Origin of the sequence: Promicromonospora sp. NPDC052451, assembly GCF_044547525.1 — a bacterium.
Lineage (GTDB): Bacteria > Actinomycetota > Actinomycetes > Actinomycetales > Cellulomonadaceae > Promicromonospora.
Genome location: NZ_JBIUAP010000016.1, coordinates 57,269 through 112,130, shown reverse-complemented (window position 1 = coordinate 112,130; position 54,862 = coordinate 57,269). Strand labels below are relative to the sequence as shown.

Sequence of the window (54,862 nt, the reverse complement as noted above, 5' to 3'; positions counted from 1 at the left end):
TCAACGGCAGCTGCCGCGACCAGTGGGACCTGGACAACTCGCAGACGTACTCGCGCGAGAAGTGCAACAACGGCTGGTGCGCCGTGATGTACGCGAGCTACTTCGAGAAGGACCAGACCCTCGACGGCCCGATCGCGATCGGCAGCCACAAGCACGACTGGGAGCACGTGGTCGTGTGGGTGGACCAGGGGTCGGACCAGGTCGAGTTCGTGTCGATCACCGAGCACAGCGGGTACGCCACCTACCCCCGGTCGCAGGTCCGGTTCGACGGCACCCACCCCAAGATCGTCTACCACAAGGACGGTCCGAGCACGCACCTCTTCCGCCTCGCGGGCGGCAACGACGAACCGCCCGAGAACCACTACGGCACCTGGCGCTACCCGCCGCTGGTCGGCTGGGACGGCTGGCCCGGCACGGCGCTGCGGGACCGGCTGACGACCGCCGACTTCGGCGGCGCCACCCTCAAGATCGACGACGGCGACTTCACCTGGTGGCTGGGCCAGATGAAGCCGGCCGGCATCCCGTTCGACCCGGGCGCGTGACGTCCACGGCGTCCAGGACCGGACGGGCCGTCACAGCCGGGGCTGCCGCACGGTCGTAGGGGCGGGACGGGTCACGAAACGAGCCGTCCGCGGAAGAAGCCCAGCCCTACGGCAAGGAGAGTCCCATGAGCGAGCACGTCCTCGAACCGGCGGCCCAGGCGTTCGCCGACGCGACGGCCGAGCCCCCCTTCGTTTACCAGCTCGGCGTCGACGGCGCCCGCGCGCTGCTCGACGGCGTCCAGTCGGCACCGGTGGAGCTGCCCGACGTCGAGGAACGGTGGATCACCGTCCCGGCCGACGTCGGCGACGTCCGGGTGCGCATCGTCACACCGGCGGGTCCGGCCTCCGGCCCGCTGCCCGCCATCCTGTACGTCCACGGCGGCGGCTGGGTCCTCGGCGGCACCACCACCCACGACCGCCTGGTCCGCGACCTGGCCGTCGGCGTCGGCGCGGCCGTGGTGTTCGTCGAGTACACCCGGTCGCCGGAGGCGCAGTACCCGGTGGCGATCGAGCAGGCCTACGCCACCGCGCGGTGGATCACCACCGACGGCGCGTCCGCGGGCCTGGACCCGGCGCGCCTCGCCGTCGCCGGCGACTCGGTGGGCGGGAACATGGCCGCCGCACTGACCATCCTGGCCAAGCAGCGCGGCGACGTGACGTTCCTGCACCAGTCGCTGTACTACCCGGTGACCGACGCCGCGCAGAGCACCCCCAGCTACCGCGAGTTCGCGGACGGCCCGCACCTGACCGCGAAGGCGATGGCGTGGTTCTGGGACGCCTACCTGCCCGACTTCGACCGGCGCTCCGAGATCACCGCGTCCCCGCTGCGCGCGACCGCGGACGACCTCGCGGGCCTGCCCGAGGCGTTCGTGGTCGTCGACGAGAACGACGTGCTGCGCGACGAGGGCGAGGCGTACGCCCGCCACCTGACCGCGGCCGGGGTGCCCACGACGAGCGTCCGCTACAACGGCACGATCCACGACTTCCTCATGCTCAACCCGGTCCGCGGCACCGCCGCGACCACCGCCGCCCTGGAGCAGGCAGTGCACGTCCTGCGCAAGGCGCTCACCACGGGAGCACGGTCATGAGCACGCCCACCACCGTCCCCACCGTCGTCCTCGTCCACGGGGCGTTCGCCGAGTCGTCGAGCTGGAACGCCGTCATCGGCCACCTCCACCAGCAGATGGTGCCGGTCGTCGCCGTCGCCAACCCGCTCCGGTCGCTCGCCGGCGACGCCCGGTACGTACGGGACGTGCTCGAGTCCGTCGACGGGCCGGTCGTCCTTGTCGGCCACTCGTACGGCGGGATGGTCGTCACCGAGGCCGCTGCGGGCAGCCCGAACGTCGTCGGCCTGGTCTACGTCGCCGCGTTCACGCCCGACACCGGGGAGAACGCGTTCGACCTCTCCGCGAGGTTCCCGGGCAGCACCCTCGGGGACACGCTCGACGCGCGCCCGGTCTCGACCGGGGGCGTCGAGCTCGTCATCCGGCAGGACGTCTTCGGCGAGCAGTTCGCCGCGGACGTCGACGAGGACCTGACCACGCTCATGGCCGCCACCCAGCGACCCGTCACCCAGGCGGCGCTCACCGACGGCCTGGCCGCCACGCAGCCGGCGTGGCGCACCGTCCCGTCGTGGTTCGTGTTCGGTGCGGCGGACCGGAACATCCCGGCGGAGCTGATCCGGTTCCTGGCCGACCGCGCGCAGTCCCGCGGCACCACCGAGGTGCCCGGGGCGTCGCACGCCCTGGCCGTCTCGCACCCGGTCGTCGTCGCGGAGACGATCCTCGCCGCGGTCGAGGCGACCCGCCGGTAGGGGGCGCTCCCCTCAGAGCGCGCCGACCACGGAGAGCAGCCGGAGCCGCTCGTGGCTCTCGGTGCCCGGCACGGCCGTGAACACGGTCAGCGCCTGGTGCTGGTCGGGGTCCAGGAGCGTCTGCCCGTGCAGCTCCAGGAGACCGACGTCGGGATGGTTCAGGCGCTTGGGCTCGCAGTACGGTCCGAGCACCGGATGCTCGTCCCAGAGCCGCGCGAACTGCGTGCTGCGTCCCCGCAGGAGGGTGGCCAGCTCGCCGGCCGGGGAGTCCGGGCCGGTGCGTGCCTCGACGGCGGCCAGGCGGGACACGAGCGTGCGCCCGTGCCGGGCGTGGTCCTCCTCGGGGACGCGGTCGCGGCCGCGCGGGTCGGCGAACCACCGGTTGACGCGGACGCGCTCCGGCCCGGTGTACGAGGTCTCGTCGCCGAGCAGGAGCGCGGCCAGGCGCGTCTGGCGGAGGGTCACGCCCAGCACGTTCTCGACCTGGGCGGGCGCCTCCGCCAGGCCGTCCAGGATCCGCATCAGCCCGGCGTCGACATGGTCACCCCGGGCGCGCCGGGGTGTGGCGTGCCCGGCGAGCTCGACCAGCCGGTCGCGCTCCTCGAGCGTCAGCCGCAGACCGTGGGCGATCCCGGAGAGCACCTGCTCCGACGGGACCGGCCCCCGGCTCTGCTCGATGCGGCTGTAGTAGTCCGCCGAGACACCGCTCAGGGCCGCCACCTCCTCGCGCCGCAGCCCGCTCGTGCGCCGGCGCGGTCCGCGCGGCAGGCCCACGTCCTCGGGCTGCAGCGCCTCCCGGCGGGCCCGCAGGAAGTCACCCAGCCGTTCGCGGTCCATCGTCACCTCGTTCTCGTCCCGGGGCCGCAGGAACCGCCGGACCTGTCCGGAGGGCGCCGTCCGGGAAGCGCACGCCCGTCAGCTCCTCGGAGACCGCCCAGAGCCGGGCAGCCGCGGCGGCGTCCGTCGCCGCGCGGTACACGCGCTGCCGTGCGGAGCTGCCCGTGAAGTGCCCAACGCCGTCGGGCCCGTAGAACGTCCCGCCCCCGGCGGCGGGGTCGGTGGCCGCCTGGAGGGCGGGCAGCAGACCCTGCGCGACCGGCTGCACGAACACCCCGAGGGCGAGCAGCCGCCGCATGACGGTGTCCACGCGCGGCGGCCTCGCGCTGCCGCCCAGCCCCGGTCCGGCGGAGTACAGGCCCGAGTAGGTGGTCCCGGGGTGGGCGGCGTTGCTCACGATGCCCCAGCCGTGCGCGCGGCTGCGGCGGTCCAGCTCCAGGGCGAACAGGAGCTGCGCGAGCTTGGAGAGGTTGTAGGCGCGGACGGGCGAGTAGTCCCGCTCGCTGTTCAGGTCGGCCCAGTCGATACGCCCGAACCGCGCGGCCGCGCTGGTCATGGTCGTGACGCGCGCGCCCCCGCCGGCGCCCGGGGCGACCAGGAGCGGCAGCAGGCGGCCCACCAGGGCCATGTGCCCGAGGTGGTTGGTGCCGAGCTGGAGCTCGAACCCGTCCGCCGTGGTGGTCCGGGACGGCGGGGTCATCACCCCGGCGTTCGCCACGAGCAGGTCGATGGGCCGCCCCTCGGCCAGCAGGCCGTCCGCGAGCGCCGCCACCGACGCCAGGGACGCGAGGTCGCCGGGCCGCGTGGTGACGACGACGCCGGGGACGGCGTCCCGCAGGCGGGCGACGGCGGCCGCCCCCTTGGCCGGGTTGCGCACGGGTAGTACCAGCTCGGCGCCTGCTCGCGCGAGGCGTTCGGCGAGCCCGAGGCCGATCCCGTCGCTCGCCCCGGTCACCAGGGCCCGGGTCCCGGACAGGTCCGGGACGACGACGTCGGTGTACCGGCGCGCCCGGTGCCGCGTGTCGGTGCCCGGGGGCTTGGTGCTGCTGCCCAGCGGTGCTCCGCTCGGGGTCTTCCTGGTCACGTGGTCCGTCCTCACGGTGAGTTCTCGTGGCCGGCCGGGTGGCCGGACGTCTCCAGAGTGCGCAGGCTGCCGCGCCGGATCCAGGTTCGGTCTGTCCGTGGCTGCGAGCCCGTGGACGAGCGCGTATCGCCGCAGGTGGCGGGCTGTGACCAGGGCCACGTCACGTTCGGGCGCGCCGTGTTGTCGAACAGGTGAGACCACCAGAGGCAGTTGCACAGGAGGTTGTGATGCGAGAGATCCTGATCGTCGGAGGCGGCTACGCCGGCTTCTACACGGCGTGGGGCCTGGAGAAGCGGCTCCGCCGCGGCGAGGCGCACGTCACCCTCGTCGACCCGCACGGCTACATGACGTACCAGCCGTTCCTGCCGGAGGTCACGGCCGGGTCGATCGAGGCGCGCCATGTCATGGTGTCGCTGCGCCGGCACCTGCACCGCACGACCGTCGTCGCCGGTCACACGACGTCGATCGACCACGCGCACCGCACCGCGACCGTCCGCACCAACGACGGCGCCCTGCGTGAGGTCCGCTACGACACGATCGTCGTGACGGCGGGCGCGGTGACCCGTACGTTCCCGGTCCCCGGGATCGAGCAGGAGGCCATCGGCCTCAAGCACGTGGAGGAGGCGGTCGCGATCCGCGACCAGCTCCTGACGGCGTTCGACCGTGCCGCGCTGCTGCCCCCGGGCGAGGAGCGCCGCCGGCTGCTCACGGTCACCGTGGTCGGTGGCGGGTTCACCGGGGTCGAGGTGTTCGGCGAGCTGCTGTCCCTGGCCACGAGCCTGCTGCGGGCCTACCCGGAGCTCGGCCGCGACGACCTGTCGTTCCACCTGGTCGACGCGAACGACCGCATCCTGCCCGAGGTCACCGACGAGCCCGGCCGCTGGGTGGTGCGGCACCTGCGGCAGCGCGGCGGGCACCTGCACCTGGGCACCCAGGTGGTCTCCGCCGCCGACGGCCGGATCATGCTGTCGACCGGCGAGTCGTACGGCAACGGCCTGCTGATCTGGGCCGCGGGCAACGGCAGCAATCCCGTCGTGGCACGCAACACCGACCTGCCGGTGGACGAGCGCGGGCTGGTCCGCGTCCGGGCCGACCTGCGGGTCGGCACCGACGACGCCGTCGTCCCGGACGCCTGGGCGGCCGGCGACAACGCCGCCGTGCCGGACCTGGCCTCGCCGGTGCCGGGTGCGCGGACCGTGCCCAACGCCCAGCACGCGGTGCGGCAGGGCAGGCTGCTGGCGGCCAACCTGGTCGCCGACCTGCGCGGCCGGAAGGTGCGCCCCTACGTGCACCACAGCCTCGGTGTCGTGGCCACGCTCGGCATCGGGCACGGCATCTTCCAGTACAAGCGCCTGGTCGTCACGGGTGTGCCGGCCTGGCTGATGCACCGCGGCTACCACGTCCTGGCGGTGCCGACCTGGGAGCGCAAGGTGCGGGTGCTGCTCGTCTGGGCGTCGGCGGCGCTCTTCGGCCGCGACATCATCCCGCTGGCCACGGTCCAGCGACCGCGGGCCGCCTTCCTCGCGGGCGGCGACCCGTTCGCCGGGGCGGACGACGCCCCCGCCGTCCGCCGCGAGCTGAGCGCGGTGCGCGATGCCCGCTGACCCGGGCGGACGCCGCCGCCTGACCGCGTGCGCGGCCGAGCTCGGCGCCCGCCGCGTGCAGCTGCGCTGGTCGAACCTGTTCGGCGTGGTGACCGTCGCGTGCCTGCTGGTCCTCGCGGTGACCGGGGTGCTGCTGGCGACCTGGTACACGCCGTCGAACGACCTGGTCACCTACGACGGCCCCTACGGGCCGCTGCGGGGCGCCACCGTCACCGAGGCGTTCGCCTCGACGATGGCCATCTCGTTCGAGGTGACCGGCGGGCTGCTCGTGCGCCAGACGCACCACTGGGCGGCCCTGGTCATGCCGGCCGCGATGATCGTGCAGCTGCTGGTCACGTTCTTCACGGGCGGGTTCCGCCGTCCGCGGCAGCTGGGCTGGGTGCTGCTGGTGGTCGCGTTCCTGCTGGTGCTGCTCGCGGGCTGGAGCGGCTACGCGCTGCCCGACGACATGCTCTCGGGCACGGGCCTGCGCATCGTGGAGGGCGTGGTGCTCAGCATCCCGTTCGTGGGCACCTGGCTGGCGGGCTGGATGTTCGGCGGGCCGTTCCCCGGTCAGATCGTCGAGAACCTGTACCCGGTGCACGCCGTGCTGGCGCCGGGGCTGCTCGTCCTGGTCCTGGTGGTGCGCGCCGCGCTCGCCGTCCGGCACGGCCAGGCCCAGCAGCCGCCGGCGGTCCGCGCGACCCTCGGCCTGCGGCTGTGGCCCGACGCCGCGCTGCGCGCCGCCGGGATGACGGGCCTGACGGCCGCGGTGCTGGTGCTGCTGGGGGCGACCTCGACCGTCAGCCCCGTGTGGTCGTACGGGCCGGCGTCCGTGGGCGAGGTGGGCGCGGGCAGCCAGCCCGACTGGTACATGGGCTTCCTGGACGGCGCACTGCGCCTGGTACCGGCCGGCTGGGAGACCGTGTGGGGCGGCTGGACCGTCACGTTCGCGATGCTGGTGCCCCTCGCGGTCGTCGCCGGGTACTTCGTGCTCCTGACGCTCTACCCGTACATCGAGGCGTGGGTGGACCAGGACCGCCTGCCGCACCACGTGCTCGACCGGCCGCGCAACGTGCCGGTCCGCACCGGGATCGGCGTGGCGGGCATGCTCTTCTACGGGATCCTGTGGGGCGCCGCGAGCGCCGACATCGTCTCCACGGAGTTCAGCGTCAGCTTCGAGACGGTCATCACGACCCTCCAGGTGGCACTCGTCGCCGGCCCGCCGCTGGCGTTCGACGTGACGCGCCGGATCTGCGTCGGGCTGCAGCGCAAGGACCGCGAGATCCTGCGGCACGGGCACGAGACGGGCCGCATCGTCCGGATGCCGAACGGCGGCTACGTGGAGATCCACCAGCCGGCCGACGACGCCGAGCGCGCCCGCCTGGCCGTCACCGCCGCGTCACCGGCACCGGGCCGGACGGACGACGTCGGGCGCCTGACGGCGCGCGAGCGCGTGCGCGGTGCGTTGTCGCGGGGGTTCGGGGAGGGGCACGTGGTGCCGGCCGACGCCGGACCGGACGCGCGGGACCGGGTCCCGCGCCTCACCCGCCGAGCGCGGTAAACCCCTCGTACACCATGAACGCCGGCCAGAAGATGCCCTGGACGATCGCCCACACGTACTCCCAGAAGCCGTCGGCCTGCTGCCAGAAGTAGACCCATGCGCCCAGGATGCCCAGCCCGTAGATCGCGCCGCCGCCGGCCGTCGCTCCCGCGTTCCGCTCGCCCATATGGCACCTCCTTGTCTCCACACTAGGTCGTCCGGGCGGGACGGCACGTCCAGACCCGGTCGCATCCGGTGACGGCACCGCCGTCGTCGCACCGCCTACGCCGTACGGTGGGAGCGGAGCACCGAGAATGGTCGGGACCGGACCGATCGGGAACGGTCGGAGAGGAGCACGTGTGGGCATCGGCGCAGGACGACGGGACCACGGGCTGGCAGGCGTGGCGGACCCGGAGGCGGGGACCGACCTTGAGGCAGGCACCCGGACGGTGACCGGCACCCGGGCAGTGACCGGCGCCCGGGCAGTGGCCGGCGCCCGCACGCCGCGGCGCCGGGCGGGCGCCCGGTGAGCCCGCGGGACCGCCGCTTCCCCGCCTCCGTCTTCGGGGTCGGCGCGGAGCCGGACGCACGGTTCACCCTCGCCAACGAGCGCACCTTCCTGGCGTGGATCCGCACGGGACTGGCGCTCGTGGCGGGCGGGGTGGCGCTGGAGACGCTCGGGCTGGACCTGCACCCGGGCCTACGGCTTGCGGCGTCCGTGGTGCTGATCGTGGGCGGGATCGTCGTACCCCTCATCGCGTGGACGGGCTGGATGCGCGTCGAGCGCGCGCTGCGTCGCGGAGCGCCGCTGCCGTCGACCGTCGTGGGTGTCTGCCTCGCGGTGGTCGTCGCCGCGGTGGGCGTGCTGGTGCTGCTCGGCGTGCTGCTGCGATGACGGTACCGACCCCGGGGACGCCTGGCCTCCAGCCGGAACGCACGGAGCTCGCCTGGCGGCGGACGGCGCTCTCGGTCGCGGCCGTCTGCCTGGTCGGCGCACGGCTGCTGCCCGCGCTGTTCGGCGACGCCCGGTGGCTGCTGCCCGGCGCCGTGGGCACGCTGGTGGCCGGGTGGCTGTGGCTCGCGTCCCGGCGCAGGCACCTGCGGTATCCGCGCACACCAGGGCCGAGCCCCGCTCCCGCGCCACCGGGCTCGTCCGCCTTCGGCCCGGCGTCGACCGGTGCGGGCCTGCTCGCCGTCGCGGGGGCCGTGGTGGTGGTCCTGGGGCTGGGCGGTCTGGCGGTCGTGATCGGCCTGCACGTGGGCGGCTGAGCCTCGCTGCCCCTGTGGCTCCTGAGGTCTCCTTCCCCGTTGAGCGCTCCCCCGCCCGTGGTGGCTCGGAGCGTCCCGGCCGCCCGGGGGCACCTACCTGCTCGGCGCACCGGAAGCGACGTCCGCGGCGACCACACGGCGACCCGCTGGACACCGGGCCGCACGTCGGCTGAGGTGGGCGCATGCCGTTCACGCTCTCGCACCCCGCAGCGGTGCTCCCGCTGCTGCGCCGCCCCTTCAGCGCCGTCGCTCTGATGGCCGGCGCCGTGGCGCCTGACCTGCCGTACTTCGCGCGCAGGACGCCGATCCCCGTGACGGCGCAGTCCTGGTACGAGCCGTACCTGAACGCGACGACGTCGCACGGTCTGGTGGGTGCGCTCACGGTCAGCCTGCCGTACGCGGTGGCGCTGTGCGGGCTGTACTGGGTGGCGCGGCGGCCGGTGAGGGCGTTGCTGGTGGATGGTGCGGCAGTGGCAGATCCCACGGCCGAGACACGCGGCGCGGGATCACGTGCGGACGGCGGGGGTGGGGCCACGGTCGGGACGCCCCGAGGCGTCGGAGCGATGCGGCGCCGCAGGTTCGGCGCCGTCGCACGCCGGGCCGGCTGGGTGCTGCTCTCGCTGTTGATCGGCGTCGCCACGCACCTGCTCTGGGACTCGTTCACGCACAGCGACGGGTACGTGGTCCAGCACGTGCCCGCGCTCACCGAGCCGGTGGCAGCCGGCCTCACCTGGGCCAGGGCCCTCCAGCACGTGAGCACGGTCGTCGGCCTGGTGCTCGTCGCGGTCTACCTGTGGCGCCGTCGGACCCGTCTCACCGGTGCCGTGGGCGGGCGGGTCGTCGGCGCGCGGACGCTGTGGGTCGTCGGCGTGGTGGTCGTGGCGGGCGCCTCGCTCGGGACGATCGATCTGTGGGAGGGCACCGGGCTGACCGTCGGACAGACGACCGAGGCAGCGCTCGCCGGGGCGGCCACGGGGGCCGGGGCGGCACTGGTCGGTGGGCTGGTCCTGTACGTGACCGGGTGGTGGATCGCCCGGGGACTCGGGGGCCTGCGACGGGCGCGCACGGCATGACGGAGACCGGGGTGTCCTCGCCGCCTCCTGTCGATCTCGTCCGCCAGGTGCGACCTCCTGCTGACCGCGTCGAGGCACACCTGAACGTCGGCTCGTGACCTGGACGCACTCTGCGCCGTTCAGAACGGCGGCCGGTCCGTGTCGCGTTGCCCACCCCGGTCCGTCGCGCTCGCGGTTCCCGTCGTCACCCGCGACCGGCGTCGGCCGCCCCGGGGGTTCAGGGCACCCACGGACAGGGCGTAGCTCGTGTCGGGGTCGACGGCGTCGAGCTCGACGTGGGTGTCGAGCACCGTCGGCGGGCGCGCGTGCGTCCGGCCTGAGGGTGCGGTCCAGGTCGTGATCCCGCTGACCGGGTCGCGCACCACCGCCCAGCCGCCGTGGGTCTTGAGCAGATGGTGCCGCCGGCAGAGGGCCTGGAGATTGTCGGCGCGGGTCTGTCCCGGCGTGCCGGGTGCCTGCGCGGCCGGGTCGAGGTCATGGTCGAACGGAACGACGTGGTCCAGGTCGGCCCAGGTCGCCGGGTGCTCGCAGTGCGGGAACGTGCACGTCTCGTCCCTGGCCTGCACCGCACGGCGCAGCACGCTGCCCGGCTGGTACACCGTGGTCGAGTAGTCGACCAGAATCCCCGTGACCGGGTCGGTCACCAGACGCTGCCACGTCGCGTCGGTCGCCACCGTCCGCGCCACCTCGGCCGGGAGCGGACCGAACCCGGCCAAGTCCGCGGCAGCGTCGTCCAGGCCCAGCAGCACGCCGGCAGGCACCGTCACGCGCACCACCGGGCGCGTCGGGATCACGCGGACCACCTGCTGCACCACCGGAGCACGCCCGCCACAGGTGCAGTCCTCGCGCTCGGCCTCACCGCGGGTGCCCGGGGCATCCGCCTCGCCTTCTCCGGCCGGCGAGCCCTGGGTGCCTTGGGAGGGACGGGCGTCCCGTGTCCCGGGGAAGGCATCCGGCGCACCCGCGCTCCCGTCGCCGTGCGTGAACCGGTCTGCCGGGACGAGGCGGCCGGTCACGATGCCCGTCAGGCAGTCCGCACGCAGCTGCCCGAGGTCCCGCTCCTCCCCCGCCACCCTCCGCAGCTGGCGGGCCATGTCGTCCACGACGCCCCAGACCGCCGTGGCATCGACCGCCGGCAGGTACGCCGACAACCACGCCATGTCGTTCTCGGCCCGGTCCACCTGCACCGAGCGGCGGGTCACCGCGGCCTTGGCGGCCGCATCGGCGCCGTGGCGCGACTTCGCGAAGGCGAGCATCTTGGACTGGAGCCAGCGCCACGTCCGCGACGGCGCCTGCGGCAGGTAGCGGACGATCGCCTCGGCGCGCTCCTCCACGGTCAGCTGCGTGGCCGACCGCAGCAGCGTCTGGGCCTTGCGCGTGTCGATCCGCCCGGCCCTCAGGGCCGTGATCACCGCAGGGTGGTCGGCCCCCGACTCGCCTCGCACCACCACCTCCGACGCCTCCGACCCCGTCACGACGAGCTCGCCCGACACCTGCGCGACCAGCGAGCTGTGCGCCAGGGGGTGCGACTCCCGCGCCGCGCGCTCGGCCACCACCACGGCCTGCACACCGGCCGCCCAGGACTGCAGCCGTCCGCACGCCACGACGAGATCGCCCAGCAGGTCGTCGGGCAGGTCGGACAGGACGGCGGAGCCACCGTCGGGGTGACCGCCCGAGCTGTCGCCCGGCCCACCACGCCGGGCGTCGAGCTCGCCGTCGAGGTCGACCGCCTCGGTGACGACCCGCGCTAGCCGCACGCCAGGCCTGCGCGCCAGCGCCTCGCGCAGCACCGCCGTCGGCCACAGCACCACGGGCATGTCGTCCGGCGGCAGGTCCGGGCCATGATCAAGACCAGCATCGGCCGTTCCGCCCGGCGCAAGACCCGCAGGCGCATCGGCGCACGACGCCGACGCCGACGGCTCCTCGGCCATCACTCGTTGGAACAGATCCCCTTCGAACCAGGCGCCGTTGTACCAGTCCTCGTCAAAGGCCGCCTCGTCGAACGTCCCGCCGTCGGACACCGCCTCGTCCAATGTCCCGCCGTCAAACACCGCCTCGTCCAACGTCCCGCCGTCGAACACCCCTCCGTCGACAACCCCGCCGTCCACCACGGCCCCGCCATCCACCACGGCCCCGCCGACCACCACACCCTCGCGCGCCCCGTGGATCACACCCAGGTCTCCCGACCATCCCGCTTCCATGCACCCCTCCCCACCCTGACATCAGACCCAGTGCACACATTCACCGTTCCATCAACACGTACCCCTCAGACGTTTGTTCGACCCTACCCCTCACCACTGACACCCACCCGCACCAGGGAGAACGGCAGTCCTCAGAACCCCCGGTAGTCCACCAGCGGTGTCCTCGGCCCCCGCCGCGGTGCCCGGTGTCGCCCGTCCAGCATGAGCAGCCGGACCACCCGATGCCGGTGAGGCACGTACGGCGCCAGCAGCCGCAGCATGCCGGCGTCGTCGGTGCGCTCACCGGCCAGCGCCATGCCCACGGCCGCCGGCAGGTGGAAGTCGCCCACCGAGACGGCGTCGGCGTCGCCGAAGGCACGTTGCGCCACCTCCGCCGACGTCCACACGCCCACGCCCTGCACCTTCTCCAGGCGGGACCGGGCCTCGGCGGGCGGCATGGCGCCCGCCTCCTCGAGGCGCGGCGCCACCAGCGCGCAGCGTGCCACGGTCCGGGCGCGTCCCGGGTCGACGCCGGCCCGGTGCCAGTCCCACGCCGGCACCCGTGCCCAGGTGCGAGCGTCCGGGACCACCCGCAGCCCGCCCGGCACCCCCGCGGGCGCCGGACCCGGGGCCTGCGTGCCGTACCGGCGCACCAGCCACCGCCACGCGCGGTGCGCCGTCACCGTCTGCACCCGCTGCTCCAGCACGGCCGGCACCAGGGCCTCCAGCACGCGACCGCTGCGCGGCATCCGCATCCCCGCGGCGCGGCGGTGCGCGTCGCGCACCTGCGCGGGCGGGGCGAAGCCCGCGACGTCGTCGTCCTCGCCGAGCAGCTCGGGCAGGGCCGCGGCGGCCTCCCGCGCGCCGTCGCCCCAGTGGTGCACCACCACCTCGTGCGGGCCCGCCGCCACGAACCGCTGCGTCACCGGCCCGCTGCGCAGCAACGACGTGCGCCAGACCGTGCCGTCGGCCGCCCGGTGGAACGTCGGGTCCGCGGGCCCGTGACCGAGGGGCCCGAGCGTCAGGGCGACGTCGAGCCGGCGTGGCGACGTGTGACGGACGGTGAGCACCCCTCCAGTGGACCACGTCCCGCCGGGTGCCCCGTGACGGGTCGGCCGCCCCGTCACCCCGACTCCAGCCGCGCCACCTCCCGCACCACCGTCCTCACCAGGAGCGGGTGGCCCAGCGGCCGGAAGTGCCCCGACAGCGGCAGCTCCACGTTCCGCGCGCCGACCAGGTGACCCGTCTCGGGGATGTGCGGGTCGAACGTGGGGTACACGGCCGTGATGCGGTCGTTGACGAGCAGCTCGCCCGCGAGCGCAAGCAGCACCGGGTCGCGCGGGTCGAACGACCGCAGCGCCCGCGACAGCATGTACCGCGCCCACCGGGAGCCGGTGAACGGCGTCGCGACGGCGACCATGCCCAGCACCCGGTGGCCCGCGGGCGAGAGCATGACGTGCTTGCCGATGAGGCCGCCCTTGCTGTGCGCCACGAGCACGACACCGGTCAGGCCGGCGCGGTCCAGCTCGTCGGCCACCACGTCGGCGGACTCGGGCACGGGACGCCCGTTGTGGCCCAGGCCGGCGACGGCGTGCACGGGGTGCCCTGCCCGGGCGAGGGCGTCGGCGACCGGGCCCAGGAACTCCCACGTCTCGTAGATGCCAGGCAGGAGCACGACCGGCGCCGCGGCGGCCGCACCGGGGACCCGGGGTGCGACCGGCAGCGCCGGGGGTCGCACCAGGTGCCGCAGCTGCCGGTCCAGTGCCCACGCGTAGTCGGCGGCCCAGGCGCCGAGCCGGGCGAGCGAGCCGCGGGACGACCGGCGCCGCGCGCTCACACCGTGCCCCGTTCGGCGGCCTGCCACGCGTCGAGCACGATCCGGGCGACGCCGTCGGGGTCGGAGTCCATCGCGTGGTGCCGGCCGCGGACGGTGCGGCACCGGCCGGAGGGCGCGCAGGCGGCGAGCCGGGCGGTCCACGCGGGCGGCGCGACCGGGTCGCGCTCGCCGCGCACCACGACCACCGGGACGGTGGCCCGGGGCAGCACCTGCTCCAGCCGGTGGTCCACCACGTGGCGCAGCTGCCCGAGGTAGTACGGCACGCTGCACCGGACCAGGGCGTCCACGACCAGCACGCCCAGGGTCCCGGGTGGTTCGCCGACGGCGTCGGCGGCGAGGCGCAGCGCCTGGCGGGCGATGGTGCGGGTGCCGGGTTCCGCCGTCGGGCCGACCAGGACGCCGGCGCCGGCGACGCCCGGGTGGTCGGCGAGGAGCTGCCCGACGACCTGGGCGCCCATCGAGTGGCCGACGACGACCGGGGCGGGCAGGCCGGCGTCCAGCACGTGCTCGTGGACGTAGCGGGCGACGGCGGCGGCGTGCTCCGGGATGTCGACGTCGCGCCGCAGGTGCGGGGACGCGCCGTAGCCGGGCAGGTCGACGGCGTGCACCGCGCCGTGCGCCACGAGGCGGTCACCGAGCCGCCGGTAGGCGCGCGCCGACGAGCCGACGCCGTGCACGAGGACCACGGCCCGGTCCGGGTCGGCCGGTCCGCGCACATGACCGACGACGGTCAGGTCGCCGTCGCGGGTGCGGGTCATACCGTGCACGGTACCGGCGGGCTCGCGGGCAGGGCGCGGTGGCGCGCGCGGGCCGGCGGGACACGGCACGGGACGTGCCGCGGGACGTAGCGCGGGACGTAGCGCGGGACATGCCACAGGACATGGCGCGGGATGCGAGCGGCACCGCCGGGTGTGACCGTGGCTCCATGCGGATCGTCGTCGTGGGGGCCACCGGGAACGCCGGGACGGCACTGCTGCGCGCGCTGCACGAGGAGCCCGCGGTCACCTCCGTGCTAGGCGTCGCCCGGCGTCTGCCGGACCGGGGCGCCGAGCCCTACCGGCACGCCGGGTGGGCGGCGGTGGACATCTCCGCCGGCGACGGTCCCGAGTCCGTGGTCGCCCGGCTGGCCGAGCTCTTCCGCGGGGCGGACGCCGTGGTGCACCTGGCCTGGCGGGTGCAGCCGAACCGGGACCGCGACCTGTTGCGCCGCACCAACGTGGAGGGCACGCGCCGCGTGGCGGACGCCGTGGTGCGCGCCGGGGTGCCCCACCTGGTCGTGGCGTCCTCCGTGGGGGCGTACTCCGCCGTGGACGACGACGCCCCGCGGCGCGAGGACTGGCCCGCCCGCGGCATCCCGACGTCGCACTACAGCGTGGACAAGGCTGCCCAGGAACGGGTGCTGGACGAGCTGGAGGCCGCCCGGCCGGAGCTCGCCGTCGCCCGGCTGCGGCCCGCGCTCGTCTTCCAGGGCGACGCCGCCCAGTCGGTGGTGCGGTACTTCCTGGGCCCGCTGGTCCCGGTGCGGCTGCTGCGGTACGGCCGCCTGCCGCTGCTCCCGCTGCCCGCTGGCCTGCGCCTGCAGGCGGTCCACGCCGACGACGTCGCCGACGCCTACCGGCGCGTGGTCGTCGAGCGGGCCACCGGAGCATTCAACGTGGCGGCCGACGACGTGCTGCAGGGACCGGACCTGGCTCGCCTGGTGGGCCACGGGCGGCTCGTCGAGGTGCCGTGCGGCGCCGTCCGCGGGGTGCTGGCGGCCGCCCACGACGCCCACCTGGTCCGCGCGGACCCCGGCTGGCTGGACCTCGCCGCGAGCGTGCCTGTGCTGGACACGTCGCGGATCCGCACGGAGCTCGGCTGGCAGCCCCGCCGGAGCGCCGCCGAGGCCGTCGAGGACCTGCTGGCCGGCATGGCGGTGGGGCGTGGTCTGCGGTCCGCTCCCCTGCACCCCGCGACCCACCGCCCGCCGGGCGACTCCGTGCTGCCCCTGCGGCACCGCGGCGACGTCCGGGTCCCGCCGTCGATGGACCGCGGCCTGCTGGGCCTGTACCTCGCGGACCACCACGCGGTCGCGACCGCGACCCTGGAGCGCGTCGAGCTGATGACCGACCGGTACCGGGACACACCGTTCCACGCCGAGCTGGCCGAGGTGACCGAGCAGCTCCGCGGCCAGCGCGAGCTCTCCCGCGACCTGATGGACCGCCTGGGTCTGCCCGCGCGGCGGTACCGGCAGGGCGCGGCCCGGCTTGCGGAGCGGGCCGGGCGGCTGAAGCTCAACGGGCGCGTGGTGCACCGCTCGCCGCTGTCGCCGGTGGTCGAGGCGGAGGTCGTCCGCTCGGCCGTGCTCGGCACGATCGGCAGCTGGCAGACGCTGCGTGACCACGCCGACGAGCTCGGCCTCGACGCGGCGCAGCTCGACGAGCTGATCGCCCAGGCCGACCGGCAGGTGGAGATGCTCGACCGGTTCCACGCCTACGCCCGGGAGCGGGCGTTCACGAGCCGTCGGCAGACGGAGGACGGGACGGAGCGCGGGTAGCGCGGTCCTCCCGGGCCGCGTCGCGCAGCTCTCGCCCGCGCTCGATCTCCCGCTGCCGCTTCGCCTCGCGCTTCTCGCTGGCACGGGCGTCCTTGGGCGGCAGCCGCAGCACCTCCTCCGCCGCGAACCCGCCCTGCAGCTCGCGGCCCCGTTCCAGCTCCGCGTCCAGCTCGGCCCCCAGCAGCAGGGCCAGGTTGGTGATCCAGAGCCACAGCAGGAACACGATCACGCCGGCCAGCGACCCGTAGGTGGCGTCGTAGCTCGAGAACGTCGCCACGTAGAACCCGAACGCGGCCGACGCCACCAGCCACCCCAGGATGGCGACGACGGCGCCCACGCTGACCCAGCGGATCCGCGGCTGCCGCACGTTCGGCGTGACGTGGTAGAGGATCGCCACCAGCACCACGACCAGCAGCAGCACGACCGGCCACTTGGCGATGTTCCAGACCGTCACCGCCGTCGTGCCCAGGCCGACCGCGTCACCCACGGCCCGCGCGACCGGCCCGCTGAGCGCGAGCGCCGCCACGACCAGCGCCGCGATGACCACGGCCACCAGCGTGACCAGCAGCAGCACCGGGCGCAGCTTCCAGACGGGGCGGCCCTCGTCCATGCCGTAGACGCGGTTCATCGCGCGCCCGAACGCCCCGACGTACCCGGACGCCGACCACAGGGCCAGCACGACACCGAGGATCAGGGCGAAGCCTGCCCGTCCCCCGGCCCCGGCGGCGTTCTCGACGAGCGGCTGGACGACGGTCAGCACGTCCGGGGGCACCACGCCCTCCAGGGTGCCGATCACCCGCTCGACGGCCTGCCCGCCGCTGCCCACCAGCCCGAGCACGGACACGAGCGCGAGCAGTGCGGGCGCGGCCGCGAGCACGGCGTAGTACGTCAGGCCCGCGGCGAGGTCCAGACACTGGTCCCGGGAGAACTGCCGCACCGTGGACCCCAGCACGTGCGTCCAGGTCCGGCGGTTCAGGTCCGGGGGTGAGTCGGGTTTGCGCCGGTCGTCCGGCGCCGGGGCGGCTCCGGTGCGGGCCGCGGTGTCGTCGATGTGGGCCATGGTGCCTCCCAGGGCAGGTCCGGGACCGGCGGTGAGCCGGTCCCGGTGACCGGCGACGGGCCGGCCGTGGGGTACCTGTCGTGCGCCGACCGGCTCAGGTCGTGGAGCCGCCCGAGCCGGAGCGCAGGTCGGCGGCCGCCTCCCGGCTGTGCTCGCCGACCGACCGTGCGGCGTCCTTCGCCGCGTCGCGGACCGCGTCGACACCCTCGCGTGCCGGCTCCTGCAGGTCGTGGACGGCGTCGCGCGCCGTCGTCCGCAGGTCGTCCACCAGCGGGGCCGCCTTCTCCTCGACCGCCGCCGCGGCACGCCGCTCGGCGCGGCCAGCGGGGATCAGGGACGCGGCCGCCAGCCCGGCGCCGAAGGCCACCAGGCCCACGACCAGCGGGTTGCCCCGCGTCCGGTCACGCACCGCGTCCGGCGCCGCGCTCACGCCGTGGGCGACCGACGACGCTGCCTCCCGGCCACGGTCCGCCAGGTCGTGCGTGGCGGCCTGCGCGGAGTGCGTGGTGTCGTGCGCCGTGCCCATGACCCGGTCCTTCACCCGGCCCATGCGGGACCGCGCCCGGTCCGCCTGACGGCGCACCGCGTGCCCGGGGTGCACCTTGTCGCCGAGGGTGTCCACGTCGTGGCTGAGCTCGGCCCGGGTGCGTTCGATGTCTGCTCGGATCACGTCCGGATCGTTGGTGCTCATGCGTTCCTCTCCTCGTCTCGTCGCGGGTGGTCTCGTCGCGGGTCGTCTCCTCGCGGGTGGTCTCCTCGCGGCTCGTCGGCGTGCCCGCGCAGGGCGTCCGGGATCTTCCGGACCGTCTCGGCGGTCTGCGGCACGCCGCGGACCGCCCGCAGCTCGGCCCGCCCGCGCAGCGCGAGCACGGCCGCCACCACGGCCCAGACCGCGGCGACCACGAGCGCACCCCAGCCGCCGCCCAGCACCGACCCCAGCGCCCACCACAGGGCGAGCGAGGCGAACAGCAGGACCATGTGGCCCGCCACGCCCGCGCCGCCGAACATCCCGGCGCCCTTCCCGGCACGCCGGGCCGACTCCGTGGCCTCGGCCTTGGCGAGCGCCACCTCCTGCCGGACCAGCGTCGACAGGTCGCTGGTGACCTCGCTCACGAGCTCGCCCAGGCTCGGCAGGTCGCCCGCGGACCGGCTGGCCCCGCGGCCCTCGTCGGGTCCGGACCGCGCGTGCTCGGCGACGGTGGACGTGCCGAAGGGATCACGTGCGCCCGGCATAGGTCTCACCTCCTGTGTCCACCGGCTCCGCGACCGGCGCGCGACCGGCGTCGGGGTCGTCGTCCGCGGAACCGTCCCGGCTGCCGCGCAGCAGCCTGCCCGCGAGCAGGCCGGCCCCGGCGGCGATCAGCACGAACGTGCCCGGTCGTCGGCGGGCGAACGCCTCGACCTCGTGCAGCACGTCGTCGGGCTCGCGGTCCTCGAACCAGCGGGCCACGCGCCCGGTGGCCTGCCCGGCCCGGTCGACCAGGTCGCTCGCGTAGCCCGGGTCCTCGGCCGCGCCGGCCATCCGGCCCAGCTCGTCGCCGAGGGACCGGAGCCCGCCCGCGAGGTTGCGCTGCTGGTCACTCATGCGGGACCGCAGCTCGGTCGTCGCGCGGTCGGCGAGGCCGCGGGCCTGGTCGCCCGCCTCGTGGGCGACGTCGTGCACGCGCTCGCGGGCGTCCCGGGCCGTCTCGCGGCCCGCGTCGCCCACGCGCGACGCCGCCTCGCCGAGCCGTTCCTGGACGCCCGGGGGCTCGGGTGCCTGGCTCGGGGGTGCCGGGCTCGGGGGTGCCTGGCTCGGGGGCGCCTGGCTCGCGGGCGTCTGGCTGCCGGGCGGAGCGCCGTACGGCGTACTGCCCGGGAGGTTCGTCTGGCTCATGGTCGGACTCCTGTCGTCGTCCCGCCGGGACCGGCCCGGCAGGTCGTGGAGCACGTGCCACGGCGGGCTGTGCTCCACCGGTACGGCCGCTTCCTGACCACTCACCAACCTAGGAGGGTGCGTGCCACTCGCAACCCAGCACGAAGGGGGAAGGGCACGACGGCCCGGTCTCTCGGTTCTGGAAGTGTTCGCCGTCGCGACGGACGGCTTCGGCGCAGTCGCCTCGACCCTGCGGCTCGCCGTGGGGACCTCGACCGCGCGTCCCGGCACGGCGCCTGGTGGTGACGCGCCTCACGCCGGTGTGAGGTGCGCCGCCTCAGACTCTGCCCTGGATCCGCGGGGCAGGCAACAGCAACGTCACGCGGCACCGAGGTGCGGAAGCTGGTCGAGGCGCTGGAGGATCACGCCCTCCCGCAGCGCCCACGGGCAGATCTCCAGCTCGACCAGGTCGAACACGTCCATGCACGCCTCGGCCACCAGCGCCCCCGGCACGATCTGGTGCGCCCGGCTCGGCGAGACGCCCGGCAGCCCCGCCAGTGCGTCCGGTGCCATGGTGGTCAGCTCCGCGACGCGCTCACGCAGCGTGTCCAGGCGCAGCACCCGCCGCACCAGCGGCCCGTCGCCCGCGGGCGCGGCCCCGCAGATCCGGGCGAGGGACCGGAACGTCTTCGAGGTCGCCGCCGCGCGGTCCGGCCGGCCGCTGCGCAGCAGGCTCCCGGCGTTGCGGGCGATGTCCGCGCGCAGGTCGCGGCGCAGGGCGCGCAGCGCCCCGGCGTCGGGCAGCGCGGGCGAGGCGAAGTGCGCCCGGGCCAGGCGGGCCGCCCCGAGCGGCAGGGACCAGGCGGCGTCGGGTGCCTCGTCGGAGCCGCCCGCGATCTCGAGGGAGCCGCCGCCGATGTCGAACACGGCGAGCCGCCCGGCCGACCAGCCGAACCAGCGGCGCACGGCCAGGAAGGTCAGCCGGGCCTCGTCCTCGCCGCTGAGCACCTCCAGCCGCACGCCCGTGCGGTCGAGCACCGTCTTCAGGACGTCCTCGGAGTTGCCGGCGTCGCGCACCGCCGAGGTGGCGAACGCGAGCGTCTGCGCGCAGCCCCGGTCCTCCGCGACGCGCATCGCCTGGGCGGTGAACTCCGCCAGCGCGTCCACGCCGGCGGGACGCACGGCGCCGGAGTCGTCGAGGTGCTCCGCCAGCCGCAGCGGCTGCTTGAACGACGACGCGGGCAACGGTGCGGCGCCCCCGTGGGCGTCGACCACCAGCAGGTGACCCGTGTTGGAACCGATGTCGAGCACGCCCAGACGCATGGGACAGACGCTACCGGGCCGGTGGGCGGGCGCGGCGTGTCAGGGCCGTGTCAGGGCGGTGTCAGTGCGTGCGGCCAGAGTCCTCCGCATGACGACGAACAGCAGCTCCCCCAGCGCTCCGTGGTCGGGCATGGTCCCGGTCGACGACACCGCCCTGTACACCGTCGACTCCGGCGGCAGCGGCATCCCGGTCATCTACCTCAACGGCCAGTTCGCCACCCTCGGGTACTGGGACCGCGTGATCGCCGAGCTCGGCGACGGCTACCGGCACATCACCTACGACGAGCGGGCCCGCGGGCGCCGGTCGAAGCCCTCGGCGGACTACTCGTTCGAGTCCGTGGTCCGCGACGTCGACGTGGTCCTGGCGGCGCGCGGCGTCGACCGGGCACTCGTGGTGGGCTGGTCCTACGGGGCCTTCGCCGCGGCGCACTGGGCCAGCCGCAACCCGCGGCGCGCGCTGGGCGCGGTGCTGGTCGAGGGCGCCGAGCCGAACGACTGGCTGGACGAGGCCATGGAGCGCCGCATCCGGAAGCTGTTCCGGCTGCTGCGCCCGGTCACGTGGCTGCTGCGTCCCACGGGCCTGACCCCGCGGCTGAACGCCGCGCAGCAGGCCGAGAGCAACATCGAGCTCGGTCGGATCGGCAGCGAGCGCGCGCTCGGCCCGGTCCTGGACGCCGTCACGGTGCCCACGCGCTACGTGCTGGCCTCCGGTGCGTCGCTCGGGAGCAAGGGCGACGAGCAGGAGAAGATCCGGGCCAGCCTCGGGCCGGTGCTGGAGCGCAACCCGAACATCGAGATCAGCGCCAAGGTCGCCAGCAACCACGACTGGATCCTGAAGAAGGACTTCCGCGCGGTCGCCGACGCCGTCCGCGAGGTCGCCGCCCTCGGCCACGCGGGGCGCTGACCGGGCAGGACGCCCGGGTGGCCGGCCTTCGGCGACATGGTGGAGGCACGGCCACCCGGCGTGGCAGGATCTGCGCGTGCAGATCGGGTTGATCGGACCGTTCGAGGTTCGCCTGGACGACGGCGGCGTCGCCGACGTACCCGGCGCGCGCCTGCGCGCGCTGCTCGTCACGCTGGCGCTCGAGCCGGGCCGGGTGGTGCCCAAGTCCACGCTCGTCGACCGGATCTGGGGCGAGGAGCCGCCGCACGACGCGGCCGGCGCCCTGCAGCGCCTGGTCTCCCGCCTGCGCAAGACCCTTCCGGACGGCGCCGTCGAGGGCCACCCGTCCGGCTACCGGCTCCTCGTGGCGCCCGACGACGTCGACGCCGTCCGGTTCGAACAGCTCCTCGCCCGCGCCCGCGCCACCGAGGGTCCCGGACGGGTGCGGCTGCTGCGGGACGCCCTGGCCCTGTGGCGCGGTCCGGCGCTGACCGACGCGGGGCTGGAGGGCCCGGCCGCGACGGCGGTGGCCACCCGCCTCGACGGGCTGCGCCTGGCCGCCCTCCAGGAACGGATCGACGCCGAGATCGGGCTCGGCCAGGGCGCCGACCTCGTCGAGGAGCTCACCGACCTCGTCGCGGCGCACCCCACGCGCGAGCCGCTGGTCGGGTCGCTCATGCGCGCCCTCGCCGCCGCGGGCCGCGCGAACGAGGCGCTGCTCGCCTACCAGCGCACGCGGGAGACCCTGGCGGACACGCTCGGCGTGGACCCCTCGCCCGAGCTGTCCGCGCTCCACGTGGCGCTGCTGCGCGGCGAGCTCGGGCCGCAGGAGACGGACCGCAGGACCAACCTGCGGGCCGAGCTGACCAGCTTCGTGGGCCGGGCCGACGAGGTCGCGGTGGTCCGCGACCTCGTCGGCGGGCACCGGCTGACCACCCTGGTCGGACCCGGCGGGGCCGGCAAGACCCGGCTCGCCACCGAGGCCGCGCGGGCGATGCTGCCCGACCTGCCCGACGGCGCCTGGCTGGTCGAGCTCGCGGCCCTGGACGCCGACGGCGACGTCGGGCAGGCGGTCCTGGCGGGACTCGGGCTGCGCGACGGACTGCTCGGCGAGGGATCGCACGACGCACGCAGCACGACCCCCGCGGAACGGATCGTGTCGGCGCTCCGGGAGCGCGAGCTGCTGCTGGTCCTGGACAACTGCGAGCACGTGGTCGAGCAGGCGGCCGCGCTCGCCCACCGGTTGCTCGGCGAGTGCCGCCGCCTGCGGATCCTGACCACGAGCCGGGAACCGCTCGGCATCACCGGCGAGGCGCTGTGGCAGGTGCTGCCGCTGCCCCTGCCGGATGCCGACGCCGGCCCCGGCGAGATCGAGGCGGCACCCGCCGTCCGGCTGCTGCGGGACCGGGCGGCGGCCGTGCGCCAGGACCTCGTGCTCGACGAGAGCACCCTGGACACGGCGGCGCGCGTCTGCCGCGTCCTGGACGGCATGCCCCTGGCGATCGAGCTGGCCGCCGCGCGCCTGCGCACCATGACGATCGACCAGCTCGCCGACCGCCTCGACGACCGCTTCCGCCTGCTGACCGGCGGCAGCCGCACCGCCATGCCCCGCCACCGCACCCTGCGCGCGGTGGTCGACTGGAGCTGGGAGCCGCTCACGGACGCGGAGCGTGCGGTGCTGCGCCGCCTCGCCGTCTTCTGGGGCGGCGCGAGCCTGGAGGCCGCCGAGGAGGTCTGCTCCGGGGGCGCCGTCGCGCCCGAGGACGTGCTCGACCTGCTCACGGCCCTGGCCGAGAAGTCGCTCGTGGTGGCCGACGGCGCCGGCGCGCCCCGGTACCGCCTGCTCGGCACCATCAAGGAGTACGCCGCGGGGCGCCTGGCAGAGGCCGGCGAGACCGACCGGACGCGGGCGGCCCACCTGGCCCACTTCACGGGGCTCGCCGAGCGGGCCGAACCGCACCTGCGCCGCGCGGAGCAGCTCACGTGGCTCGCCCTGCTCGCCGCCGAGCACGACAACATCGGCGCCGCCATGCGGTTCGCGCTCGCCGAGCGTGACGCCGCGGCCGCCATGCGCCTCGCCGCCGGCGCCGGCTGGTACTGGTGGCTCAGCGGGCACAAGTCCGAGGGCATGGACCTGATCGTCGCGGCCACCGAGCTGCCCGGCGACGTGCCCGACGACGTCCGTGCCTGGGTGTACGCCCTGCTGTCCATGTTCATGAGCTCGGGCCTGGGCGACGAGCACACCGCCGCCGACTGGATCCACAAGGCCTACCGGTACAGCACCACCAGCGAGCAGCCGCACCCCGCGCTGCCGCTCACCGTGCCGTTGGAACGCATGCTCGCCGACCCGGCCGACGGGCTGGCCGCCTGGGCGGAGGTGCTGGACGACCCCGACCCCTGGGTCCGCGCGCTGGCCCGCCTCCACCTCGGCAAGCTGCGCCTCATCCTCGGCGACACCGGGCACGACGGGGCGGCCGACCTGAGGGTGGCCCTCGCCGAGTTCCGGGCGCTGGGCGAGCGGTTCGGCATCATGTTCGCGCTGTCCGAGCTGGCCGACGACGCCGCGGCGTGCGGTAATCTGGCCGGTGCCTGCGCGCACTACGAGCAGGCGGCCGAGGTGGTCACCGAGATGGGCGCCGTCGACGACCTCATCCAGATCCGGACCCGGCAGGCGCAGCTCCACTGGCTCCTGGGCGACGCCGACGCGAGCGCCTCCGCCATGGCGGAGGCCGAGCGGTACGCGCGGCGGGTCACGTGGCCGGGCACGCTGGGTGGGCTCGCGCTGTCGCGGGCCGAGCTCGCCCGGTGGGCCGGCCTGCCCGAGGAGGCCCGCGCCCACCTGGCCGCGGCGTCGGCGCTGTGGGGTCCCGAGGGCGACGGCGCGCACATCCGTGCGGTGACGCACGACCAGCTCGGGTACCTGTCCACGGACCTGGGCACGGCGCGCGAGCACCACGCGGCGGCGTACCGGGCGGCGCTGGAGACGGGGCACGCGCCGATGACCGCCATCGCGATCGTGGGCGTCGCCGACCTGGCACTGCGCGGCGACCAGGTGGAGCAGGCGGCCCGCCTGCTCGGGGCGAGCGCGGGGACGCACGAGCACCCGGACTACCGGGTGCTGCCGGACCTCGCCCGGATCGAGGCGGCGGCACGGGACCGCCTCGGCGACGCGGGGTTCGCCGAGGCGGTCCGGCAGGGCCGGGAGGCCGAGCGGGCGGAGCTGGTCGCGGTCACGCTCGCCGGGTGAACGTGGCCCCGGCCCAGACGTAGCCGACCACGGCGATCGCCACGCACCAGCCGACGGCCAGCAGCGCGTCGCCCGTGTCCGGCGTGCCGGCCAGCAGGCCCCGCAGGGTCTCGATGACCGGCGTGAACGGCTGGTACTGCGCGAACTGCGCCAGGCCCGGCCCCATCGCGTCGGCGGGGACGATGGCGCTGCTGAAGAACGGCAGCATCACCAGCGGCACGGAGGCCAGCCCGGCGGTCTCCGGGGAGCGCGCGGCCAGGCCGAGGGCGACGGTCAGCCAGCCCGTGGCGCACCCGAGCAGCACCACCAGGCCGGCCACGCCGAGCCACTCCAGGAGCCCGGCCGCCGGGCTGAACCCGAGCAGCAGGGCCACCCCGACCAGGGCCGCGACGGCCACGACGTTGGTCAGCACGCTGGTCACCACGTGCCCGGTCAGCACCGCGCCGCGCGAGACGTCCATGACCTTGAACCGGTTGATGATGCCCTTGGTCATGTCGGAGTTCGCGGCCGTCGCGGTGGAGCCCAGGCCGTAGCAGACGGCCAGCAGCATGAGGCCGGGCGTCGCGTAGTCGACGTAGTCGACGCCGACGTCGAAGGCGTCGCCGAACATGTACACGAACATCAGCAGGATGATGATCGGCATCAGGACGGCGTTGAACACGGTGGTCGGGTTGCGGGCGACGTGCTTCAGGTTGCGACGCAGCATGACGAGCGCGTGGGGCCGGGTGCTCATGGCGCTACCTCCGTGGTCGGGGTGGTCGGGGTGGTCGGGGCGTGGCCCGTCAGGGCGAGGAACACGTCGTCGAGGTCGGGGGTGTGCACGGAGAGCTCCTGGGCGCTCAGCGCGTACTCGTCGAGCCGGTCCAGCAGGGCCCGCAGCGACCGGGTGCCGCCGTCGCCGGGCACGCGCAGGGTGAGCTCGGCGTCGTCGGGGGTGGCGTCCGCCAGGACCCGGGCCGCGGCGTCGAGCTCGGCCGCCGAGGCGAACCGGAGCCGCACGTGGGAGCCGGGCACCAGGCGCTTGAGCTCGGCGGCGGTGCCCTGGGCGACGATGCGGCCGTGGTCGAGGACGGCGATCCGGTCGGCGAGCTGGTCCGCCTCCTCGAGATACTGCGTGGTGAGGAAGATGGTGACGCCGTCGGCCACGAGGTCGCGGATGATCGACCACATGGTGCGCCGGCTGCGCGGGTCCAGGCCCGTGGTCGGTTCGTCCAGGAAGATGATCCGGGGGTCGCCCACGAGCGTCATCGCCAGGTCGAGCTTGCGGCGCATGCCGCCCGAGTAGGTGGCCGCCGGCTTGTCCGCCGACCCGGTCAGCTCGAACCGCTCCAGCAGGTCGGCGACCACGTGCCGGCCGCCGGCCGCGGACCGGTTCAGGTCCACCATGAGCTCCAGGTTCTCCCGTCCGGTGAGCAGCTCGTCCACGGCGGCGAACTGGCCGGTGACGCCGATGGCGGCGCGCACCGCCCGGGCCTGCGTCGCCAGGTCGTGCCCGGCCACCCGGGCCGTGCCGCCGTCGGCCCGTACGAGCGTGGTGAGCACGTTGACAGTGGTGGTCTTGCCGGCGCCGTTGGGGCCGAGGAGGGAGAAGATCGTGCCCTCCTCGACGGCGAGGTCCACGCCGTCGAGCACCGTCTTGTCCTTGAACGTCTTGCGCAGCCCGGAGACCGCGATGGCCGGCGTCGTCATCACATGACCCCCAGCAGCAGCGCGACGGTGCCGCCGGTCGACATCAGCAGGGTGGTGCCGACGTGCATGCCGATGGACAGGCGCAGGTCCTGCTTCTTCCAGACGAACCAGGGTCCGGGGAAGAAGAAGATCACGCGGGACAGGAACACCCACGGCGACCACAGGTGGTAGAGCGAGAACAGCACCGTGCTGAGCACCGGCGCCCAGGCGCCGAGGTGCGCGATCCGCGGCAGCAGGAACCCGCGGAACCAGTACTCCTCGATGAGCGGCAGCGTGAACCCGGTGAACGGGATGGACGCGGCCAGGGTGGCGATCATGACCGTGCGGTCGGTGCCGTCCAGGTAGGTGGTGGCGCTGGCGCCCGCGTCGTCGAACGGGATCCACGTGAAGAACGCGTCGTACATGACGGCGTCCAGGGCGGTGAGCAGCGACGAGACGACCACGAACCACACGATCAGGCCCGCGACCATGGCCACGAGGCGGCCGCGCGGCACCGGCTTGTCCAGGTAGCCCAGCACGCCGCGCAGCGAGTACCGGCCGGTGCGCCGGCGGCCCAGCCACAGCAGGAGTCTCTGGAGCGGGAAGAGCACCACGGTCAGGGCGATCGCCCAGCCGAGGAACGACGGAAGGTCGAGGGCTCGCATGAGCGGCTGGGCGAGCACCAGGTAGACCGCGACGATCAGGACGCCGGGGACGAGGTGCAGGGCGATCGAGAGGGGCAGGGAGTGCCGGTCCGCGAGCAGCAGCTCGGCGAAGCGGTTCGGCCGGACGCCCGGCAGGGCGGTGGGGTGCGGTGTGTTGTCCATGCCGCAGATGTTTGCGGCCGGTCCGGACACGACCCTGACACGGCGCTGACACGGCGTGGGGGCGGTGTCTGCGCGGGTGTCGGCGCGCGGGAGTCAGTCGACGAGCTCCTGCGTGCCCAGCACCACCGCGAGGGCCAGCCGTTCGGCGTCGGGCGTGCCGGGTTCGGCGGTGTAGACCATGAAGCGCAGGTCGTCGGCGGTCACCACGAGCACGTCGCAGTCGAGCGCGATGCGGCCGACGGCGGGGTGGTCGACGACCTTGTGCCGGGAGGTGTCGCGGGGCAGCTCCGGGGTCTCGGACTCCCAGAGCTCGGTGAAGCGCGGGCTGGCGGCGGCGAGGTCGCGCACGAGGCGGCCGACGGCCGGGTCGGCGGGGTACCGGGCGGCGGTGAGGTGCAGGTCGGCGACGAGACGGGCCACGACGTCGGCCTCCTCGTGCGGGGTGTGCACCACGCGGCTGCCCGGTCCGGCCAGGTGCCGCCACAGCGCGTTGCGCTCGATGCCGCGCCAGCTCGTGGTGGCGCCCATGAGCGCGTCGTAGGGGGCGTTGGCGACGATCAGCGTCTGCGTGGCGTCGTAGACGGCGACGGCGGTGCCGTCGAGCCGGTCGAGCAGACGCTGCACGCTGGGCGGGATGTGCCGGGGCACGAGGTCGAGCCCGGGTGCGGCGTGCCCGGCCAGGCGGTACAGGAGGTCGCGTTCGTCGTCGGGCAGCCGCAGGGCGCGGGCGAGCGCCTCGACGACCTGGGCCGACGGCGAGACGGCCCGCCCCTGCTCCAGGCGGGTCAGGTAGTCGGCGGAGATGCCGGCGAGGCCCGCGAGCTCCTCGCGCCGCAGCCCCGTGGCGCGGCGGCGGGGTCCGCGCGGCAGGCCGACGGCCTCGGGGGCGACGGCGTCGCGCCGCCGCCGCACCATCCGGCCGAACTCCCAGGCGTCCACGGTCCCAGTGTGCGCGGGCGGGGCGGGGTTGTCCTGGCCCTGGTGGTCCTACGACAACGGGACGGCTCCCTGTCCCGCGCCGGGCGGCCGACGCTGGAGGCATGACAACGACACTGATCACCGGGGCCACGCGCGGCCTCGGCAAGGAAACGGCCCGCCAGCTCGTCGCCGCCGGGCACACCGTCTACGTGGGTGCCCGGGACGAGGACGCGGGCCGCGCGGTGGCCGCCGAGCTCGGGGCCCGCTGGGTGCGGCTCGACGTCACGGACGACGCGTCCGTCGCGGCCGCGTTCACGCGCCTCGAGGCCGAAGGCGGGCTGGACGTGCTGGTCAACAACGCCGGCATCGCCCTGCTCGCGCTGAACGGCCCGGACGCCCTGGCGGTGTTCGACACGAACGCGGTGGGCGTCGTCCGGGTCACCGAGGCGGCGTTGCCGCTGCTGCGCCGCTCGGCGAACCCGGTGGTGGTGAACGTGTCCAGCGCCCTGGGCTCGTTCTGGGCCAACCACTCCCCCGACCGCCCGGCCTCGCAGGTCTCGGCGATCGTGTACGGCGCGAGCAAGGCGGCCGTCTCCATGCTCGCGGTGCAGTACGCGCGCGCCGTCCCGGAGGTGCGGATCAACGCGGTGGAGCCCGGCTACACGGCCACCGAGCTGGGCGGGCAGCCCAACCCGCACGGCCGCCCGGTCGAGGTCAGCGCACGCACGGTCGTGCGGCTGGCGACCATCGGCCCGGACGGGCCGACGGGCACCTTCCAGGAGGACGACGGCGAGCTGGGCTGGTGAGCGGACGCCGGGCGTGCGGATCACGCGCACGCCCGGCGCGCGCCGTCAGGCCGCGCGGACCGCCACCTCGAACACGCGGGCCACGTCGGGGGTGTAGTTCGACGGGTCCGTGACCACCAGGCGCACCTGGTCGACGGCGGCGGCCGGGCCGGGCGCACTGACCAGGCCGAGCGTGTTGTCGTCGAACGCCGCCGCCTGCTGCCACCCGGCGGACGTGTGCACCTCGACGGTGAAGTCGCGCAGCACGTTGACCGAGCCACCGCCCACGAACCCGCTGTACACGTCGATCTGGTCCACGACGGTGGGCGCGTCGAGCGTGATCGTCAGGGTGGGTGTGGCGTCGCCCTCCGCCGAGAGCCAGCGGCCGGCGTTGGTGCAGTCGCCGTCCACCGCCTTGGCCGCGCCGGAGGTGCTGCTCCCGGACGACGAGGCGACCGCCGTCGCCCCCACCGCAGCATGGTCAGCGCACGGGGACGCGTACGGCTGGTCGGCGAGCCAGGCCTTGATCATGGCGCCCTGGTGCTCACCGCCGAGCAGGTTCCAGTCGTGGTCGAACATCTGGGGCTTCCAGTAGTTGTCGAAGAGCCAGGCCGTCCAGCTGATGTGCGGGCGGGCGTCGAGGTACTGGCGCAGCGGGATGCCCCAGCCCGACGTCGTGCCCTGGGTGACCACCGGGTCGGAGAACTCGCCGGGCGGGTTCCAGCCGAACTCGGTGAGGATGACGGGGATCTGCTGGGCCGCGTTGCCGAACTTGGCGTCGAGGTTGGCGGCCGTCGCGTCCCCCTGGTTGGGGTACAGGTGGTAGACGTAGGCGATGTCGGTGCCCGCGATCGGGTCGGCCGCCGCCTGGTTGACGTAGGTGCTCCACTGGGGGCTGCCCATGAGCAGCAGCGTCTCGGGCGCGACGGCCCGGATGTCGTCCACGACCGGCTGGATGTACGACTTCCACGTGGCCCAGCTCGCCGGGGCGACGGGCTCGTTGAAGACCTCGTAGATCACGTTCGGCACGTCGGCGTACAGCGGCGCCACGTAGTCCCAGAACTCCGAGACGGCGGACTGCGGCACCCCGGTGCTGCCGTAGTCGGACACGTGGTGCAGGTCCACGATGATGTAGACGCCCAGCTCGACGGCCTGCTGCACGTACGGGTCGACGTACCGGGCCACGTTCTCCTCGACGGTCAGCGAACCCCAGACCGTGACCGGCAGGCGCACCACGTCGGACTGCCAGCCGTCGGACACGGTCATGTCGATCACGTCGGAGATCGGCTTCGGGTTGCACTCGGGGCACTCGGCGTTGTGCCGCGGGGCGAGCACGGACACGCCGCGCAGCTGCACGGGGGTGCCCGACGCGTCGACGATCGTGTTGCCCGAGGTGCCGAGCCGGGAGACGGCGGCGGGAGCGGCGTCGGACGAGAGGCTGGCGGGCGCGGCCTCGGCGCGCACGACGTCGGTGGACGCCGCGCCGGCTGCCCCCGCCGCGGGGACCGCGAGCCCCAGACCCGCCACGACCAGCGCGAGCGCGGACGCGACGGCCGCGGGCCGTGCCGGCTTCCGCCGCGGTGGGCGGACGGCGGGGCGGGACACGTCGGGCGAGGGGCTGGTGGGCTGGGGCCTGCGACCCCTGAAGATGTTTCGCAGCACGATGGTTCTCCGTTCTTCGTCGAACGAGCGGTCGAGCTGGTACAAGACATGGCACAGATGAGAACAGCACAACGAGATCGGTCAGGTGCTCTGAGATCGGTCAGGTGCTCTGAGACCGGTCAATTGACCGACCGATCTCAGTGCATCGGACCGAAGTCGCTGCGTTCGGTCAGTTGCCTCCCCTCACTCGCGGTGGGTGCGGATGTCGTCGGGCCACGCGAGGGTGGTGCCGAGCGTGCCGGTCAGGAGGCGCTGGTAGTCGGCCAGCCGCGCGGGGTCGTTGCGCACCTTGCGCGGCGGTAGGCCGCGGTCCAGGCAGAACGCGACCAGCGCACCGACCGCCTCGCCGATGCCCCACTCCACGGGGTGCAGCCGGTAGCAGCCGTTCGTGATGTGCGTGGTGCCGATGTTCTTGCCCGCGGGCAGCAGGTTCTCCACCCGCACCGGCACCAGGGCGCCCAGCGGCACCTGGAACGGGTACGCCTCGATGTCCACGTAGGAGCGCCCGGCCGTGCTGGGGTGCAGGTCGATCCGGTAGCGGCCCAGGCCCACGGTGTCACCGAACACCTCGCTGCCCGCGCCGTCGGGCCGGGCCTGGACGCCCACGTGCTGCTCCGTCACGGTCAGCTCCGCCCGGATCCGCCGGGCCTCGCGGATGTACGGGGTCTTGGCCAGGCCGTCCGGTGTCCCGGTGACGTCGGGGCGCAGACGCAGGCCGGGGTAGCCCGTGCCGCCGTCGGGCCGGGGCGCGTCTGTCTGGAGCCAGTGCAGGAACGAGAACGACAGGTCGCGCGCGCCCGCGAGCGCCGATTCCCGGGCGGCGGCGTCGACGCCGGGGCCGAGCAGGGGCGCGGCCCAGTAGTCGATCTGGGGCCAGTTGACGATCGTGACGTCGCGGACGGCGCCGTCGGCGAAGTTGTCGCGGGCCAGGACCCGGCGGAAGGTCCACAGCGGGAAGTGGGCACCCCGGGCGTGGTCGGCCTCGAACAGCCGCCAGGTGCGTCGTTGCAGGGTGATGGGCACGACGTCGTCGAACGAGAGCTGCGGGCCGGGCCAGAAGGGGGCCACGGTGGTGCGCCAGTGCTCGTACCCGGCGGGGCGGTCGATCGTGTGGTCCTCGCCGGGCCGGTGCTCCAGGGCGAAGCACCAGGAGATCGCCTGCTGGTCGAGCGGGTCGGCGACGGCGGGGGCGTGCGGCTCGCCGGTCTCGTCCTGCCCTTCGGCGCCGACCACGTGCTCGACGCCCGCGAGGTCGAGCAGGTCGCCGAGCTCGGTGGCGTCCACGACGTAGTCGGCCTGGACGGTGGTCTCGGTGCCCGTGCGCGTGTCGCGCAGGGTCACGGCGTCCACCTCGTCACCGGAGGTGTGGGCCGTGACGGGCTCGTGGCACAGCAGCAGCTCGATCTGCCCGCCCGCGCGCCAGGGCGCGACCATCTCCTCCAGGACGGCGGCGGCGACGCGCGGCTCGTGGCACAGGTGGCTGACGATGCCGAGGCCGGGGTCCAGCAGCGGGTCGGCGGCGGCGCGCGGCGTCAGGGGGTAGTTGCGCCGGTAGTAGTCGCGCACGCGGCGGCGCAGCTCGGCGTAGCCGGGCGGGGCGTAGCGCTCCTCGATCCAGGTGTGCTCGTCGGGCGGCACGGCCTGGGCGGTGAGCTGACCGCCGAGCCACTCGGTGGGCTCGGTCAGCACCACCCGCCGGCCCAGCCGGGCCGCGGTCAGCGCGGCGGCCACGCCGCCCATGCCTCCGCCGACGATCAGCACGTCGGTCTTGCGCTCTCTCGTCCCCGCGCTCATCCGGCGTTCCCCTTCGTCGGTGCTGATGGTCTGGCCGGCGGCGCGGCCACGGTCTCGCCCTCGACGACGACGCACTCCACGAGTACGTCCGCCACCGGCTCGCCGGGTTGGTCGAGCATGCCGACGAGCGTGTCGATGGCGAGGCGGCCCACCTCGCGGCGCGGGATCTGCAGGCAGTCCCAGCGCACGGCGGCGTCGGGTCCGACGCCTTCCAGGACGGCGACGGAGACGTCGCGCGGGATGGTCAGCCCGCGCGCCGCGAGCCGCTCGGCGAGCGGGTTGGCCAGCCACTCGGCGTCGGCGACCACCGCGGTGACGCGGCCGTCGGCCACGGCGTCGAGCCATGCCGTGCCCGGCCCGGCGGTGTCGAGGCCCGCGCCCTCCAGGCCCGGGCTCGCCGGCGACACGTCCCGCAGGCCCCGCCGCGCGACGGCGGACTCGTAGCCCCGCCGGCGGTCCGCGTAGGACTCCTCGTCGATGCCGGCGCGCAGGTAGCCGATCCGCTCGTGCCCGAGGTCGGCCAGCCGGTCGACGATGGCGGCGGCGGCCGACTCGTAGTCGGGCACGACGCACGTGATGCGGGTGCCCGGCACCTCGCGGCGGCCGATGTGCACGAAGGGGTACCCGTCGGCCTCCAGCCGGGCCAGCTCGGCGCGGTCGGCGGCCACGCCGAGCAGCACCGCGCCGTCGGCCACGTTGAGGCGGTTGACGCCGTCCCGGTAGACGCGGCGCCGACCGTCGCTGCCGCCGGTGGAGGTGAACAGCACCAGGTCGTGGTCGATCTCCTCGGCGCGCTCCTCGATGCCGAGCAGGAACTCGAAGTAGAAGTCCTCGCGCGCCCGCGGGAACACCGCCTCGAAGGTGTGCACGCCGAGCAGGCGGTTGCGGCCGGTGCGCAGCTTGCGGGCCGTCGGGTTGGGCACGTAGCCCAGCTCCTTGATCGCCTCCTGGATGCGCCGCACGGTGGCCTCGGGGATCCGCGCGGCGTCGGTGTCGCCGCCGATCACGCGGGACACGGCGGACTGCGAGACGCCGGCCAGGCGGGCGACGTCGGACTGGCGGGGCGCCCGGGCGCGGCGCGGGGTGGTGGTCACTCGTTCTCCTGGGTGGGCTCTGACGGCTCCGGCGTGGTGCGGCCGGCGGCGTGCAGCCAACAGCGGGCCCAGCGCCCGTCGCCGAGGTCGGCGCGCGGCGGGGCCTGCGTGCGGCACACGTCCATGGCGAACGGGCAGCGCGGGTGGAACCGGCAGCCGGGCGGCGGGTCGATGAGGCTGGGCGGCTCGCCCAGGCCGTCGGCGTCGGCGTCGAACAGCGCCTCCCGGTCGCGGCCGCCGCGCCCGGGGTCGGGCGACGAGTCCACGAGCAGCCGGGTGTAGGGGTGCTGCGGGTCGGCGATGACCTGCTCCTTGGGCCCGCCCTCGACCATCTCGCCCGCGTACATGACCACGACGTCGTCGCACAGGTAGCGGGCGCTGGCGATGTCGTGCGTGATGTAGAGCAGCGCCAGGCCGTCCTCGGTGCGCAGCCGGTCGAGCAGGTTGAGCATCTCCAGGCGGATGGACACGTCGAGCATCGAGATGGGCTCGTCGCCCAGCAGCACCTTGGGCTCCACGGCCAGGGCGCGGGCGATGACGACGCGCTGGCGCTGCCCGCCGGAGAGCTCGTGGGGGAACTTGTCGGCGTACTGCTCGGCGGGCGTCAGGGCCACGCGCTCCAGCAGCTCCCGCACCCGCCGGTCCAGCTCCGCCTTGCCACGTACCCCGTGGTGCAGCGTGAGGGGACGCTCCAGGTTGTGCCGTACGCGGTGCAGCGGGTTCAGGGAGCCGAACGGGTCCTGGAAGATGAGCTGGACGTCCTTGTGGTAGCCGCGCTCCACGCGCCCGCGGCGCTGCCGCACCGGCACGCCCTCCAGGGCGATCTCGCCGCTCGTGGGCGCGTAGAACCCGGCGAGCAGCCGGGCCAGCGTCGTCTTTCCGCTGCCCGACTCCCCCACCAGCGCCACGACCCGGCCGCGGTGCAGGTCGAGCGTGGCGCCCTCGACGGCGCGCACCACGGACCGGGCGCCGACGGCGGAGCGCACCGTGAAGTGCCTGGTCACGTCGACGGCGGACAGCACGGGTGGTTCCGGCGCGGCGACAGGGGCCGACGGCGCGGGGGTGGTCGCGGTCATGACGCTCCTCCTTCGGTCCGGACAGCCGCCGGGTCAGGTGCCGAGTCAGGTGCCGAGTCAGGTGCCGGGCCGGGTCTCGCGGCCGGCTCGTGCAACCGGCACGCGACGGCGTGCCCGCCCTCCGCCGTCCGCCCGAGGGTGACCAGCTCCGGCCGGTGCGTGTCGCACCCCTGGAACCGAGCCGCGCACCGCGGGTGGAACGGGCAGCCCGACGGCGGACGACGCAGGTCGGGTGGCGTGCCCGGGATCCCGGTGAGCCGCGTCAGGGGCGCGTGCAGCGGCGGGAACGAGTCGCGCAGGCCGCGGGTGTACGGGTGGCGCGGGTCGTCGTAGAGCTCCCGCGCGGTGCCGAGCTCCACGATCCGCCCGGCGTACATGACGGCGATACGGTCGGCGAGCTCCAGCAGCAGCGACAGGTCGTGCGTCACGAAGACGACGGCGAACCCGAGCGTGCGCCGCAGCCGCAGCACCTGCGCCAGGATCTGCCGCTGCATGACGACGTCGACAGCGGTGGTCGGCTCGTCCATGACCACGAGCTCCGGCCCGCACGCGAGCGCCAGCGCGATGCTGGCACGCTGGCGCATACCGCCGGACAGCTCGTGCGGGTAGCTGCGCGCCCGGTCGCCCGAGATGCCGACCGTGGCGAGGAGCTCGGCGGCGCGCGCCCAGGCGGCGTCCTTGGTGAGGGTCCGGTCGTGGGTGCGCAGGGCGTCGGCGAACTGCGCACCGAGCCGCATCACGGGGTTGAGGGCGTCCATGGCGCTCTGCAGCACGATCGACAGGGACGTCCAGCGCAGCGCCCGCAGCGCCCTGGGGCTCGCGGTGACCAGGTCGATCGCGGGGCCGCCGTCGCGCGGGTGGAACACGATGCTGCCCGCTGTCGTGACGGCGGGCGGGCGCTGCAGCCTCGTGAGAGCCGTGATCAGGGTGGACTTGCCGGAGCCGGACTCGCCCGCGACGCCCAGGATCTCGCCGCGGCGCAGCGTGAAGGTGACGTCGGCGCAGGCGCGCACGGGGGCGCCGTCGGTCACGTACTCGACGGTGAGGCCGGAGACGTGCAGGACGTCGCCGTCCGCTCCCCGCGCGGAGGTGGTCCCGGCGTCGGACCGATCGGTGTCGGGCACGAACTGGGTGACCATCAGGCATCGCTCCCTACGGTGGTCTCGGCGGCGGTCGTCTCGGCAGCACGGTCGTGGGCACGGCGCACCACGGAGCGCCGCACCGTGCGCAGCTTGGGGTTGGCCAGCTCGTCGACGCCGAAGTTCACCAGCGTCGCGGCCGTCGCGACCAGCGCGATGCACAGCCCCGGCGGCACGAACCACCACCACATGCCGCGCAGCACGGCGCTCTGCTGCTGGGCGGCCTGGATCATGGTGCCCCAGCTGATCGCGCCGGAGTCGGAGATCCCGAGGAAGGCGAGTCCCGCCTCGGCCATGACGCCGCCGATGACGCCCGAGAGGAACATCGCGGCGATCCAGCCGGTCAGGTGCGGCAGCACCTCGTGGAACAGGAGCCGGTGGTGCGGCTCGCCGAGGGTGCGCATGGCGAGCACGAAGTCGCGGTTGCTCACGCTCATGGCCTGCGCGCGGATGGTGCGGGCGCCGCCCGACCAGCCGAAGAAGCCGATGATCAGCGCGATCACCCACAGCCCCGTGCCCTGCATGTAGCCGGCGACGATGAGGATCAGCGGCAGCACGGGCATGACGATGAACAGGTTGGACAGGAAGTTGAGCCAGGCGTCGGTGCGGCCGCCGAAGTACCCGGCGGGCAGGCCGACGAGGATCGCGAGCGCCGTGCCGATCACGGCCGAGAGGAACCCGACGAACAGGGAGCCTCGGGCACCCTCGATGGTCTGGGCCAGCACGTCCTGGCCGAACTGGGTGGTGCCGAGCCAGTGCTCGGCGCTGGGCGGCTGCCCGATGGCGGTGAGGTCGTTGGCGCGCGGGTCGAGGCCGGGGATGCTCGCCGTCAGCCACGGGCCGAGGATCGCCAGGAGCACGAAGAATCCGATGACCGAGAGGCCGACGCGGACCTTCCATCCCTTCAGCAGTCCCGTTCTCATCGCACTCACCCCTGTTCCCGGATGCGCGGGTCGAGCACCACGTACAGGGAGTCGGCCAGGAGGTTGGCGAGGAGCGTCGCGAGCGTCACGATCAGGAAGACCCCCTGCATCATCGGGTAGTCGCGCTTGGTGAGGGACTCGAACAGCAGGTAGCCGATGCCCGGGTAGCTGAACACGGTCTCGGTCAGCAGCGCCCCGCCGATCACGCCGCCGAGCGCCATGGCGAACCCGGTGAAGCTCGGCAGCATGGCGTTGCGGGCGGCGTACCGCAGGATCACCCGGCCGCGCGAGAGGCCCTTGGCCTGGGCGAGCAGCACGTAGTCCTCCCGCACGGTGGTGACGGTCATGTTCCGCATGCCGAGCAGCCAGCCGCCGAACGCGGAGAACACGATGGTGGCGGCGGGCAGTGCCCCGTAGTGCAGCACCGAGGCGAGGAAGGGCAGGTTGAACCCCTCGGCGAGGTTCGCGTCGTAGCCGCCGGACAGCGGGAACCAGCCGAGCACGAACCCGAACACCCACAGCGCCAGCAGCGCGACCCAGAAGTACGGTACGGACGACAGGAACGCCGTCAGCGGCGTGAGGATCGAGTCGAGCCGGCTCCCGGCCTTCCACCCGGCGACGACGCCGAGACCGGTGCCGAGCACGAACGCCAGGACGGTGGTGGTGCCGACCAGCAGGAGTGTCCACGGGAGTGCCTGGAGCACGAGCTCGCTCACCGGCACGGGGAAGTTGACGACGGAGACGCCCAGGTCGAACCGCGCGAGCTGGCCCAGGTACCCGGCGAACTGCTCGCCGAGGTTCTGGTCCGGGTCACCGAAGATCGCCCGGATGCTCTCCAGGGTCTCGGGCGGCACCTGCTGTCCGCTGACGCGCTGCAGCTCCTCCACGATGGCGGACGACGGGTCGCCCGGCATGAGCCGCGGCAGCAGGAAGTTGAGCACGATCGCAGCGGCGGCCGCCGCGGCGTAGAACCCCAGCCGGCGCAGCAGGAACCCCCAGCGGCGCACGGCCCGCACCGCGGCCGTCGGTGTGGGTGGCGCCGACGTGGGCGCCTCCGTCGTCGTCATGTCAGTCCTCCGCCGGCTCGAGGTCGAGCAGCGTGAGGATGAGGTCCGGACCGAGCCCCACCATCGGGATGTGGTCGAAGTCGTCCGGTGTGGGCCAGCCCTGCCAGCGGGAGGCGTTGATCTGCACGAAGTAGAAGTTGTCGTACAGCGGGCTGAACGGCACCTGGTCCACGACCAGCCGCTGCATCCGCAGGCCCAGCTCCTTGAGCTCGGCCTCGTCGTCCGTGCTCTCCATCGCGTCGATGATCTCGTCGGCCTCGTCGTCGGACCAGCGGCCCTGGTTGAGCGTGGCCGACTCCCCCTCCGGCACCACGAAGTCGCTGTCCAGGAAGTTGTAGACGCCGTACACGCCGGCCCCGCCCGTGGAGGCGGCCGTGATGTCGAAGCTGCCGAGGTTCATCGCGTCGTAGTACCCCGCGGTGGGCTGCCCGGCGGGCTTCACCTCGAGGCCCAGGGCGTCGCGCCAGCCGTTGATGAGGATGTCGGCGTAGCTGCCCCACGCCCAGTCGTTGTTGAACAGGATGCTGGGCCGGTAGCTCTCGCCGTCCTTGACCAGGGCGCCGTCCTCGACGGTCCAGCCGCCGCCGGCGAGCTCCGCCCGGGCCGCGTCGGCGTCGACCGGCCACGGCTCCGTGAGCTCCGGGTCCACCCAGTCGGCGTAGACCGTGGCGTTCAGGCCGGTGGGCCCCGCCTCGGTCCCGGGGCGCTGCAGCGTGGTCGTGATGGCGGTGCGGTCCATGGTCATGGCCAGCGCGCGGCGCACGTGGACGTCGTCGAACGGGGGCCGGCCGGCGTTGAACATGGCCGACATGGCGCCGCCGTTCGGGTAGAGCTGGTACAGATGGTGCTCCGGGTCCTGGGCCGTGAACTCCTGCTCGCCGCCTGCCCACGAGCCCTGCGCGATGTCGATGTCCCCGCGCAGGAGCTGCGCCTTGGCGGCGTCCTGGCTGGTGGGGATGATCTTGTACGTGGACATGGGCAGCGCGCCGCCCCAGTAGTCGTCCCGGGCGGTGAGCGTGACCTGCTGGGGCTTGAACTCCGCCAGGGTGAACGGTCCGGTGCCGACCGGCTCCGGGTTGGTCCAGGTGTTGAGGTCCTGGTCGCGCCAGATGTGCTCGGGCACCATCGGCAGCAGGATGTTGGCGAACTGCTTCACGGTGGCGAACGACGGCTCGGCGAACGTGACGGTGAACGTGAGGTCGTCCACCTTCTCGGCCTTCTCGTAGGTGACGCCTGCGATCGAGAACTCCGGCTGCTCGATCGGCAGGTTCAGCGAGAAGACGGCGTCGTCCGCGGTGAACGGCTCGCCGTCCGAGAAGGTGACGCCGTCGCGCAGGTGGACCGTGAGCGTGGTGCCGGCGTCGTCGAACTCCCAGCTCTCCGCGAGCCAGGGCTCGACCACGGCGCCGTTGCTGTAGTCGACGCGCATGAGCGGCTCGTAGACCAGCTCCATGTTGGGCGCCTTGTCGACCGCGGGGCCCACCACGTTGTAGTTGTGGACGAACGTGGTGCCGCCGTCCGTCTTGCCGTAGACCATCGTGTCGTCGCGTCCGCCCGCGGTCTCCTCGCCGGACGTCGAGCCGCCCGCACAGGCCGAGGTGAGCAGGACGACGGCGACGGCCAGCGCTGAAACGCGCCGTCCGAACGATCGTGCGTGTCCCATGCCAGATCCCTTCCGCTTCGTCGAGGTAGGTCAGTCTGCTCATACGTATGAGCATCGGTTCGCGGCGATGCGGAGGGTTGCTCCTACGTATGAGCGAGGACATTAGGGGCGTGCGGGGTGGGGTGTCAATGGGTCTCGGCCGGGCGAACACCGTGCACCGCGACGGACGCTCGCGGACCGGTACACGCCTAACGCAGCTCGAACTCGAACCGTTCGACCCACCCGAGGTCGAGGTCCTGCCGGGCCACGTCCCTCAGCACTGCCACGATGTCGTCGAAGAGGTCGGCACCGAGCCGTGACCTGCTCGTCGCGGAGTCCAACCAGATGATCCTCAGCGGCCGGTCCACGTCGGTCGAGAGCCGATCATGCAGAGCGGCCAGATTTCGCCCGTACCAGGGCCCGAGATCCAGCTGCTCCGCCAGTACCCGATGGACGTCGGACTCCGTCGTGACCGAACGTCCTTCGATGCGTATCTCCGCCATGCTCACCGCCCCCGTCACTGGATGAACGTCTCGGCATGTCCGCCCGTGCTGCGTGAGCGTCCGGTGCCTACGACCCGGCCCGCCCCCGCCGGGCCGCCCGCACGTCGAGCTCGGCCTCGTGGATCGCCCGCTCCAGCGCCTCGGCCACCTGGCCTGCGACGTCGCGCAGCAGCCGCGCCTTGTGCAGCGCGTTCCGTGCCTCGGCCGGGGTGTCGGCGTCGAGGTCGATCGTGACGACGCGACCGCAGTCGGCGACGGAGAGGCGCGCGCTGACGCGCCTTCCGCGCTCGTCCGGGTCGAAACCGGGCTCGACGGTGATGTCAGCCAGCGCGTACGCGCCGGCGTGGTGGCCGCGCAGGTTCAGGAAGGTGCGGCGGTAGAAGCGTCGGAACGCCATGGGTACCTCGTCTCAGGACAACTCCCGCCTGAGTGGGCGGGGTCGGTACCCGCCCCATGACCCGCCGGATGCTCGCACCATGCCCGCCACCCTACGCACACGGCATCCGTGCGCGCACCGGTTTTCGCACGGCGGCGCCGGCCCGCCGCGCACGACGCCGCCGCCGCCGGCCCGCCGCCATGCGCCCCGCCGATTCCCAGGCACCATAGGGATACGGCACACGAGCCCAGCCCCATCCGGACCGCGCCACGGAGGACACCGATGACCACCGAGACCCCGCGTCACACCGCCACCGCGACCACCCACATCGCGGAGCCGCCCGAGCGGGTCTGGGCCGAGCTCACCCATCCCGGGGCACGGTGGATGCTGGGCGCCAACGTCGAGACCGACTACCGGCCCGGCAGCCCCATCACCTTCGAGGGACACTTCTTCGGCCGGGTCTTCGCCGACAAGGGCACCGTCATCGCCGTCGACCGCCCGCGCCTGCTGCACTTCACGCACTTCGCGCCGCTGAGCGGGCTCGACGACGTGCCCGAGAACTACCACGAGATCCGCATCGAGCTCGTGGCGGACGACGGCGGCACGCGCGTCACCGTGGTCCAGGACAACATCGACACGGCACACCACGCGTCCGCCGCCGAGGGGCACTGGAAGGACGCCCTGGCCACGCTCGCCCACCGCGACGACGGGACGGGCAACACCCACTGGTGAAAGGTCAGCCCGCCAGCGCCGCGTACCGCGCGCTGAGGGGCACGTAGTCGGCGTCGAAGTCGCCGAGGTCCGGCAGCTCGCCACCCTCGACGGCGGCGACCAGGCGGTTCAGGTACCACTCCCAGCCGGGTCCGGTCTCCGACAGGGTCTTCGGGTCGAGCTCCATCTGGCGCAGGGTCAGCGTGGTGCCGCCCTCCACCTCCGCCAGCTCGGCGCGCAGGCGCCAGTGCCCGTACTCGTCGACGGCGCTCACCGCCAGCAGGTGCGGCGCCTCGCAGGCGTGGACCTGGAACTCCGTCGGGTCCGCCGGCTCGGCCTCGGCGGTCATCGTCACCAGCACCCGGCCGGTCGACGGGTCGCCCGTCCAGGTGCCGAACCAGCGGGCCAGGCGGTCCGGGTCGGTGACGCTCCCCCAGACGTCCTCGATCGGCGCCCTGAACCGGCGCACCAGCACCAGCGTGCGCCCGTCGTCCTCCAGCTCTCCGGTCAGGTTCATGCGATCCGCTCCTTCGTGGTCGTGGTACCTGGTGTGGGGGCCGTGCCGGCTGCAGACGTCCCCCGGCGGCGGTCGCGCGCCGCCCGGCGCACCTCGGTGTCCAGCCCGTCGAGGTGGCCGGCCGAGACGGGTGCCCGCCGCGCGGCGAGCGCGCCCAGCAGGTCACGCACCTCCGCCAGCGGGCCGGGGTCGAGCGTGTAGCGCCGCTCCCGGCCGTCGTCGGTGCCCCGCACCAGCCCCGCATCGCTCAGCACGCGCAGGTGCTTGCTGATCGCCGGGCGCGACACCGCGTGCCCGGCCGCGAGGTCCACCACGCGCGCCGGACCCGCGGCCAGCCGCAGCAGCAGGTCACGGCGGATCGGGTCGGCGAGCGCTGAGAAGACGTCCACCCCCTAATGGTAACCGACCGGTTACCATTCGTCAGGATCCGGGCGGCGCCACCGAGCCACGCTCCACCAGCCGCACACCGAGCGAGACCGGCGCGGCACCGGGCCCGGCCACGCCCTGCGACCGCCCGGCCCCGCGCTCGATCTCCTCCAGCACGATGCGCGACGCCTCCGCCACCTTCGCGGGCATGTCCTGCGCGATCGTGGTCAGCCCCGGCGTGGTGTACGCGCCGAAGTCGAGGCCGTCGAACCCGATCACCGACACGTCGCCGGGCACCGACCCGCCCGCCTCCGCGATGCCCGCCATGATGCCGACGGCGAGGTGGTCGGCCGTCGCGAACACCGCCGTCACCCCGGGGTGGTCCCGGCGCAGACGCACGCCGAGGCGCCGTCCGTCCTCGAACGAGGTGAGCACCTCGACGGCCCGGACGCCGCCCGGTTCGAGACCCGCCTCCAGGCACGCCTCGCGGAAGCCCGCCCAACGCCGGCCCACCACGCCCATGCCCTGGTAGGGCGGTCCGGCGAAGAGGACCCGCCGGTGCCCGGCGTCGGCCAGGCGTGCCCCGGCGAGGCGCCCGCCCCGGTGGTCGTCGCTGCGCACGCCGACGACGCGGGGGTTGGCCGAGTAGCTGTCGATGGCGACCAGCGGCACGGTGTCGACGCGCAGCCTGTCGACCTGCTCGTCCGGGAACTCGACCAGCACCACGCCGTCGAGCGACCAGCCGCGCACGGTCTGCGCCACCTGGTCCTCGTGCTCGATCCCGCGCAGCAGCACGTGGTAGCCGTGGTGCCGCAGGTGGGCCTCCATGCCGCCCACGACGGCGACGGTGTGCGGGCTGACCAGCAGGCTGTTGTTCTCCCCCACCGGCACCAGCGCGGCCACGATGTGCGACCTGCTCGCCGCGAGGCTGCGCGCCGGGATGTTCGGCACGTAACCGAGCCGGGCGGCGATACCGAGGACTCTCTCGATCGTGGCGGGCGAGACACGGGCGCGCTTGCCGTTCATCACGTTCGAGACGGTCATCACGCTGACGCCGGCCTCGTCCGCGATGTCGCTGAGCTTGACGGTCACGCGGCCCTCTCTCGTCGATGGTCCCTGCCGACATCCTAGGGACGCCCTTGACCGCGCGGCAGGAGGCGCCGTACCGTCGCACCGCAAAGTTTACCGCTAAACCTTCCGGTCCCGGCGACGACGCCGCGGCCTCCCCGCACGACGGGCGCACCGCGGCGCCCGCGACGAGACGGAGCGACAGCATGACACCCACCCTGACGACATGGCGCAGACGCCTGGCCCTGCTGGCGGCCCTCGCGCTCGCCGGCACCACCCTCGTGGCGGGCGCCGCCCCGGCGGGCGCCGCGACCACGCGGTACCAGGCCGAGCAGGCCGCCCTGTCGGGCGGCGCCGTCGTCGCCACGGAGCACGCCGGCTACACCGGCACCGGCTTCGTCGGCGGCTACACCGACGGCAACAAGGGCACCGCGACCAGCACGTTCGCCGTGACCGCGGCGACGTCGGGCCCGCACACGCTGGCCCTCCGGTACGCCAACGGCACCGGCTCGGCCAAGTCCCTCACGCTCCTGGTGGACGGCGCCGCGCAGCAGGTGACCCTGCCCGCGACCGCGGGCTGGACCACCTGGGCCACGCAGAGCACGGTCGTCACGCTGTCCGCGGGCAGCCACTCGATCGCGTACCGGTTCGGCTCCGGCGACTCGGGCAACGTGAACCTCGACGCCCTCGACGTCAGCGACTCGGGCGGAAGCAGCGGCGCGGACTACGGTCCCGGACCCACGTTCGAGGCGGAGGCCGCGACCCTCGCGGGCGGCGCCGTGACCGCCACGGACCACACCGGGTTCTCCGGCAGCGGGTTCGTGGGCGGGTTCACGGACGGCAACGCCGGCTCGGCGTCGGTCACGTTCAAGGTGCAGGTCACCGCGGCGGGAGCCAAGGACCTCACGGTCCGGTACGCGAACGGCACCGGCTCGGCCCGGACCCTCTCGCTGTACGACGGCGGCACGCGCCTGACGCAGCTGTCCCTGCCCGCGACCGCGAGCTGGGACACGTGGGGCACCGTGACGCACACCGCGACGCTGACCGCGGGCAACCACGACCTGCGGCTGACGTACGCCTCGGGCGACAACGGCAACGCGAACATCGACAAGCTCGACGTCTCGGCGAACGTGCCGCCGCAGCCCGCCGGCCCGGGCGAGGCCGAGGACGCATACCGCTCCGGGAACGCGGCGGTTGCGAGCGCCACCGGCGGCTTCACGGGCGCGGGCTACGTCGGCGGCTTCACGACGGCGGGGGCGCGCGTGCTGCGCACGGTCCAGGCCGGTTCGGCGGGCACCGCGACCGCCACGTTCCGGTTCGGCACGCCCGCGGGCGGGCGCACCCTCGACCTGCTGGTCAACGGCCGGGTCACGGGCCAGGTGAGCTTCGCCGCGGGCAGCGGGTGGCGCACCGTGACGGCGAGCGTGCCGCTCCGGGCGGGCGTGAACACGGTGGGCGTGCGGGCCGCGAGCGGCGGCGCCGACGTGCTGCTGGACAGCATCGCCGTCTCGGGTGAGACGGACCTCGCGGCGCGCGGTGCGTCGACGTCGTACACGCAGTACGAGGCCGAGGCAGGCACGACGACCGGAACCAGGCTGGCGCCGTCGCGCACCTACGGCACGGTGCAGGCCGAGTCGAGCGGGCGCAGCGCGGTGCGGCTGGACGCCGTCGGCGAGAAGGTGGACGTGACGCTGACCGCCCCGGCGAGCGGGGTCGTGGTGCGCTACTCGATCCCGGACGACGCGGCCGGGACCGGGCAGACGTCGCCCCTGGCGGTGTACGCGAACGGGACCAAGCTGAAGGACGTGACGCTGACGTCGGCGCACGCCTGGCAGTACGGCGAGTACCCGTTCCACAACGACCCGTCCCTCGGCGCCGCCCACCGGTTCTACGACGAGCTGCGGTTCGAGATCCCGGAGCAGGCGGCCGGGACGGTGCTGTCGCTGCGGAAGGACTCAGGCGCCGTGGCGCACATCGACGTCGACCTGGTCGAGGCGGAGCGGGTCGCGGCAGCGCTCACCGCGCCCGCGGGCGCGGTCTCGATCACGGCGCACGGCGCGACGTCGGGCGGGGGCGACGACACGGCGGCCATCACGGCGGCGGTCGCCGCCGCAAAAGCGGCGGGCGTGCCGGTCTGGATCCCCGCGGGCACCTTCCACGTGAACGACGCGATCCGCGTCGCGGGGGTGTCGGTGCTGGGTGCCGGCCCGTGGCACTCCGTGATCGTGGGCACCGGCAGGGCGGGCGGCTTCTACGCGACCGGCGGCGGCGTCACCATCGCGGACGTCGCGGTCTTCGGCTCGGCCACGGTCCGCGAGGACGCCGAGGGGCAGGCCGCGATCGAGGGCGACTTCACGAGCGAGTCCCTGCTGCAGAACATCTGGGTGCAGCACACCAAGGTGGGGCTGTGGGTGCGGCCGGGCTCGCGCGACGTGCTCGCGGTCGGGCTGCGCGTGCGCGACACGTACGCCGACGGCGTGAACCTGCGCTCGGGCGTGACCAACGCGCAGGTGACCCAGTCGACGTTCCGCAACACGGGCGACGACTCGCTGGCCATGTGGTCGGACGGCGCCGCCGTCAGCGGCAGCGTGTTCTCCTTCAACACCGTGCAGGCCCCGGCGCTGGCGAACGGCCTGGCCGTGTACGGCGGCGGGGGCGGCAACCGGGTCGAGGACAACCTCGTGGCCGACACCGTCAACGCGGCGGCGGGCATCGCGGTCAGCACCCGGTTCGGCGTTCCCTTCACGGGCACGACGACGGTGGCGCGCAACACGCTGACCCGCACCGGCAGCCGCGAGCCGAACTGGCCGGCCGAGCTCGGCGCGCTGTGGGTCTACGCCGACGTGCACGCCATCGACGCGCCGATCGTGATCCGGGACATGACCATCCAGGACAGCACGTACGCGGGCGTGCTGATGTCGTGGCAGAAGTCGATCCAGCAGGTCAGCCTCGACCGGGTGAACATCACCGGCTCGGGCACCTACGGCATCGAGCTGCATGCCGCGGGGCAGGCGTCGTTCGCGAACACGACCGTGTCCGGCTCGGGGACGGCGGGGCTGCTGAACGACATGGGGTTCGTGCTGGACCGGCAGGGCGGGAACTCGGGGTTCTGATCCCTTGATCCCGGGGGCGGCCCGGGCCCCGTTGCGGGCCCGGGCCGTTCCGTGTGTCCGGAGGTCGGCTCGCCAGGACGACGTCGGGCTACTTGCCGCCGGTCGTGGCGATCCCCTGGACGATGTACCGCTGGCCGAGGAGGAACACCACGAACACCGGGACCAGGCTGACGACCGACATCGCGAACAGCGGCCCCCAGCTGCTGGCGCTGGTCGAGTCGACCAGCGAGCGCAGCGCGACCGACGTGCTGAACATGGCCGGGTCGGTGAGGTAGATGAGCTGGGTGAAGAAGTCGTTCCAGGTCCAGATGAACGTGAAGATCGTGGTGGTCACCAGGGCCGGGCGCATGAGCGGCAGCAGGATCTGGGCGTAGATCCGGAAGAACCCGGCGCCGTCGATCCGGGCGGCCTCGTCGAGCTCGCGCGGGATGCCGCGGATGAACTGGACCATGAGGAACACGAAGAACGCGTCCGTGGCGAGCAGCTTGGGCACGATGAGCGGCCAGAACGTGTTGACCCAGCCGAGCTGGGAGAAGATCACGTACTGCGGCACGATCACCACGTGGATGGGCAGCATGATGGTCAGCAGCATGATGCCGAAGAACACCCGCCGTCCGCGGAACCGCAGCCGGGCGAACGCGTAGGCCGCCATGGAGCAGGAGACGAGGTTGCCGACGATGGCGCCGAGCGCGATGAGGCTGGAGTTGACCAGGTAGCGGCTGAACGGGAGCCCGGCACTGTCCCAGCCCTCGACGAAGTTGGCGAGGTCGTCGCCCGCCGGCCACAGGCCGGGCGAGGTGAAGATGTCCGGCTCGTCGCGCACGGCGCTGACGAGCATCCAGGCCAGCGGGTAGGTCATCGCCAGCCCGATCAGGATGACGACGAGGTGCTTGGTCGCGGTCTTGAGCGTGTCAGTCGTCATAGAACACCCAGAATCGTGAGGCCCAGAAGTTGATGGCGGTGAAAGCGGCGACGATCACCAGCAGCACCCAGGCCATGGCGGACGCGTACCCCATCTGGAAGTTGCCGAATCCGGTCTGGTAGAGGTACAGCGTGAAGAACATCGTCGAGTCGGACGGTCCGCCGGTACCGCCGGACACGATGAAGGCCTGCGTGAACGCCTGGAAGGCGTGGATGATCTGCAGCACCACGTTGAAGAAGATGATCGGCGTGATCATCGGCAGGGTGATCCGCGCGAACCGCGCCCAGCGCCCGGCGCCGTCCACGGCCGCCGCCTCGTAGAGCGAGACGGGCACCTGCCGCAGGCCGGCCAGGAAGATGACCATGGGGGCGCCGAACGTCCAGACGTTCAGCACCACGAGCGTGCCGAGCGCGGTGTCGGGGTCGGCGACCCAGGCGGGGGCGTCGTGCACGCCGAGCAGCGCGAGCCCCTGGTTGACCAGGCCGTCCGCGCCGAACAGCCGCCGCCACAGCACGGCCACGGCCACGGACCCGCCCAGCAGCGAGGGCAGGTAGTACACCGACCGGTAGAAGGCCAGGCCGCGCATCCCCCGGTTGAGCACCACGGCGATGCCCAGGGCGGCGGCGAGCTGGAGCGGCACGGAGACGAACACGTAGGCGAAGGTGACGCCCAGCGAGTTGAGCAGGCGTTCGTCGTCGAGCATCTGCACGTAGTTGTCCAGGCCGAGGAACTCGGGCGGCTGGAGCAGGTTGTAGTCCGTGAGCGAGACGTAGAGCGAGGCCACCATGGGACCGGCCGTGATGAGCACGAGGCCCGCGAGCCACGGCACCAGGAAGAGGTAGGCGGCACGCTCCTCCTTGCGGGCGGCCTCGCTCAGCACCTCCGAACCGCCCTGCCTGCGCAGCGTGCGCAGCTCGCCGAGCGCGCTCATCGCAGCACCCGCGCGGCCTGCTCGAAGAACTCGGTGGCGGCGGCCGAGACGGTCGCCTCGCCGAAGCCGATGTCCTGGTCGAGCTTGACGAACAGCGTGAGCAGCTCGTTGTAGCCCAGCGGCCAGGCCGGGGGCGCGGGCGGGACGGAGCCCGCGATGCGGCCCACGTAGTCGACGGCGCGCTGCTCGGCGGACCCGGCGTCCAGGTCCAGCAGGCCGATGGCGCGCTGCGACGGCGGCACGCCGAGCACGATGCCGAGCGTGCGGATCGCGTCGTCGTCGTTCACGAGGAAGTCGATGATCCGGGCCGCCTCGTCGGGCTGCGAGCTCGTGGACGCGATGGACCAGAAGTCCAGGCACTTGACGAACAGGCCCGAGCTGCCGGTTCCGGCGGTGGGCGGCGTCAGGATGTCGAGGGGGCCGTCGAGGAACGGCTGCACGAACGCGACCTGCTGCACCCAGCCGAAGCCCACCGCCGTGGTGCCCTTGGCCAGCGGCCAGGTGTCGAAGCCCGCGACCTCGGCCGACACGGCCGCCGGGGGCGCACCCCGGTTCGCCCGCAGGTCGTCCCAGTAGGCCCACCACTCCTCGAGCACGCCCTGGTCGAACGCGAGGTCGGAGCCGTCCGGCGTGAACATCTCGGTGCCGTGCTCGCGCACGTACGACTCGAAGAGCTGGAGGCTGCCGCCCTGGTCCATGGACCCGTAGACGTCGTCGCGCGCGGCGCCGACCTCCTTGGCCCAGGTGCCGAAGTCGGCCCAGGTCCACGTCTCGTCGACGTCGGGCACGCCGAGCGCCGCCACCAGGTCGCGGTTGACGAAGGCGGCGTTGGCGATGGAGCTCTGGCTGATGCCGTAGTAGGTGCCGTCGATCCGGGCGCTGTCGGCGATGTCGGGGGCCATGTCGTCGATGTGGATCGCCGAGCCGAGGTAGGCCGACAGGTCGGTCAGGGCGCCGCGGTCGGCGTAGTCGGCGAGGTAGCTCATCGACATCCGCATCACGTCGGGCGCGGAGCGGCCGGCCGTCTGCGTCGCGAGGCGGTCCCAGTAGTCGTCGAACGCCGAGAACTGGGCCACGACGTCCACGTCCGCGTGCTTGCGGCCGTAGAGGCGGACGAGCTCCTGCATCGCCTCGTGGACGGGGTCTCCCCCGTACCAGCTCAGGCCTGGTCTGCCCGGCGGCGAGCCGGTGGGGCGGCAGGCCGCGAGGGACGCCGCCGCGAGCCCGGCCAGGGTCACGCCCAGGAGCTGGCGGCGGGTGAGGTCGGGGGTCATGCGGTGGCTCCGTCCGGGTCGAAGGCCCAGTTGTGGGGCGCGCGCTTGGCCGTGTACGCGCCGGCGGGCAGCTCGTCCTGCGCGCGGAGCATCCACTGCGTCAGGCGCCACAGCAGGTCGGCGCGGTCGGCGGCGTGGGCGGGGTCGTGGAACAGGTCGTGCACCTCGGCCGGGTCGGCGGCGAGGTCGTACAGCTCGCCGCTGCCGTCGCTGTGCACGATGAGCTTGAGGTCGCCGCGCCGCAGCATCCGCGAGCGCCCGCTCTGGGTCACGGTGTTGAGCTCGTCGAACGTGCGGCCCTCGTACGGGAAGTGCAGGGGCGGGCGTTCGTCGGCGCGGTAGGTGAGACCGCCGAAGCCGCGTTCGGCGTAGAGGTCGTCGAACTCGGGTGACGTGCGCCCGGGGTCGAGCAGGAGGGGTGCGAGGCTGCGGCCGGTGGCGCCGTCGGGGACGGCGGAGCCGACCAGCTCGGCGACGGTGGGCAGGATGTCCACGATCGAGACCAGCTCGGCGCGGGTGCGGGCGGCGACCGGGCCGCCGCTGAAGAAGAACGGGATGCGCATGAGCACCTCCGGCATGCCGGCGCCCTTGCGCTGCAGGCCGTACTCGGCCACGTAGTCGCCGTGGTCGCTCACCATGATGACCAGCACGTCGTCGCCGAGCGTGGTCCAGACGTGCTCCATGAGCCGCCGCACCTGGTCGTCCAGGAGGCGCAGCTGGCCGCAGTAGTTGGCGCGGTAGCGGGCGCGCTCGTCGTCGTAGCCGGGGCGCTTCTCCTCGGTGAGCTCCTGGAGCCAGGCCCAGTGCCCGCCCTTGGCACGCGCGACCTCCGGTCCGTGCAGGCGCTCCGGGATCTGCTCGGCCGGGAACATGCTGAAGTACGGCTCGGGCACCTGGTAGGGGTTGTGGGGCTCGGGGAAGGAGACCCACAGGAACGTGGGCACGGACGGGTCGGTGCCCGAGATCTCGTCCATGGCGTCGGACACGATGCGGTACGGGAGCGAGGCCTCGAGCGGGAAAGGGGTGGGCTCGTGGGCGACGCCGTGGTCCAGCTCGTCGAGCCACCGGTCGAACGCCTCGTGCTGCGGGTTCCGCTCGGGTCCGTCGGTGTGGAAGTAGGGCCCCCGGTAGGCGTCGAAGTCGTCCGGACCGCGGTGCATGTGCGGCTTCCCGGCGAACACCCGCCGGTATCCCGCCTCGCCCAGCACGTCGAGCAGGTCACGGTCGTAGGACGCCGCCTCGGCGGTGCTGTTCTGGGTCACCCGGTGGGCGGACGGGAACCGGCCCGTCAGGAGGCTCTCCCGCGCGGGCACGCACAGCGGCGAGCTGGTGTAGCCGCGCTGGAAGTCGGTCCCCTGCTCCGCGAGGTGGTCCAGGAACGGGGTCGTGTCGAGGGGGAACCCGGCACGGGCCGAGAGGTCGGCCCGGTGCTGGTCGGTCATGATCAGCACGATGTGGGGTGCCGCCGCCGGCGTGCCGACCCGCCGTGCCGCACGCGGCGCAGGAACCTCTCGCATGGTGCCTCTCCTTCGAGTCCCCGGCCCCGGGAAACGGTCCGGTCGCAGCCTTGCCTCGATGCAAGCCGTCGGGGCGAGACCTTATCCAGTAGGCTTGCCTCGATGCAATATCTCGATGCCACAGGGAGGTCGCATTGGGCCGGCGCGAAGACGTCGCACGCCTCGCCGGAGTCTCCGCGCGCACGGTGTCGAACGTGGTCAGCGGTACCGTCAACGTCGCTGCCGACACCCGCCAGCGGGTGCTCGCGGCCATCGAGGAGCTCGACTACCGGCCGAGCGAGATCGGCCGGATGCTGCGGTCGGGCCGCACCGGCATGGCCGCGCTGGTGGTCCCGGACCTCGACAACCCCTACTTCGCGGAGCTCGCCCGCACGCTCATCGAGGCCGCCCGGCACCAGGGCTACACGCTCATGATCGAGCAGACCGACGGCGTCCGGGAGCGCGAGCGGGAGCTGCTCGCGCGGGCGGACACCAAGGCGATCTTCGACGGTCTCATCGTGAGCCCCCTCGGGCTCACCGACGACGACCTGTCCCGGTCGTCGCGCACGCAGCGGCCCGTGGTGCTGCTGGGCGAGGAGTCCCACCCCGGCTTCGACCACGTCCACATCGACAACTTCGCGGCCGCACGCACCGCCGTCGAGCACCTGCTGGCGACCGGTCGCCGGCGTGTGGTGGCCGTCGGCGCGCAGCGCACCGGGGAGTCGTCGAGCTCGCTGCGGCTGGCCGGCTTCGAGGCCGCGATGGGCGCGGCACCCTCGGCGTCGGGCGACGTCGCCTACGTCGACTCGTTCACCCGGCGCGGCGGGGCCGAGGCGACGCGGGCCCTCCTGCGCCGCGGCGTCCTGCCCGACGCCCTGTTCTGCTTCTCCGACCTGCTCGCGCTCGGCGCCCTGCGCGCCCTGCACGACGCCGGGATCTCCGTGCCCGAGCAGGTCGCCGTGGTGGGCTTCGACGACATCGAGGACGGGCGCTACGGCAACCCCAGCCTCACGACGATCTCGCCGGACAAGGCGGCGATCGCGCAGGCCGCGATCGACGCGCTCGTCCGGCGGATCGGCGGCGACGACGGCGAGGCGGTGCGCGTCATCGCGCCGCACCGCCTCGTCGTCCGCGAGAGCACCGGGGTGCGTGCCGGCTAGCCGGGCCCGCTCAGCGCGGCACGTCCGACAGCGGCGCGTCCCGCAGCGGCAGGTCCGACTGCGGCAGGTCCGACAGCGGCACTGCCGCGGGCCGCTCGCACCGGCTCTCGACGGGCACCGTCGTGCCGCTGCCGGCCGACTCGAGCAGCGCCGTCATGATCTCCAGCACGTGGTACGCGAGCTCGCCGCCGGCCCGCGGGGGCACGCCGTCCGGCGTCGTCGCGAGGTCGGCGACACCGTAGCCGCGCCCGGCGTCGCGGTAGCCGGCGCTCGGCGGCAGGGTCACCCAGGAGCCGCCCAGCTCGTGCAGCTCGACGTCGCCGTCGAACTGGTTGGGGTCAGGCACCACGAGCGAGCCGGTCTGCCCGTGCACCTCGATGTTCGACGCGCGCGTCGCGACCGAGTCGAAGCTCATCACCAGGGTCGACAGCGCGCCGGAGACGTGCCGCAGCACGCCCGTCACGTGCGTGTCGACGTCGACCGGCACGGTCTGGCCGGCCCGCGGGCCCGAGCCGATCGTGCGTGTCGCACGGGTGTGGCTCGCGGCTCCCACCACCGACTCGACCGGGCCGAGCAGCGTGACCAGCGTGGTCACGTAGTACGGCCCCATGTCGAGCAGCGGCCCGCCACCGGGCTGGTAGTAGAAGTCGGGGTTCGGGTGCCAGCGCTCGTGGCCGGGCGTCGTCATGGTCGCGGTGGCCGCGACCGGCAGCCCGATCACGCCGTCGTCGATCGCCTTGCGCGCCGTCTGGACGCCCGTGCCGAGCACCGTGTCTGGTGCGCAGCCCACGCGCACCCCGGCCGCGCGGGCGGCGTCGAGGACCGCGCGCGCCTCGGCGGGCGTGGCCGCCAGGGGCTTCTCGCCGTAGACGGACTTGCCGCCGGCGATGGCCCGGAGGGCGACCTCGGCGTGGGCGGCGGGGATGGTCAGGTTCAGCACGAGGTCGACCTCGGGGTCGTTCACCAGCTCGTCCACGGTGAGCGCGCGAACGCCCTGCTCGGCGGCCACGGCCGCCGCCCGGGCGGCGTCCAGGTCGGCGACGGCGACGAGCCGCACGGCCGCCAGCCGCTCGAAGGTGGACAGGTACTGGCCGGCGATCGCCCCGACCCCGACGATCCCGACGTTCAGCGGCTGGCCCACAGGATGCCCCTCTCGATGACGGTGCGGACGTTCGGGTCCTGGACGACGGCGAGCTCGTGGCCCGGCGTCGAGACGAAGACGCGGCCCTCGCCCCACTGCCGCGTCCAGATCGCCGGGCAGGTGACCGGCCGGTGCCACGGGTCGAAGTCGCGCGCGGCGAGCGTCGTGGTCGCCAGCACGTCGTTGTACTCGTCGGTCAGCACCCAGTACTGCTCGGTCGTCAGCTCGAAGTCGCCGATCCCGGCGACGATCGGGTGGTCGGCCCGCTCGGGCACGATCTCGATCGTGTGCCGCACGAAGTTGTCGGCCGCCTCCCCCGCCAGCTCCTCGCGGGGCGCCCGCGGCGGGTGCGCCGCGAACTGCCCGCCGACGAGCTGCAGGTAGTCGGAGCTGTTGCGGTAGGAGTCGGCGATGCCGCCGTGCCACCCCGCCAGCCCCGTGCCGCTCGCCACGGCGGCCATCAGCCCGCGCAGCTCGTCGGTCTCGATCGTGCTCATCGTGTTCGTCTGGACGATCAGGTCCACGCCGGCCAGGTAGCCGGCGTCGGCGTAGACCGCCGTCGTGTCCTCGACGCGGACGTCGTAGCCCTGCTCGGTCAGGAACGGGATGAACGCGTCGGTCGTCTCGACGGGCTGGTGGCCCGTCCATCCGCCGCGCACGATCAGCGCCCGCTTCTCCATCGAAGTCGCCATCTACCGCTCCACTCCACAAGTTGCGCAACATACGGACCCTCTGGGTGCCGCACCTCTTGATACATGAGGACTTTTGCCGTTTCAAGACCCAATTAGTTGCGCAACTTCTGCGCGCGGTCCTACCGTCGGCCCCATGGAGAACGCGCGCCGCACCACGCTGGCCGACGTCGCCCGCGCCGCCGGGACGACGGTTCCCACGGTGTCCAAGGTGCTCGGCGGCCGCTCCGACGTCTCCGCCGGGACCCGGGCGCGCGTCATGCGCGTCGTGGCCGAGCTCGGGTACCGCGGCCGGGCGGGCCGGGGCGTGCCCCCCGACGCCGGGCGGCCGCCGTTCGTCGACCTCGTGCTCAGCGGCATCGAGGGCACCTGGGCCAACCGGGCGCTGAGCGGCGTGGAGCGCGCCGCCGCGGAGGCGGGCGTCGACGTGGTCGTCTCGGTCGCCCGGCCGCCCGACGACGCCTGGCTCACCCGCCTGCTGGCCCGCCGACTGCGCGGCGCCGTGCTGGCCCTCGTCGACACGACGCCCGACCAGCTCGCGACGCTCGCCGCGGCCCGCATGCCCGTGGTGCTGCTCGACCCGGTGCGGCAGCCGCCCGGCACCGTGGCGAGCGTCGGGGCCGCCAACTGGGCCGGCGGGCGCGCCGCCGCCGAGCACCTGCTCGCGCTCGGGCACCGGCGGCTCGGGGTCCTCGCCGGGCAGCGCACCCACCTCTACAGCCAGGCGCGCGTCGACGGCTTCCGGTCGGCCGCCACCCAGGCGGGCCTCGACCTGGCCGACGACCGCGTGGTGCACACCGACTGGCGGCGGGCGCCCTCCCGGGCCCGGGCGGCCGAGCTCCTGCGCGGCGCCGACGGGCCGACGGCCGTCTTCGCGTGCTCGGACGCGATCGCGCTCGGCGTGTACGACGCGGCCGCCGAGCTGGGCCTGCGGATCCCGCAGGACCTCAGCGTGGTCGGGTTCGACGACCTGCCGGAGGCGGAGTGGGCCACCCCCGCGCTGACCACCGTGCACCAGCCGATCGCCGAGATGGGCGGCGCCGCCCTGCGCATGCTCCTGCGCCTCGGCGCGGACCAGCCGCCCGAGGCGCCCCGCGAGGAGCTGGCGACGCGCCTCGTGGTGCGCGGCTCGACCGCCGCCGCGCCCTGACCGCCGGCCTCAGGCGCCGATCGGCGCCAGGCGCACCAGCGGGTCCGGGCTGTGCACGCCGCGCGGCCGGTAGCCCAGGCTGTCCGCGAGGCCCAGGAGGTCGGCGAGGTACCAGACGATGGCGAGCCACATCTCGGTGCCCTGGAGCCCGGGCACGCCGTCCGGGCCGGGGTCGTCGGGGGCGA

At 74.1% G+C, this 54,862-nt stretch carries 53 protein-coding genes (2 of these 53 cut by a window edge); 17 read left to right on the top strand and 36 right to left on the bottom strand.

What is annotated here, in order from left to right:
• From ACIG47_RS23285 to ACIG47_RS23275, 3 genes are all read left to right on the top strand, one after another.
• A protein-coding gene (locus ACIG47_RS23285) for an NPP1 family protein (protein ID WP_397433440.1) crosses the window boundary here: on the top strand, positions 1 to 542 show its 3' portion. It extends 286 nt beyond the left edge of the window; only the last 542 of its 828 coding nucleotides appear in the window; its start codon lies off the left edge, out of view; the stop codon is at positions 540 to 542.
• A gap of 125 nt (positions 543 to 667) precedes the next feature.
• Complete coding sequence (locus tag ACIG47_RS23280; protein WP_397433439.1) at positions 668 to 1,630, top strand: alpha/beta hydrolase; 963 nt, start codon at positions 668 to 670, stop codon at positions 1,628 to 1,630.
• Positions 1,627 to 2,355, top strand: a complete 729-nt coding sequence (locus tag ACIG47_RS23275) for an alpha/beta fold hydrolase (protein WP_397433438.1) — start codon at positions 1,627 to 1,629, stop codon at positions 2,353 to 2,355. Before ACIG47_RS23280 ends, ACIG47_RS23275 begins: the two co-directional genes overlap by 4 nt.
• 12 nt (positions 2,356 to 2,367) lie before the next feature.
• On the opposite strand, the gene ACIG47_RS23270 is transcribed toward ACIG47_RS23275, so the two are convergent.
• Both ACIG47_RS23270 and ACIG47_RS23265 read right to left on the bottom strand, forming a co-directional pair.
• Complete coding sequence (locus ACIG47_RS23270) at positions 2,368 to 3,192, bottom strand: helix-turn-helix transcriptional regulator (protein ID WP_397433437.1); 825 nt, start codon at positions 3,190 to 3,192, stop codon at positions 2,368 to 2,370.
• Positions 3,170 to 4,246 (bottom strand): SDR family oxidoreductase, encoded by a 1,077-nt coding sequence (locus tag ACIG47_RS23265; RefSeq protein WP_397433467.1) that lies wholly within the window; start codon positions 4,244 to 4,246, stop codon positions 3,170 to 3,172. Before ACIG47_RS23265 ends, ACIG47_RS23270 begins: the two co-directional genes overlap by 23 nt.
• 257 nt (positions 4,247 to 4,503) lie before the next feature.
• On the opposite strand from ACIG47_RS23265, the gene ACIG47_RS23260 reads away from it, so the two are divergent.
• Together ACIG47_RS23260 and ACIG47_RS23255 are read left to right on the top strand one after the other, a co-directional pair.
• Positions 4,504 to 5,880, top strand: a complete 1,377-nt coding sequence (locus ACIG47_RS23260) for an NAD(P)/FAD-dependent oxidoreductase (RefSeq protein ID WP_397433436.1) — start codon at positions 4,504 to 4,506, stop codon at positions 5,878 to 5,880.
• Entirely contained in the window at positions 5,870 to 7,423 is a 1,554-nt protein-coding gene (locus tag ACIG47_RS23255; RefSeq protein WP_397433435.1) for a cytochrome bc complex cytochrome b subunit, read from the top strand. Before ACIG47_RS23260 ends, ACIG47_RS23255 begins: the two co-directional genes overlap by 11 nt.
• Here ACIG47_RS23255 and ACIG47_RS23250 read toward each other — a convergent pair.
• On the bottom strand, positions 7,404 to 7,589 hold the full coding sequence (locus ACIG47_RS23250) for a hypothetical protein (protein WP_397433434.1): 186 nt from the start codon (positions 7,587 to 7,589) through the stop codon (positions 7,404 to 7,406). The two genes, ACIG47_RS23255 and ACIG47_RS23250, sit on opposite strands and share 20 nt — an antisense overlap.
• A 172-nt stretch (positions 7,590 to 7,761) precedes the next feature.
• Here ACIG47_RS23250 and ACIG47_RS23245 point away from each other — a divergent pair, with 172 nt between their 5' ends.
• From ACIG47_RS23245 to ACIG47_RS23230, 4 genes are all read left to right on the top strand, one after another.
• Entirely contained in the window at positions 7,762 to 7,932 is a 171-nt protein-coding gene (locus ACIG47_RS23245) for a hypothetical protein (RefSeq protein WP_397433433.1), read from the top strand.
• The gene (locus tag ACIG47_RS23240; RefSeq protein ID WP_397409999.1) at positions 7,929 to 8,297 is read left to right on the top strand and encodes a YidH family protein; all 369 of its coding nucleotides are present in this window, start codon (positions 7,929 to 7,931) and stop codon (positions 8,295 to 8,297) included. The genes ACIG47_RS23245 and ACIG47_RS23240 overlap by 4 nt, the downstream gene beginning before the upstream one ends.
• Complete coding sequence (locus ACIG47_RS23235) at positions 8,294 to 8,671, top strand: DUF202 domain-containing protein (RefSeq protein WP_397410001.1); 378 nt, start codon at positions 8,294 to 8,296, stop codon at positions 8,669 to 8,671. The genes ACIG47_RS23240 and ACIG47_RS23235 overlap by 4 nt, the downstream gene beginning before the upstream one ends.
• Positions 8,672 to 8,853: 182 nt before the next feature.
• Entirely contained in the window at positions 8,854 to 9,744 is an 891-nt protein-coding gene (locus ACIG47_RS23230; protein WP_397433431.1) for a DUF4184 family protein, read from the top strand.
• Positions 9,745 to 9,863: 119 nt separating this feature from the next.
• Here the strand turns inward: ACIG47_RS23230 and ACIG47_RS23225 are convergent, their stop codons facing one another.
• The 4 genes from ACIG47_RS23225 to ACIG47_RS23210 all read right to left on the bottom strand — a co-directional run bounded on the left by ACIG47_RS23225 (position 9,864) and on the right by ACIG47_RS23210 (position 14,519).
• Positions 9,864 to 11,945, bottom strand: a complete 2,082-nt coding sequence (locus tag ACIG47_RS23225; RefSeq protein WP_397433430.1) for an HNH endonuclease — start codon at positions 11,943 to 11,945, stop codon at positions 9,864 to 9,866.
• Positions 11,946 to 12,076: 131 nt separating this feature from the next.
• Positions 12,077 to 12,994 carry a DNA-3-methyladenine glycosylase family protein gene (locus tag ACIG47_RS23220; RefSeq protein WP_397433429.1) on the bottom strand — a complete coding sequence of 306 codons (918 nt, stop codon included), beginning with the start codon at positions 12,992 to 12,994 and terminating at the stop codon, positions 12,077 to 12,079.
• Positions 12,995 to 13,047: 53 nt separating this feature from the next.
• Entirely contained in the window at positions 13,048 to 13,761 is a 714-nt protein-coding gene (locus tag ACIG47_RS23215; RefSeq protein WP_397433427.1) for an esterase/lipase family protein, read from the bottom strand.
• Positions 13,758 to 14,519, bottom strand: coding sequence for an alpha/beta fold hydrolase (locus ACIG47_RS23210; RefSeq protein ID WP_397433426.1), 762 nt, complete (start codon positions 14,517 to 14,519; stop codon positions 13,758 to 13,760). The genes ACIG47_RS23215 and ACIG47_RS23210 overlap by 4 nt, the downstream gene beginning before the upstream one ends.
• Before the next feature lie 167 nt (positions 14,520 to 14,686).
• Between ACIG47_RS23210 and ACIG47_RS23205 the strand changes: the two genes are divergently transcribed.
• Entirely contained in the window at positions 14,687 to 16,297 is a 1,611-nt protein-coding gene (locus tag ACIG47_RS23205) for an NAD-dependent epimerase/dehydratase family protein (protein ID WP_397433425.1), read from the top strand.
• Here the strand turns inward: ACIG47_RS23205 and ACIG47_RS23200 are convergent.
• The 5 genes from ACIG47_RS23200 to ACIG47_RS23180 all read right to left on the bottom strand — a co-directional run bounded on the left by ACIG47_RS23200 (position 16,254) and on the right by ACIG47_RS23180 (position 20,535).
• The gene (locus ACIG47_RS23200) at positions 16,254 to 17,357 is read right to left on the bottom strand and encodes a YihY/virulence factor BrkB family protein (RefSeq protein WP_397433423.1); all 1,104 of its coding nucleotides are present in this window, start codon (positions 17,355 to 17,357) and stop codon (positions 16,254 to 16,256) included. The two genes, ACIG47_RS23205 and ACIG47_RS23200, sit on opposite strands and share 44 nt — an antisense overlap.
• 94 nt (positions 17,358 to 17,451) lie before the next feature.
• Complete coding sequence (locus ACIG47_RS23195; RefSeq protein WP_397433421.1) at positions 17,452 to 18,048, bottom strand: DUF3618 domain-containing protein; 597 nt, start codon at positions 18,046 to 18,048, stop codon at positions 17,452 to 17,454.
• Positions 18,045 to 18,590 carry a phage holin family protein gene (locus tag ACIG47_RS23190; RefSeq protein ID WP_397433420.1) on the bottom strand — a complete coding sequence of 182 codons (546 nt, stop codon included), beginning with the start codon at positions 18,588 to 18,590 and terminating at the stop codon, positions 18,045 to 18,047. Before ACIG47_RS23190 ends, ACIG47_RS23195 begins: the two co-directional genes overlap by 4 nt.
• A complete protein-coding gene (locus tag ACIG47_RS23185) occupies positions 18,574 to 19,233 on the bottom strand; it encodes a hypothetical protein (RefSeq protein ID WP_397433419.1) in 660 nt (219 codons plus the stop codon). Before ACIG47_RS23185 ends, ACIG47_RS23190 begins: the two co-directional genes overlap by 17 nt.
• A 357-nt stretch (positions 19,234 to 19,590) precedes the next feature.
• Positions 19,591 to 20,535 carry a Ppx/GppA family phosphatase gene (locus ACIG47_RS23180; protein ID WP_397433418.1) on the bottom strand — a complete coding sequence of 315 codons (945 nt, stop codon included), beginning with the start codon at positions 20,533 to 20,535 and terminating at the stop codon, positions 19,591 to 19,593.
• 88 nt (positions 20,536 to 20,623) lie between these two features.
• Between ACIG47_RS23180 and ACIG47_RS23175 the strand changes: the two genes are divergently transcribed.
• Together ACIG47_RS23175 and ACIG47_RS23170 are read left to right on the top strand one after the other, a co-directional pair.
• Positions 20,624 to 21,439, top strand: coding sequence for an alpha/beta fold hydrolase (locus tag ACIG47_RS23175; protein ID WP_397410024.1), 816 nt, complete (start codon positions 20,624 to 20,626; stop codon positions 21,437 to 21,439).
• 76 nt (positions 21,440 to 21,515) lie between these two features.
• Positions 21,516 to 24,665, top strand: a complete 3,150-nt coding sequence (locus ACIG47_RS23170; RefSeq protein WP_397433417.1) for a BTAD domain-containing putative transcriptional regulator — start codon at positions 21,516 to 21,518, stop codon at positions 24,663 to 24,665.
• On the opposite strand, the gene ACIG47_RS23165 is transcribed toward ACIG47_RS23170, so the two are convergent.
• The 4 genes from ACIG47_RS23165 to ACIG47_RS23150 form a co-directional block, all read right to left on the bottom strand.
• Entirely contained in the window at positions 24,649 to 25,398 is a 750-nt protein-coding gene (locus ACIG47_RS23165) for an ABC transporter permease (RefSeq protein WP_397410028.1), read from the bottom strand. The two genes, ACIG47_RS23170 and ACIG47_RS23165, sit on opposite strands and share 17 nt — an antisense overlap.
• Positions 25,395 to 26,354, bottom strand: coding sequence for an ATP-binding cassette domain-containing protein (locus tag ACIG47_RS23160; protein WP_397433414.1), 960 nt, complete (start codon positions 26,352 to 26,354; stop codon positions 25,395 to 25,397). Before ACIG47_RS23160 ends, ACIG47_RS23165 begins: the two co-directional genes overlap by 4 nt.
• A complete protein-coding gene (locus tag ACIG47_RS23155; protein WP_397433413.1) occupies positions 26,354 to 27,160 on the bottom strand; it encodes a lysostaphin resistance A-like protein in 807 nt (268 codons plus the stop codon). Before ACIG47_RS23155 ends, ACIG47_RS23160 begins: the two co-directional genes overlap by 1 nt.
• 93 nt (positions 27,161 to 27,253) lie before the next feature.
• Positions 27,254 to 28,099, bottom strand: coding sequence for a helix-turn-helix transcriptional regulator (locus ACIG47_RS23150; RefSeq protein ID WP_397433412.1), 846 nt, complete (start codon positions 28,097 to 28,099; stop codon positions 27,254 to 27,256).
• 101 nt (positions 28,100 to 28,200) lie between these two features.
• On the opposite strand from ACIG47_RS23150, the gene ACIG47_RS23145 reads away from it, so the two are divergent.
• Positions 28,201 to 28,884 carry an SDR family NAD(P)-dependent oxidoreductase gene (locus tag ACIG47_RS23145; protein WP_397433410.1) on the top strand — a complete coding sequence of 228 codons (684 nt, stop codon included), beginning with the start codon at positions 28,201 to 28,203 and terminating at the stop codon, positions 28,882 to 28,884.
• Between the two features lie 45 nt (positions 28,885 to 28,929).
• Here the strand turns inward: ACIG47_RS23145 and ACIG47_RS23140 are convergent, their stop codons facing one another.
• The 10 genes from ACIG47_RS23140 to ACIG47_RS23095 all read right to left on the bottom strand — a co-directional run bounded on the left by ACIG47_RS23140 (position 28,930) and on the right by ACIG47_RS23095 (position 40,160).
• Positions 28,930 to 30,525: a cellulase family glycosylhydrolase gene (locus ACIG47_RS23140; RefSeq protein WP_397433409.1), complete on the bottom strand. Its 1,596-nt coding sequence runs from the start codon at positions 30,523 to 30,525 to the stop codon at positions 28,930 to 28,932.
• A gap of 183 nt (positions 30,526 to 30,708) precedes the next feature.
• The gene (locus tag ACIG47_RS23135; RefSeq protein WP_397433408.1) at positions 30,709 to 32,319 is read right to left on the bottom strand and encodes an FAD-dependent oxidoreductase; all 1,611 of its coding nucleotides are present in this window, start codon (positions 32,317 to 32,319) and stop codon (positions 30,709 to 30,711) included.
• Positions 32,316 to 33,413 (bottom strand): LacI family DNA-binding transcriptional regulator, encoded by a 1,098-nt coding sequence (locus ACIG47_RS23130; protein WP_397433406.1) that lies wholly within the window; start codon positions 33,411 to 33,413, stop codon positions 32,316 to 32,318. The genes ACIG47_RS23135 and ACIG47_RS23130 overlap by 4 nt, the downstream gene beginning before the upstream one ends.
• Positions 33,410 to 34,489 (bottom strand): ABC transporter ATP-binding protein, encoded by a 1,080-nt coding sequence (locus ACIG47_RS23125; RefSeq protein WP_397433405.1) that lies wholly within the window; start codon positions 34,487 to 34,489, stop codon positions 33,410 to 33,412. Before ACIG47_RS23125 ends, ACIG47_RS23130 begins: the two co-directional genes overlap by 4 nt.
• Positions 34,486 to 35,628: an ABC transporter ATP-binding protein gene (locus ACIG47_RS23120; protein WP_397433404.1), complete on the bottom strand. Its 1,143-nt coding sequence runs from the start codon at positions 35,626 to 35,628 to the stop codon at positions 34,486 to 34,488. The genes ACIG47_RS23125 and ACIG47_RS23120 overlap by 4 nt, the downstream gene beginning before the upstream one ends.
• Positions 35,628 to 36,551 (bottom strand): ABC transporter permease, encoded by a 924-nt coding sequence (locus tag ACIG47_RS23115; RefSeq protein WP_397433402.1) that lies wholly within the window; start codon positions 36,549 to 36,551, stop codon positions 35,628 to 35,630. The genes ACIG47_RS23120 and ACIG47_RS23115 overlap by 1 nt, the downstream gene beginning before the upstream one ends.
• A 5-nt stretch (positions 36,552 to 36,556) precedes the next feature.
• Positions 36,557 to 37,618, bottom strand: a complete 1,062-nt coding sequence (locus ACIG47_RS23110; protein WP_397410050.1) for an ABC transporter permease — start codon at positions 37,616 to 37,618, stop codon at positions 36,557 to 36,559.
• A 1-nt stretch (position 37,619) separates the two neighbouring features.
• The gene (locus tag ACIG47_RS23105; RefSeq protein ID WP_397433400.1) at positions 37,620 to 39,281 is read right to left on the bottom strand and encodes an ABC transporter substrate-binding protein; all 1,662 of its coding nucleotides are present in this window, start codon (positions 39,279 to 39,281) and stop codon (positions 37,620 to 37,622) included.
• Between the two features lie 188 nt (positions 39,282 to 39,469).
• A complete protein-coding gene (locus ACIG47_RS23100; RefSeq protein ID WP_397410054.1) occupies positions 39,470 to 39,763 on the bottom strand; it encodes a barstar family protein in 294 nt (97 codons plus the stop codon).
• A gap of 67 nt (positions 39,764 to 39,830) precedes the next feature.
• Positions 39,831 to 40,160 carry a hypothetical protein gene (locus ACIG47_RS23095; RefSeq protein WP_397433399.1) on the bottom strand — a complete coding sequence of 110 codons (330 nt, stop codon included), beginning with the start codon at positions 40,158 to 40,160 and terminating at the stop codon, positions 39,831 to 39,833.
• 261 nt (positions 40,161 to 40,421) lie between these two features.
• Between ACIG47_RS23095 and ACIG47_RS23090 the strand changes: the two genes are divergently transcribed.
• Positions 40,422 to 40,871: an SRPBCC domain-containing protein gene (locus ACIG47_RS23090; RefSeq protein WP_397410058.1), complete on the top strand. Its 450-nt coding sequence runs from the start codon at positions 40,422 to 40,424 to the stop codon at positions 40,869 to 40,871.
• A 4-nt stretch (positions 40,872 to 40,875) separates the two neighbouring features.
• On the opposite strand, the gene ACIG47_RS23085 is transcribed toward ACIG47_RS23090, so the two are convergent.
• Genes ACIG47_RS23085 through ACIG47_RS23075 form a run of 3 tightly spaced genes read right to left on the bottom strand, consistent with a single transcriptional unit; the run spans position 40,876 to position 42,825 of the window.
• Positions 40,876 to 41,367, bottom strand: a complete 492-nt coding sequence (locus ACIG47_RS23085; protein ID WP_397410060.1) for an SRPBCC family protein — start codon at positions 41,365 to 41,367, stop codon at positions 40,876 to 40,878.
• Positions 41,364 to 41,756: an ArsR/SmtB family transcription factor gene (locus ACIG47_RS23080; protein ID WP_397410062.1), complete on the bottom strand. Its 393-nt coding sequence runs from the start codon at positions 41,754 to 41,756 to the stop codon at positions 41,364 to 41,366. The genes ACIG47_RS23085 and ACIG47_RS23080 overlap by 4 nt, the downstream gene beginning before the upstream one ends.
• Before the next feature lie 31 nt (positions 41,757 to 41,787).
• Positions 41,788 to 42,825 (bottom strand): LacI family DNA-binding transcriptional regulator, encoded by a 1,038-nt coding sequence (locus ACIG47_RS23075; protein WP_397433397.1) that lies wholly within the window; start codon positions 42,823 to 42,825, stop codon positions 41,788 to 41,790.
• A gap of 182 nt (positions 42,826 to 43,007) precedes the next feature.
• On the opposite strand from ACIG47_RS23075, the gene ACIG47_RS23070 reads away from it, so the two are divergent.
• Positions 43,008 to 45,914: a CBM35 domain-containing protein gene (locus ACIG47_RS23070; protein ID WP_397433396.1), complete on the top strand. Its 2,907-nt coding sequence runs from the start codon at positions 43,008 to 43,010 to the stop codon at positions 45,912 to 45,914.
• Positions 45,915 to 46,002: 88 nt separating this feature from the next.
• Here the strand turns inward: ACIG47_RS23070 and ACIG47_RS23065 are convergent, their stop codons facing one another.
• From ACIG47_RS23065 to ACIG47_RS23050, 4 genes are read right to left on the bottom strand one after another with little or no spacing between them, the layout of a single operon-like run.
• Positions 46,003 to 46,836 carry a carbohydrate ABC transporter permease gene (locus ACIG47_RS23065; RefSeq protein WP_397433394.1) on the bottom strand — a complete coding sequence of 278 codons (834 nt, stop codon included), beginning with the start codon at positions 46,834 to 46,836 and terminating at the stop codon, positions 46,003 to 46,005.
• On the bottom strand, positions 46,826 to 47,767 hold the full coding sequence (locus ACIG47_RS23060; RefSeq protein WP_397433393.1) for a carbohydrate ABC transporter permease: 942 nt from the start codon (positions 47,765 to 47,767) through the stop codon (positions 46,826 to 46,828). Before ACIG47_RS23060 ends, ACIG47_RS23065 begins: the two co-directional genes overlap by 11 nt.
• Positions 47,764 to 49,041 carry an extracellular solute-binding protein gene (locus tag ACIG47_RS23055; RefSeq protein ID WP_397433391.1) on the bottom strand — a complete coding sequence of 426 codons (1,278 nt, stop codon included), beginning with the start codon at positions 49,039 to 49,041 and terminating at the stop codon, positions 47,764 to 47,766. Before ACIG47_RS23055 ends, ACIG47_RS23060 begins: the two co-directional genes overlap by 4 nt.
• Positions 49,038 to 50,558, bottom strand: coding sequence for a sulfatase-like hydrolase/transferase (locus ACIG47_RS23050; RefSeq protein ID WP_397433390.1), 1,521 nt, complete (start codon positions 50,556 to 50,558; stop codon positions 49,038 to 49,040). Before ACIG47_RS23050 ends, ACIG47_RS23055 begins: the two co-directional genes overlap by 4 nt.
• Before the next feature lie 134 nt (positions 50,559 to 50,692).
• Between ACIG47_RS23050 and ACIG47_RS23045 the strand changes: the two genes are divergently transcribed.
• The gene (locus ACIG47_RS23045; protein WP_397433389.1) at positions 50,693 to 51,697 is read left to right on the top strand and encodes a LacI family DNA-binding transcriptional regulator; all 1,005 of its coding nucleotides are present in this window, start codon (positions 50,693 to 50,695) and stop codon (positions 51,695 to 51,697) included.
• A gap of 10 nt (positions 51,698 to 51,707) precedes the next feature.
• On the opposite strand, the gene ACIG47_RS23040 is transcribed toward ACIG47_RS23045, so the two are convergent.
• Entirely contained in the window at positions 51,708 to 52,838 is a 1,131-nt protein-coding gene (locus tag ACIG47_RS23040) for a Gfo/Idh/MocA family protein (RefSeq protein WP_397433388.1), read from the bottom strand.
• Complete coding sequence (locus ACIG47_RS23035) at positions 52,823 to 53,530, bottom strand: ThuA domain-containing protein (protein ID WP_397433386.1); 708 nt, start codon at positions 53,528 to 53,530, stop codon at positions 52,823 to 52,825. Before ACIG47_RS23035 ends, ACIG47_RS23040 begins: the two co-directional genes overlap by 16 nt.
• A 133-nt stretch (positions 53,531 to 53,663) precedes the next feature.
• Here ACIG47_RS23035 and ACIG47_RS23030 point away from each other — a divergent pair, with 133 nt between their 5' ends.
• Positions 53,664 to 54,677 carry a LacI family DNA-binding transcriptional regulator gene (locus ACIG47_RS23030; protein WP_397433385.1) on the top strand — a complete coding sequence of 338 codons (1,014 nt, stop codon included), beginning with the start codon at positions 53,664 to 53,666 and terminating at the stop codon, positions 54,675 to 54,677.
• Between the two features lie 9 nt (positions 54,678 to 54,686).
• Here ACIG47_RS23030 and ACIG47_RS23025 read toward each other — a convergent pair whose 3' ends face one another.
• On the bottom strand, positions 54,687 to 54,862 hold the final stretch of the coding sequence (locus ACIG47_RS23025; RefSeq protein ID WP_397433383.1) for a DapH/DapD/GlmU-related protein. 1,531 nt of this gene lie beyond the right edge of the window; only the last 176 of its 1,707 coding nucleotides appear in the window; its start codon lies beyond the right edge, outside the window — the gene reads right to left on this strand; the stop codon is at positions 54,687 to 54,689.

What these genes read in the sequence shown, in the direction of transcription:
- ACIG47_RS23280 (WP_397433439.1), top strand. Translation starts at nt 668, where the DNA reads ATGAGCGAGCACGTCCTCGAACCGGCGGCCCAGGCGTTCGCCGACGCG.
- ACIG47_RS23275 (WP_397433438.1), top strand. Translation starts at nt 1,627, where the DNA reads ATGAGCACGCCCACCACCGTCCCCACCGTCGTCCTCGTCCACGGGGCG.
- ACIG47_RS23270 (WP_397433437.1), bottom strand. Translation starts at nt 3,192, where the DNA reads ATGGACCGCGAACGGCTGGGTGACTTCCTGCGGGCCCGCCGGGAGGCG.
- ACIG47_RS23260 (WP_397433436.1), top strand. Translation starts at nt 4,504, where the DNA reads ATGCGAGAGATCCTGATCGTCGGAGGCGGCTACGCCGGCTTCTACACG.
- ACIG47_RS23255 (WP_397433435.1), top strand. Translation starts at nt 5,870, where the DNA reads ATGCCCGCTGACCCGGGCGGACGCCGCCGCCTGACCGCGTGCGCGGCC.
- ACIG47_RS23250 (WP_397433434.1), bottom strand. Translation starts at nt 7,589, where the DNA reads ATGGGCGAGCGGAACGCGGGAGCGACGGCCGGCGGCGGCGCGATCTAC.
- ACIG47_RS23235 (WP_397410001.1), top strand. Translation starts at nt 8,294, where the DNA reads ATGACGGTACCGACCCCGGGGACGCCTGGCCTCCAGCCGGAACGCACG.
- ACIG47_RS23230 (WP_397433431.1), top strand. Translation starts at nt 8,854, where the DNA reads ATGCCGTTCACGCTCTCGCACCCCGCAGCGGTGCTCCCGCTGCTGCGC.
- ACIG47_RS23225 (WP_397433430.1), bottom strand. Translation starts at nt 11,945, where the DNA reads ATGGAAGCGGGATGGTCGGGAGACCTGGGTGTGATCCACGGGGCGCGC.
- ACIG47_RS23210 (WP_397433426.1), bottom strand. Translation starts at nt 14,519, where the DNA reads ATGACCCGCACCCGCGACGGCGACCTGACCGTCGTCGGTCATGTGCGC.
- ACIG47_RS23205 (WP_397433425.1), top strand. Translation starts at nt 14,687, where the DNA reads ATGCGGATCGTCGTCGTGGGGGCCACCGGGAACGCCGGGACGGCACTG.
- ACIG47_RS23200 (WP_397433423.1), bottom strand. Translation starts at nt 17,357, where the DNA reads ATGGCCCACATCGACGACACCGCGGCCCGCACCGGAGCCGCCCCGGCG.
- ACIG47_RS23195 (WP_397433421.1), bottom strand. Translation starts at nt 18,048, where the DNA reads ATGAGCACCAACGATCCGGACGTGATCCGAGCAGACATCGAACGCACC.
- ACIG47_RS23190 (WP_397433420.1), bottom strand. Translation starts at nt 18,590, where the DNA reads ATGCCGGGCGCACGTGATCCCTTCGGCACGTCCACCGTCGCCGAGCAC.
- ACIG47_RS23185 (WP_397433419.1), bottom strand. Translation starts at nt 19,233, where the DNA reads ATGAGCCAGACGAACCTCCCGGGCAGTACGCCGTACGGCGCTCCGCCC.
- ACIG47_RS23180 (WP_397433418.1), bottom strand. Translation starts at nt 20,535, where the DNA reads ATGCGTCTGGGCGTGCTCGACATCGGTTCCAACACGGGTCACCTGCTG.
- ACIG47_RS23175 (WP_397410024.1), top strand. Translation starts at nt 20,624, where the DNA reads ATGACGACGAACAGCAGCTCCCCCAGCGCTCCGTGGTCGGGCATGGTC.
- ACIG47_RS23165 (WP_397410028.1), bottom strand. Translation starts at nt 25,398, where the DNA reads ATGAGCACCCGGCCCCACGCGCTCGTCATGCTGCGTCGCAACCTGAAG.
- ACIG47_RS23160 (WP_397433414.1), bottom strand. Translation starts at nt 26,354, where the DNA reads ATGACGACGCCGGCCATCGCGGTCTCCGGGCTGCGCAAGACGTTCAAG.
- ACIG47_RS23155 (WP_397433413.1), bottom strand. Translation starts at nt 27,160, where the DNA reads ATGGACAACACACCGCACCCCACCGCCCTGCCGGGCGTCCGGCCGAAC.
- ACIG47_RS23145 (WP_397433410.1), top strand. Translation starts at nt 28,201, where the DNA reads ATGACAACGACACTGATCACCGGGGCCACGCGCGGCCTCGGCAAGGAA.
- ACIG47_RS23135 (WP_397433408.1), bottom strand. Translation starts at nt 32,319, where the DNA reads ATGAGCGCGGGGACGAGAGAGCGCAAGACCGACGTGCTGATCGTCGGC.
- ACIG47_RS23125 (WP_397433405.1), bottom strand. Translation starts at nt 34,489, where the DNA reads ATGACCGCGACCACCCCCGCGCCGTCGGCCCCTGTCGCCGCGCCGGAA.
- ACIG47_RS23120 (WP_397433404.1), bottom strand. Translation starts at nt 35,628, where the DNA reads ATGGTCACCCAGTTCGTGCCCGACACCGATCGGTCCGACGCCGGGACC.
- ACIG47_RS23115 (WP_397433402.1), bottom strand. Translation starts at nt 36,551, where the DNA reads ATGAGAACGGGACTGCTGAAGGGATGGAAGGTCCGCGTCGGCCTCTCG.
- ACIG47_RS23110 (WP_397410050.1), bottom strand. Translation starts at nt 37,618, where the DNA reads ATGACGACGACGGAGGCGCCCACGTCGGCGCCACCCACACCGACGGCC.
- ACIG47_RS23105 (WP_397433400.1), bottom strand. Translation starts at nt 39,281, where the DNA reads ATGGGACACGCACGATCGTTCGGACGGCGCGTTTCAGCGCTGGCCGTC.
- ACIG47_RS23100 (WP_397410054.1), bottom strand. Translation starts at nt 39,763, where the DNA reads ATGGCGGAGATACGCATCGAAGGACGTTCGGTCACGACGGAGTCCGAC.
- ACIG47_RS23095 (WP_397433399.1), bottom strand. Translation starts at nt 40,160, where the DNA reads ATGGCGTTCCGACGCTTCTACCGCCGCACCTTCCTGAACCTGCGCGGC.
- ACIG47_RS23090 (WP_397410058.1), top strand. Translation starts at nt 40,422, where the DNA reads ATGACCACCGAGACCCCGCGTCACACCGCCACCGCGACCACCCACATC.
- ACIG47_RS23085 (WP_397410060.1), bottom strand. Translation starts at nt 41,367, where the DNA reads ATGAACCTGACCGGAGAGCTGGAGGACGACGGGCGCACGCTGGTGCTG.
- ACIG47_RS23070 (WP_397433396.1), top strand. Translation starts at nt 43,008, where the DNA reads ATGACACCCACCCTGACGACATGGCGCAGACGCCTGGCCCTGCTGGCG.
- ACIG47_RS23065 (WP_397433394.1), bottom strand. Translation starts at nt 46,836, where the DNA reads ATGACGACTGACACGCTCAAGACCGCGACCAAGCACCTCGTCGTCATC.
- ACIG47_RS23060 (WP_397433393.1), bottom strand. Translation starts at nt 47,767, where the DNA reads ATGAGCGCGCTCGGCGAGCTGCGCACGCTGCGCAGGCAGGGCGGTTCG.
- ACIG47_RS23055 (WP_397433391.1), bottom strand. Translation starts at nt 49,041, where the DNA reads ATGACCCCCGACCTCACCCGCCGCCAGCTCCTGGGCGTGACCCTGGCC.
- ACIG47_RS23050 (WP_397433390.1), bottom strand. Translation starts at nt 50,558, where the DNA reads ATGCGAGAGGTTCCTGCGCCGCGTGCGGCACGGCGGGTCGGCACGCCG.
- ACIG47_RS23035 (WP_397433386.1), bottom strand. Translation starts at nt 53,530, where the DNA reads ATGGCGACTTCGATGGAGAAGCGGGCGCTGATCGTGCGCGGCGGATGG.
- ACIG47_RS23030 (WP_397433385.1), top strand. Translation starts at nt 53,664, where the DNA reads ATGGAGAACGCGCGCCGCACCACGCTGGCCGACGTCGCCCGCGCCGCC.